The sequence below is a fragment of the Hymenobacter duratus genome (assembly GCF_014698995.1).
In the GTDB taxonomy this organism is placed as follows: domain Bacteria; phylum Bacteroidota; class Bacteroidia; order Cytophagales; family Hymenobacteraceae; genus Hymenobacter; species Hymenobacter duratus.
In genome coordinates this window covers 401203-458873 of the sequence record NZ_JACWZZ010000003.1, presented here as the reverse complement: position 1 = coordinate 458873, position 57671 = coordinate 401203, and the positions used below count along the sequence as shown (strand labels likewise).

At 60.4% G+C, this 57671-nt stretch carries 49 protein-coding genes (2 of these 49 only partly in view); 21 read left to right on the top strand and 28 right to left on the bottom strand.

Features of this window, described 5'->3' with window-relative positions; translation table 11 throughout:
- On the top strand, positions 1-623 hold the 3' portion of the coding sequence (locus IC231_RS15420; protein ID WP_190785387.1) for an L-fucose dehydrogenase. It extends 166 nt beyond the left edge of the window; only the last 623 of its 789 coding nucleotides appear in the window; its start codon lies beyond the left edge, outside the window; its stop codon occupies positions 621-623.
- Positions 624-806: 183 nt separating this feature from the next.
- On the opposite strand, the gene IC231_RS15415 is transcribed toward IC231_RS15420, so the two are convergent.
- From IC231_RS15415 to IC231_RS15385, 7 genes are all read right to left on the bottom strand, one after another.
- On the bottom strand, positions 807-1376 hold the full coding sequence (locus tag IC231_RS15415; protein ID WP_190785386.1) for a LutC/YkgG family protein: 570 nt from the start codon (positions 1374-1376) through the stop codon (positions 807-809).
- A complete protein-coding gene (locus IC231_RS15410) occupies positions 1373-2749 on the bottom strand; it encodes a lactate utilization protein B (protein ID WP_190785385.1) in 1377 nt (458 codons plus the stop codon). The genes IC231_RS15415 and IC231_RS15410 overlap by 4 nt, the downstream gene beginning before the upstream one ends.
- A 127-nt stretch (positions 2750-2876) precedes the next feature.
- The gene (locus IC231_RS15405; RefSeq protein WP_190785384.1) at positions 2877-3620 is read right to left on the bottom strand and encodes a (Fe-S)-binding protein; all 744 of its coding nucleotides are present in this window, start codon (positions 3618-3620) and stop codon (positions 2877-2879) included.
- A 133-nt stretch (positions 3621-3753) separates the two neighbouring features.
- On the bottom strand, positions 3754-5082 hold the full coding sequence (locus IC231_RS15400; protein WP_190785383.1) for an FGGY-family carbohydrate kinase: 1329 nt from the start codon (positions 5080-5082) through the stop codon (positions 3754-3756).
- A gap of 2 nt (positions 5083-5084) precedes the next feature.
- Positions 5085-6365: a TIM barrel protein gene (locus IC231_RS15395; RefSeq protein WP_190785382.1), complete on the bottom strand. Its 1281-nt coding sequence runs from the start codon at positions 6363-6365 to the stop codon at positions 5085-5087.
- A gap of 352 nt (positions 6366-6717) precedes the next feature.
- Positions 6718-7761, bottom strand: a complete 1044-nt coding sequence (locus IC231_RS15390) for a GntR family transcriptional regulator (protein ID WP_211539099.1) — start codon at positions 7759-7761, stop codon at positions 6718-6720.
- Positions 7762-8052: 291 nt separating this feature from the next.
- Positions 8053-10161 carry a bifunctional aldolase/short-chain dehydrogenase gene (locus IC231_RS15385; RefSeq protein ID WP_190785381.1) on the bottom strand — a complete coding sequence of 703 codons (2109 nt, stop codon included), beginning with the start codon at positions 10159-10161 and terminating at the stop codon, positions 8053-8055.
- A 241-nt stretch (positions 10162-10402) separates the two neighbouring features.
- Between IC231_RS15385 and rhaT the strand changes: the two genes are divergently transcribed.
- The 7 genes from rhaT to IC231_RS15350 all read left to right on the top strand — a co-directional run bounded on the left by rhaT (position 10403) and on the right by IC231_RS15350 (position 25749).
- Positions 10403-11440, top strand: a complete 1038-nt coding sequence (rhaT, locus tag IC231_RS15380) for an L-rhamnose/proton symporter RhaT (RefSeq protein WP_190785380.1) — start codon at positions 10403-10405, stop codon at positions 11438-11440.
- Positions 11441-11715: 275 nt separating this feature from the next.
- Positions 11716-14934 (top strand): SusC/RagA family TonB-linked outer membrane protein, encoded by a 3219-nt coding sequence (locus tag IC231_RS15375; RefSeq protein ID WP_190785379.1) that lies wholly within the window; start codon positions 11716-11718, stop codon positions 14932-14934.
- 21 nt (positions 14935-14955) lie between these two features.
- The gene (locus IC231_RS15370; RefSeq protein WP_190785378.1) at positions 14956-16488 is read left to right on the top strand and encodes a RagB/SusD family nutrient uptake outer membrane protein; all 1533 of its coding nucleotides are present in this window, start codon (positions 14956-14958) and stop codon (positions 16486-16488) included.
- Positions 16489-16572: 84 nt separating this feature from the next.
- Positions 16573-20055 (top strand): DUF4450 domain-containing protein, encoded by a 3483-nt coding sequence (locus IC231_RS15365; protein WP_190785377.1) that lies wholly within the window; start codon positions 16573-16575, stop codon positions 20053-20055.
- Positions 20056-20199: 144 nt separating this feature from the next.
- Complete coding sequence (locus IC231_RS15360) at positions 20200-22341, top strand: hypothetical protein (RefSeq protein ID WP_190785376.1); 2142 nt, start codon at positions 20200-20202, stop codon at positions 22339-22341.
- Between the two features lie 507 nt (positions 22342-22848).
- Complete coding sequence (locus tag IC231_RS15355) at positions 22849-24504, top strand: glycoside hydrolase family 28 protein (protein ID WP_190785375.1); 1656 nt, start codon at positions 22849-22851, stop codon at positions 24502-24504.
- Positions 24505-24558: 54 nt separating this feature from the next.
- Positions 24559-25749 (top strand): glycoside hydrolase family 88/105 protein, encoded by a 1191-nt coding sequence (locus IC231_RS15350; protein WP_190785374.1) that lies wholly within the window; start codon positions 24559-24561, stop codon positions 25747-25749.
- Between the two features lie 167 nt (positions 25750-25916).
- On the opposite strand, the gene IC231_RS15345 is transcribed toward IC231_RS15350, so the two are convergent.
- Positions 25917-28802, bottom strand: a complete 2886-nt coding sequence (locus IC231_RS15345; protein WP_190785373.1) for a glycoside hydrolase family 2 protein — start codon at positions 28800-28802, stop codon at positions 25917-25919.
- 446 nt (positions 28803-29248) lie between these two features.
- Here IC231_RS15345 and IC231_RS15340 point away from each other — a divergent pair, with 446 nt between their 5' ends.
- Complete coding sequence (locus IC231_RS15340; RefSeq protein WP_211539097.1) at positions 29249-30328, top strand: aldose epimerase family protein; 1080 nt, start codon at positions 29249-29251, stop codon at positions 30326-30328.
- Positions 30329-30420: 92 nt separating this feature from the next.
- Here IC231_RS15340 and IC231_RS15335 read toward each other — a convergent pair whose 3' ends face one another.
- From IC231_RS15335 to IC231_RS15320, 4 genes are all read right to left on the bottom strand, one after another.
- Positions 30421-32535, bottom strand: a complete 2115-nt coding sequence (locus IC231_RS15335) for a glycoside hydrolase family 97 protein (RefSeq protein WP_190785371.1) — start codon at positions 32533-32535, stop codon at positions 30421-30423.
- Positions 32536-32670: 135 nt separating this feature from the next.
- Positions 32671-33096 (bottom strand): STAS/SEC14 domain-containing protein, encoded by a 426-nt coding sequence (locus IC231_RS15330; protein ID WP_190785370.1) that lies wholly within the window; start codon positions 33094-33096, stop codon positions 32671-32673.
- A 236-nt stretch (positions 33097-33332) separates the two neighbouring features.
- Positions 33333-33734 (bottom strand): hypothetical protein, encoded by a 402-nt coding sequence (locus IC231_RS15325; protein WP_190785369.1) that lies wholly within the window; start codon positions 33732-33734, stop codon positions 33333-33335.
- 93 nt (positions 33735-33827) lie between these two features.
- Positions 33828-34904, bottom strand: a complete 1077-nt coding sequence (locus IC231_RS15320) for a fatty acid desaturase family protein (protein WP_190785368.1) — start codon at positions 34902-34904, stop codon at positions 33828-33830.
- Positions 34905-35263: 359 nt separating this feature from the next.
- Between IC231_RS15320 and IC231_RS15315 the strand changes: the two genes are divergently transcribed.
- The 3 genes from IC231_RS15315 to IC231_RS15305 all read left to right on the top strand — a co-directional run bounded on the left by IC231_RS15315 (position 35264) and on the right by IC231_RS15305 (position 39439).
- The gene (locus IC231_RS15315) at positions 35264-37537 is read left to right on the top strand and encodes a heavy metal translocating P-type ATPase (RefSeq protein ID WP_190785367.1); all 2274 of its coding nucleotides are present in this window, start codon (positions 35264-35266) and stop codon (positions 37535-37537) included.
- Between the two features lie 4 nt (positions 37538-37541).
- Positions 37542-37919, top strand: coding sequence for a cupredoxin domain-containing protein (locus IC231_RS15310; RefSeq protein ID WP_190785366.1), 378 nt, complete (start codon positions 37542-37544; stop codon positions 37917-37919).
- Between the two features lie 287 nt (positions 37920-38206).
- Entirely contained in the window at positions 38207-39439 is a 1233-nt protein-coding gene (locus tag IC231_RS15305; protein WP_190785365.1) for an NADP-dependent isocitrate dehydrogenase, read from the top strand.
- A 102-nt stretch (positions 39440-39541) separates the two neighbouring features.
- On the opposite strand, the gene IC231_RS15300 is transcribed toward IC231_RS15305, so the two are convergent.
- The 3 genes from IC231_RS15300 to IC231_RS15290 all read right to left on the bottom strand — a co-directional run bounded on the left by IC231_RS15300 (position 39542) and on the right by IC231_RS15290 (position 41575).
- Positions 39542-39751: a zinc ribbon domain-containing protein YjdM gene (locus IC231_RS15300; protein WP_019947089.1), complete on the bottom strand. Its 210-nt coding sequence runs from the start codon at positions 39749-39751 to the stop codon at positions 39542-39544.
- A gap of 14 nt (positions 39752-39765) precedes the next feature.
- Complete coding sequence (gene ychF, locus IC231_RS15295) at positions 39766-40863, bottom strand: redox-regulated ATPase YchF (protein ID WP_185889422.1); 1098 nt, start codon at positions 40861-40863, stop codon at positions 39766-39768.
- A 364-nt stretch (positions 40864-41227) separates the two neighbouring features.
- The gene (locus IC231_RS15290; RefSeq protein ID WP_185889423.1) at positions 41228-41575 is read right to left on the bottom strand and encodes a DUF3276 family protein; all 348 of its coding nucleotides are present in this window, start codon (positions 41573-41575) and stop codon (positions 41228-41230) included.
- Between the two features lie 311 nt (positions 41576-41886).
- Here IC231_RS15290 and IC231_RS15285 point away from each other — a divergent pair, with 311 nt between their 5' ends.
- Both IC231_RS15285 and IC231_RS15280 read left to right on the top strand, forming a co-directional pair.
- Positions 41887-42807, top strand: coding sequence for a DUF58 domain-containing protein (locus IC231_RS15285; RefSeq protein WP_190785364.1), 921 nt, complete (start codon positions 41887-41889; stop codon positions 42805-42807).
- Between the two features lie 12 nt (positions 42808-42819).
- Complete coding sequence (locus IC231_RS15280; RefSeq protein WP_190785363.1) at positions 42820-43035, top strand: hypothetical protein; 216 nt, start codon at positions 42820-42822, stop codon at positions 43033-43035.
- A 6-nt stretch (positions 43036-43041) separates the two neighbouring features.
- On the opposite strand, the gene IC231_RS15275 is transcribed toward IC231_RS15280, so the two are convergent.
- The 3 genes from IC231_RS15275 to IC231_RS15265 all read right to left on the bottom strand — a co-directional run bounded on the left by IC231_RS15275 (position 43042) and on the right by IC231_RS15265 (position 45543).
- Positions 43042-43716, bottom strand: a complete 675-nt coding sequence (locus IC231_RS15275; protein WP_190785362.1) for a DNA-3-methyladenine glycosylase family protein — start codon at positions 43714-43716, stop codon at positions 43042-43044.
- Positions 43717-43743: 27 nt separating this feature from the next.
- Positions 43744-44412 (bottom strand): metallophosphoesterase family protein, encoded by a 669-nt coding sequence (locus IC231_RS15270; protein WP_190785361.1) that lies wholly within the window; start codon positions 44410-44412, stop codon positions 43744-43746.
- 99 nt (positions 44413-44511) lie between these two features.
- A complete protein-coding gene (locus tag IC231_RS15265; protein WP_190785360.1) occupies positions 44512-45543 on the bottom strand; it encodes a threonine aldolase family protein in 1032 nt (343 codons plus the stop codon).
- 100 nt (positions 45544-45643) lie between these two features.
- Here IC231_RS15265 and IC231_RS15260 point away from each other — a divergent pair, with 100 nt between their 5' ends.
- Positions 45644-45808 carry a hypothetical protein gene (locus IC231_RS15260; RefSeq protein WP_190785359.1) on the top strand — a complete coding sequence of 55 codons (165 nt, stop codon included), beginning with the start codon at positions 45644-45646 and terminating at the stop codon, positions 45806-45808.
- A 117-nt stretch (positions 45809-45925) separates the two neighbouring features.
- Here IC231_RS15260 and IC231_RS15255 read toward each other — a convergent pair whose 3' ends face one another.
- A complete protein-coding gene (locus IC231_RS15255; protein ID WP_190785358.1) occupies positions 45926-46420 on the bottom strand; it encodes a metallophosphoesterase family protein in 495 nt (164 codons plus the stop codon).
- Between the two features lie 327 nt (positions 46421-46747).
- On the opposite strand from IC231_RS15255, the gene IC231_RS15250 reads away from it, so the two are divergent.
- Positions 46748-47449 carry an NUDIX hydrolase gene (locus IC231_RS15250; RefSeq protein WP_190785357.1) on the top strand — a complete coding sequence of 234 codons (702 nt, stop codon included), beginning with the start codon at positions 46748-46750 and terminating at the stop codon, positions 47447-47449.
- A 22-nt stretch (positions 47450-47471) separates the two neighbouring features.
- Positions 47472-47957 carry a hypothetical protein gene (locus IC231_RS15245; RefSeq protein ID WP_190785356.1) on the top strand — a complete coding sequence of 162 codons (486 nt, stop codon included), beginning with the start codon at positions 47472-47474 and terminating at the stop codon, positions 47955-47957.
- Between the two features lie 74 nt (positions 47958-48031).
- On the opposite strand, the gene coaD is transcribed toward IC231_RS15245, so the two are convergent.
- The 4 genes from coaD to IC231_RS15225 form a co-directional block, all read right to left on the bottom strand.
- Positions 48032-48496: a pantetheine-phosphate adenylyltransferase gene (gene coaD / locus IC231_RS15240; protein ID WP_190785355.1), complete on the bottom strand. Its 465-nt coding sequence runs from the start codon at positions 48494-48496 to the stop codon at positions 48032-48034.
- Between the two features lie 57 nt (positions 48497-48553).
- Positions 48554-49462, bottom strand: a complete 909-nt coding sequence (locus tag IC231_RS15235; RefSeq protein ID WP_190785354.1) for a DUF3822 family protein — start codon at positions 49460-49462, stop codon at positions 48554-48556.
- Positions 49463-49549: 87 nt separating this feature from the next.
- Positions 49550-50056 carry an NUDIX domain-containing protein gene (locus IC231_RS15230; RefSeq protein ID WP_190785353.1) on the bottom strand — a complete coding sequence of 169 codons (507 nt, stop codon included), beginning with the start codon at positions 50054-50056 and terminating at the stop codon, positions 49550-49552.
- Between the two features lie 26 nt (positions 50057-50082).
- Complete coding sequence (locus IC231_RS15225) at positions 50083-50688, bottom strand: DUF4126 domain-containing protein (protein WP_190785352.1); 606 nt, start codon at positions 50686-50688, stop codon at positions 50083-50085.
- Between the two features lie 159 nt (positions 50689-50847).
- Here IC231_RS15225 and IC231_RS15220 point away from each other — a divergent pair, with 159 nt between their 5' ends.
- From IC231_RS15220 to IC231_RS15205, 4 genes are all read left to right on the top strand, one after another.
- On the top strand, positions 50848-51300 hold the full coding sequence (locus IC231_RS15220; protein ID WP_190785351.1) for a PaaI family thioesterase: 453 nt from the start codon (positions 50848-50850) through the stop codon (positions 51298-51300).
- Between the two features lie 103 nt (positions 51301-51403).
- Complete coding sequence (locus tag IC231_RS15215) at positions 51404-51811, top strand: endonuclease domain-containing protein (RefSeq protein ID WP_190785350.1); 408 nt, start codon at positions 51404-51406, stop codon at positions 51809-51811.
- Positions 51812-51840: 29 nt separating this feature from the next.
- Positions 51841-53262: an ATP-dependent DNA helicase gene (locus IC231_RS15210; RefSeq protein WP_190785349.1), complete on the top strand. Its 1422-nt coding sequence runs from the start codon at positions 51841-51843 to the stop codon at positions 53260-53262.
- A gap of 144 nt (positions 53263-53406) precedes the next feature.
- Complete coding sequence (locus IC231_RS15205) at positions 53407-53934, top strand: DUF1573 domain-containing protein (protein ID WP_190785348.1); 528 nt, start codon at positions 53407-53409, stop codon at positions 53932-53934.
- A gap of 77 nt (positions 53935-54011) precedes the next feature.
- Here the strand turns inward: IC231_RS15205 and IC231_RS15200 are convergent, their stop codons facing one another.
- The 5 genes from IC231_RS15200 to IC231_RS15180 form a co-directional block, all read right to left on the bottom strand.
- Positions 54012-54389, bottom strand: a complete 378-nt coding sequence (locus tag IC231_RS15200; protein ID WP_190785347.1) for a DUF423 domain-containing protein — start codon at positions 54387-54389, stop codon at positions 54012-54014.
- Between the two features lie 41 nt (positions 54390-54430).
- Positions 54431-55114, bottom strand: a complete 684-nt coding sequence (locus tag IC231_RS15195; protein WP_190785346.1) for a YggS family pyridoxal phosphate-dependent enzyme — start codon at positions 55112-55114, stop codon at positions 54431-54433.
- Between the two features lie 119 nt (positions 55115-55233).
- Positions 55234-56283 carry a VWA domain-containing protein gene (locus IC231_RS15190; protein WP_190785345.1) on the bottom strand — a complete coding sequence of 350 codons (1050 nt, stop codon included), beginning with the start codon at positions 56281-56283 and terminating at the stop codon, positions 55234-55236.
- Positions 56284-56345: 62 nt separating this feature from the next.
- Positions 56346-57383: a hypothetical protein gene (locus IC231_RS15185; RefSeq protein ID WP_190785344.1), complete on the bottom strand. Its 1038-nt coding sequence runs from the start codon at positions 57381-57383 to the stop codon at positions 56346-56348.
- Positions 57325-57671 carry the 3' portion of a DUF58 domain-containing protein gene (locus tag IC231_RS15180; protein ID WP_211539094.1) on the bottom strand. Its footprint extends 550 nt past the window's final position, so only the last 347 of its 897 coding nucleotides appear in the window; its start codon lies off the right edge, out of view — the gene reads right to left on this strand; the stop codon is at positions 57325-57327. Before IC231_RS15180 ends, IC231_RS15185 begins: the two co-directional genes overlap by 59 nt.

Genomic DNA, 57671 nt, shown 5'->3' with positions numbered 1-57671 from the left:
GCCGCGCCGGCCAGGTGGTGGCCGAGCTATCGGACCCGGCGCAGTGCGAAGCGGCCGTGCAAGCCGCCGTGGCGCAGTTTGGCCGCCTGGATGGGCTGGTAAATAACGCCGGCGTGAACGACGGCGTGGGCTTGGAGCACGGCAGCTACGAGGGATTTGTGGCGAGTCTGCACCGCAACCTGGTGCACTACTACCTGCTGGCGCACCACGCGCTGCCGGAGCTGAAAAAGTCGCGGGGCAGCATCGTGAACATCAGCTCCAAAACGGCCGAAACGGGCCAGGGCAATACCTCGGCCTACGCCGCCGCCAACGGCGGCCGCAATGCCCTCACCCGCGAATGGGCCGTAGAACTGCTCAAATACGGTATCCGCGTGAATGCCGTGATGGTGGCCGAGTGCTGGACGCCGCAATACGAATCCTGGATTCAGACGCTGCATAACCCCGCCGAAAAGCTCCGCGAAATCACCGCCCGAATTCCTCTGGAAAACCGCATGACCACGGCCGAAGAAATTGCTAACACCACGGCCTTTCTGCTCTCGGCCCGCAGCAGCCACACCACCGGCCAGATTCTGCACGTCGATGGCGGCTACGTGCACCTCGACCGCGCCCTGGCCAATGCCTGAATAGTGGCTGGCCATAAGGCATAGAATTGACTAGGCTGGGTCTGAAAACTCCAGAACGTCATGCTGAGCTTGCCGAAGCATCTCTCCCGCTTTGCCTGATTACTATTGTAACGAAGCAGTAAAGATGCTTCGGCAAGCTCAGCATGACGTTTACTACGCTTCAAACGACTTTGCAGACGCAGCCTAAGGCACCAGTAGCACCGTCAGGCTGCGGGCGCCGTGGGCGCCAATCACCAACGACTGCTCGATGTCGGCGGTTTTGGAAGGGCCGGCCAGGAATGTGCCGTAGCCGCCCACCGTGGCCAGCCGGGCGTAGGCCTGGTGCATGGTGGCTACCAGCTGCTGCTGGCTGAGAACCAGGGCGAGGTGCTGCGTTATCATGGGTAGCGCGCGGTGCAGCATGTTTTCTTCCGGCAGCCAGATAGCACCGTTTTCGGCCACCCCAAACTCGCCCTGCAACACCGCCAGTTCTACGTCGGCCAGCACCGCCAGCGGAGTTTGCGCATCAACGGATACGTTGGTAGAGGAGAGCAGGGGGGAGGCCATGCGGTAGTCCGCCGGGAACAGCTGCCGGACAACCTCCTCCAAGTGAGCCAAGGCGGCGACTTCCACCACGCGCCCACCAATGGCCTGCACAAGCGCCGTAAACTTTTCCACTGAGGCGTCGCCTTCGAAAAACGGCACGGTAGGCAGCGGTACTTCGGCAGGCTGGTTGGCCGTCACGGCGGCCAGGATTTTTTCGCGGCTGCTCATGCCTTGTCGTTCTGAGGTTGTTGGGCGTACCACTCGCGGAAGCTTTGCTGGGGCGGTTCCGGCAACTCACGCGCAATGGCCCAGGGGTTGTAGCCCTGGCCGTGGGTGAGGCCGTGCGGCAGCAGGCGTAGCGCCTGCCTGGCCACTTTGCCGCCCGCGCTGTACATCCCTGGTTTTGCCAGCACGCGGCTGAGCAGGCGCATGCTCCACTTCTTGCTGGCCGGCAGCTTGCCCGCCTCACCCAGTACCTGCCGCCATTTGTAGAGCTGCGTATGGATGTCGATTTTAACGGGGCACACATCGGTGCAGGAGCCGCAGAGCGTGCTGGCAAACGGCAGCGAGGCGTGCTTGCGCATGTCGATGTTGGGCGACAGAATCGCGCCAATCGGACCCGGAATTGTGAAGTCGTAGCTGTGGCCGCCGCTGCGGCGATACACCGGGCAGGTGTTCATGCAGGCCCCGCACCGGATGCACTTCAGCGAAGCCCGGAAATCGGGCCGGCCCAGCTGCTGGGTGCGGCCGTTGTCCACGATGACGATGTGCAGCTCCTTGCCCTCGGCAGGCCGGGTGAAGTGCGAGGTGTAGGTGGTGATGGGCTGGCCGGTGGCGCTGCGCGTGAGAATGCGCGTGAATACGCTCAAATCGGAGAGGCGCGGAATCAGTTTTTCCATACCCATGCATGCAATGTGCACCTGCGCCAGGTTCACGCCCAGGTCGGCGTTGCCTTCGTTGGTGCACACCACCACGGTGCCGGTTTCGGCCACCGCGAAGTTCACGCCCGAAATAGCCACTTGGCCCGCCAGAAATTTCTCGCGTAGGTGCTGGCGCGCCGTTTCGGTGAGCTGCTGCGGGTCGTTGTTGCCTTTTTCGGTGCCGAGGTACTTATGAAACGTGTCGCCGACGTCCTCCTTTTTCAGGTGAATGGCGGGCAGTACTACGTGGCTGGGTGCTTCCTCGCGCAGCTGAATAATTCGCTCACCCAGGTCAGTATCAATTACCTCGATGCCGTTTGCCAGCAGGTGCGGATTCAGGTGGCACTCCTCGGTGAGCATGGACTTGCTCTTGACCACGCGGGTCGCACCATGCTGGCGCAGCAGCCCCAGCACAATGGCATTATGTTCGGTGGCATCGGCAGCCCAATGCACGTGCACGCCATTGCGGCGGGCGTTTTCCTCAAACTGCTGCAAATAGAAATCCAGCCGGCTGAGCGTGTGGTCTTTGATGTCGGAAGCCAGCTGGCGCAGCTTCTGAAACTCGGGCGTGGCGTACACCGCTTTGTCGCGCTTCTCGCGCACAAACCACAGCGTTTCGTCGTGCCAGGTGGTGCGCTCAGCATCCAGCAGGAAAATATCGGAGCGTTCAGAATGGCTCATCTTGATTGTTGATGGCTGGGGGCTGATTGTTAATTGTTGGAGGTTGATGGCTGATTGTTGGTTGGTGATTGACGACTGTCGATTTTCAACAATCATCAGCTAACACTCAACCTCCAGCAATCAGCCATCAACCGATAATTACTCCATTAAGGATTTCGGCGGCGTGCAGCACGCGCACCGGCAGCTTCTGGCGGCGCACGATGCCTTCTAGGTGCATCAGACACGACATGTCGCCGCCGGTAAGCACCTGCGTGCCGTTGCGCACGTGGTCCTGCACCCGGTCCTGGCCCATGCGCGCCGAAATGCCGGCTTCGCTCACGCAGAACGTGCCCCCGAAACCGCAGCATTCGTCGTTACGGGTCAGCTCCGTTAGCTCCAGGCCCTGCAGGCCGCTCAGTAGCCGCCGCAGCTGCCCGTCGCGCACCGGCGTCATTTCCGATTCGTTGGCTTGGTGCAGGCCGCGCTGGCCGTGGCAGCTCAGGTGCAGCCCTACTTTGTGGGGAAATGACCCCGGAATTTCTGTGATGCCCAGCACATTAATGATGAAATCGAACAGCTCCAGCGTGTTGGTGCGTACGTGCTGCACCGCCGGCGTCTGCTCGATGATGTCGAAGTGCTTGCGCACGTGGTACACGCAGCTACCAGCCGGCCCCACCACGTAGTCGTAGTCCTGAAAAGCATCCACGAAGTTGTGGTACACCGGCTTGGCGTCCTGCTCACAGCCGCTGTTGGCCATCGGCTGCCCGCAGCAGGTTTGCTGCTTCGGGAAATGCGCCCGCACGCCTAGTTTTTCCAGCAACTGCAGCGAGGCAATAGCCACCTGCGGATAAAACTGGTCGACGTAGCAAGGGACGAAAAGGGCTACTTTCATGCGTTTTTTTAAACGTCATGCTGAGCCGGTCGAAGCATCTCTTTCGCCAAAGTAACTTGACTGCTATTGCGGTAGAGATGCTTCGGCAAGCTCAGCATGACAACGAGTTGCTAGGGTGCGGTGGGGCGAAAAATCAACTAAACAAGAGCTGCGTTTTCTTCCAGGCTTCGCCTTGCTCCATGTGCATGAGCGCGCCCAACGCTGTGGCCTGGGGCACTTCCAGCGTGCGGATTTTGGCACCCGGAAAACTCCAGCCAAGCAGCTGCATAAACAGCGGATTGCGGGCAAAGCCGCCATCCACGTAAATCAGCTTTTCGTCTTTGCGAATCAGATTGATGGACTCGGTGAGGATGCGCATCAGCCCGTGCATGAGGTGCTGGTAGGCATCGGCAGCGGTACTGAAGTTGCTCAGGTCCCACTCGGTGGCGGGCTGCTCGGGGAATGGCCCGGTGCCGTGCATGCACCAGGGCCGGAAGCTCAGCGAGGCCTCGTCGTAAGGCCGAGCCACCATCAGGGAGTGGTAGAAATCGGGCTTGACATGGAAGTAGTGCGCAATGCGCTGTACCTGAAAGTCGTGCTCCCGCCCAAAGAATACGCGCGACGCCTTGGTCATTTCGCCTTTCGGCGAGAGGTAGCTCAGGCAGTCGCGGCGCAGCAGCTCGGGCGTGAGTGGCTCGCGGTTAAACGGGTTGAGCGTAACGGCCCAGGTGCCCGTAGAAACCAGCAAAAATGGTTGCTCGTTTTCCTGCAGGTAGGGCAGCAGCGCGGCCGAGCTGTCGTGCAACCCCACACCCACCAAGATGCCGTCGACCACCGACGCAATGGAGTCTTTGGTGAGCGGTGCCAGCTTGTCGTCGATGCCTTCGCGGTACACCCAGTCGTGGTAGCGGCCCAGCTTGAAGTTCCAGAGCCCTGTGTGGCAGCCCACCGACGTGAAGTCGCTGAACGCCTCGCCCGTGATGAGGTAGGACAGGTACTGCGGCAAGTGCAGCGAGGTGCGTATGCGGGCGTATTGCTCGGGCCGGGTTTGCTTGAGCCAGTACAGCTGCAGGCCGGAGTTGAGCATGCCTAGCCGCGGCGAGCAGGTTTCAATGGCAAAGTCGACCGGGCTCTGCTCCAGCTCCGCAAAAAACTGCTCCTGCATGGGCGCTGGCAGCGGTTTGAGGTAGTTGTAGAGCGGCAGAATCGGTTGGCCATTAGCCCCCAAATGCACAAAGCTGGCCCCGTACGACGTGAAATTCACGCCCTTTAGGTTGTAGTGCGTGTCGTGGCGGAGCGCCTGCCAGCGGTCCTGCACCCACTGCGAGAGGCGCGTCAGGGTTTCGCACGGAAAGCCTTCCTCGTCCACGGTTTCCAGGCACACTTGCTGGTGCTCGTCGATGATCTGGCGGTCCTCATCAAAGAGGATAACTTTCTTGTTGGTCTTGCCAACATCGAACACGGCGTAGATGGATTTTTTCATGCTTACAGGCCGGTCGAGAGGCTGAGTTTGCCGCGTTGCTGAATGAGTTGCTCACGTACCTGGCCGGCGCGGTACACGGCCACCGGACTCAGGGCGCCGCCGGCCTGGCGGTAGGCCTCGGCCACTAGCGGCCGTACGTCGGTCAGGAAAGCGTCGCGCAGCAGTTCTTCGGCCCGCACCACGTCGTTGGATTCCTGGGCTTCGTGGAGGGCGGCGCGGTCAACCAGCAGGGCTTTGGCGTAGGCGCCCAGGATGCTTTCCACGGATTGCAGCAAATCCTCGAGCGGGTCTTTGGTGTTGTGGCTGGCGTCAATCATGTAGGCCACGGCGGCCTCGGTCAGCGTCTGGTCTTGAGCGGCATCCACCAGCTCGTTGAAAATCAGAAACAGTTGAAACGGCTTGGTGCTGCCGGTAGTCAGGTCGTCGTCGCCGTACATCGAGCCGTTGAAGTGGAAACCACCCAGGCGCCCAAAGTGCTTGAGGCGGCCCACAATCTGCTCGATGTTGGTGTTGGGCAGATGATGGCCCAGATCCACGAGCACCTGCGCCTGCTGGCCCAGATACTGGCACAACGAGTACGACGTGCCCCAGTCCGGAATGACGGTGGAGTAAAAGTGCGGCTCGTATGGCTTATATTCAATCAGCATCGTCATATCCGAAGGCATGGCCTCGTAGATGCTGGCCAACGACTCGGCAGTGCGCTGGTAGGCGCGGCGCAGGTGCTGCTGGCCGGGGAAGTTGGAGCCGTCGGCGAGCCACACCGTGTGGATTTTTGCGCCCAGCTGCTTGCCGTATTCCACGCACTCGATGTTGTGCTGAATGGCCTGCTGGCGTACGGCGGTTTCGGTGCTGCTCAAAGAGCCGAACTTGTAGGAATAGGGCTGGTTTTTCTGGTCCTGAAACGTGTTCGAGTTCATCGAATCAATCGTCAGGCCCGACTCGCGCAGCTGCTGCTGCAGGGCCGGCACGTCCTGTGGAATGTCCCACGGAATGTGCAGCGAAATCGAGTTCGACGAACCGTTGAGGCGGTTGAGCAAAGCCACGTCCTGGATTTTCTCTTCCAGGCTGCGCGGTTCACCGCCCAACGGGTAGCGCCCGAAGCGGGTGCCGCCCGTGCCCAGCGCCCAGCTCGGAATAGCCACCTGAAATGCCACCAGCTGCTGCACCACGTCCGGCGCTTCCACGCCGCGGCGGGCCAGCAACTCGGTAAGGAATTGATAACGGAATTGGTGGTCGTCCAGCAGCGGCTGGTTGAGGTCCTGAATCTGTTGATCCGTGAGCATAGCGGAGAAGACGAGGGTGGGAGGGATAAGCCGGCCAGCCATTGGCAGGCACCGGACGGGTGCGGCGCGGGCTGGATTTAGAGAAGCAAACTACCACCCGCCCCCGCCGGAACTGTTCTGAACTCTCCTGTATGCCGGGTATTTTCAGCGGCCGGTGAGTGAGCGGTTAATTGCAACGGCAATTCGGCCCATACATATCCTTTTCGAGCTGTGCTGGGAAATTCGACCAACTGAACGGTGTAGAGACGCCTAGTTGCGTCTTGTCGTTGAACGACCATGGACGTAACGAAGCGCCCATGGTCGTTCAACGACAAGACGCAACTAGGCGTCTCTACATCGTTCAGCGGATTTTCTACAGTGAGCCGCGGCGAATCGTGTAGAAAGGGTTTTTTACCTTCACGCGCTGCTTTTCCAGCAGCAGCTCGGCGGCCGTGCGGCCCATGGCCTCGAAGTCGGTGGTGATGACGGTGATGCCGAGCAGTTCCTTCAGCGTGCTGGAGTTGAAGGACAGAATGCCGATTTCGCGGCCCAGCAGGTAGTGCGTCTGGCGCACTTTCTTGATGAGTTCGGCCAGGTCGGTGGTTTCCACGACCACGTAGGCCGTGCCGGGCTCCATCACCTCGTTCATGGCGCTTTCCTTCACCGAAAACTCCTTGTTATAGTTGATGCAGAACGTGCGGAAACCCCAGGCAATTTCCACCGGATAGTTGTTGCCGACGCTGGGCAGCACCAGCACCATGCGGTGGTATTTTTCGAGCAGGTCATTGGTGCCTTCCAGCGCCGTGAAAATGTCTTTATCGAAATCCTGATACACGGTCAGCGGCTGTTGTTTCAGCTCGGGCAGTTCCTTGTCGAGTAGCACTAACTCGTCGGGCGGAATGGCGTTCAGGATGCTCTTGTAGTCGGCTTTGTCCAAGTCTTGGGTGAAGTGGGGCATGACCACGTAGTAGTTGTACTTGCCCATGTTCTTCTCCATGATTTCCTGAAAAATGGAGGCGCTGTAATGATGAATCTGCAGGTCTACGGTGGCCCGCTCGCCCAACGCCTGTAGGAAGGCGTAGTACACAATTTTCTTGTAGGAACTGAGCTTGTTGAAGACCAGCAGAATCTTGATTTTGTTGTTGTCGGGGGCCTGCACGTAATATCCCTTGCCCTGCACCGACGTGCAGAAACCCCGCTCCCGCAGCTCCCGATACGCTTTTTCCACGGTGTCGCGGGCCAGGTAGTATTCGGCGCTCAGCTCGCTGATGCTGGGCAGTTGGTCGCCTTTGCGGAGCGTACCCCGCTCAATATCGGTGATGACGGACTGCACAATCTGCTTGTACTTCGGCGTTTTGTCGAACGGCTTGAACTGCAGCTTGTACATGGGTTGGGCGGACGGATAGAGGGTGGGCATAGCGCCGGCTGACCAGCGGGCTAGGTGGGAGGAATAGAGCAGACGCAGACGATCCGGAAAGTAATGAATCCGGGCGCGGCGTAGGTAGGAGCGAGGGTGGGACTACGCTGGTCACGGGATAAATTACAGAGCTTATCCTACAATGCGAAGCAAAATACCGGTTTAGTTGTGCAATCGTTACCGGGAACGTTGCCAAAAGCCTCCGAATAAGCAGGCAGTTTTAAAGTCCGGGAAATATAAAAAGGCCAGCATATCGGCTGGCCTTTTTACGTCCCTTTCTTCCACAACCAGTTAGCGCACGAAGGCCATGGCCACGCCGCCGTCTACGTTCAGCACGTTACCGGTGCTTTTGCTCAGGCTACCATCCACGAACACGCGAACTGCTTTGGCAATGTCTTCGGACAGCAGCTCTTCACCCAGCAGGGTGCGCTTGGCATAGTGCTGCGGCAGCTCTTCCACCGAAATGCCGTAGGCCTTGGCCCGACCGGCTGCCCAGTCGCCTTCCCAGATCTTGCTGCCACGCAGCACTGCGTCAGGGTTGACAGTATTGACGCGGATTTTGTCGGGGCCCAGCTCGGCAGCCAGCAAACGGCTCATGTGCAGCTGGGCCGCTTTGGCCGTGCCATACGCCACGTTGTTGGGGCCGGCCACTAGGCCGTTTTTGCTGGCAATGTTCACAATATCGCCGCCCAGCGCCTGCTGGCGCAGGATGCGTACGGCCTCCTGGCTCACCAGGAATTGGCCTTTCACGAGCACGTCGTTGAGGATGTCCCAATCGGCCTGGGTGGTGTCGGCCAGCGGCTTGCTGATGCTCAGGCCAGCGCAGTTCACGACAATATCCACGCCGCCGAACTGCAGGACGCTGGCCCGCAACGACTCGGCAATGCTGTCAGCATCGGTTACGTTGATGGAAGCCGTCAGGGCGCTGTCTTTGCCGAATTGCTTGCGCAGGTCGGCCTGGGTTTCTTCCAGCCGGTCGCGGTCCACGGCCACCACGCAGGCACCCTGCTTCAGCAATTCCTCGCAGATGGCTTTGCCGATGCCGCCGGTGCCGCCCGTTACGAAGGCCACCTTGCCCGATAGGGCTTTGGGCGGGGCCATGCGCTGCAGCTTGGCTTCTTCCAGCAACCAGTATTCGATGTTGAAAGCTTCCTGCTCGGCCAGACCAGTGTATTCGCTTACCGCCTCCGCGCCTTTCATGACGTTGATGGCGTTGGTGTAGAACTCGGCGGCAACGCGGGCCGTCTGCTTGTCTTTGGCGAAGGTGAACATGCCCACGCCGGGCCACAGAATCACCACCGGATTGGCGTCGCGCATGGCGGGCGAATTCGGGTGTTTGCTGCGCTCGTAATACGCTGCGTAGTCTTGGCGGTACGCCGCAAATTGCTCCTGCAGATACTCCTGTACAGCCGCTGCGGGCTGGTGCATGATGGCCTCATCAAGTACCAGTGGGCGGATTTTGGTGCGCAAGAAGTGGTCGGGGCAGCTAGTGCCTTTCTGCGCCAGCCGGGCCAGGTCGTGCGAATTCACGAATTCCAGCACGCGAGCGTCGTCGGTGTAGTGGCCCAGCATGCGGCGGTGGCCCGAGGCCAGACCGCGCAGTACGGGCATTACGTCGGCGGCCATACGGCGGCGGGTGGCTTCGTCGGGGCCAACGGAGAGCTTCACGCCACCGAAAACCGGAGCTTTTTTGCCGTAGTTGGCTTCCAGATACGTGGCCGCCATTTCAATCACCTCCAGGGTGTTGATGTAGGACTCGTAGCTGGTGTCGCCCCAGGTGAACAGGCCGTGGCCGCCCAGAATCACGCCGCGCAGACCCGGATTATCCGCCACAATTTTTTCCAGCTGCAAGCCCAGGTCGAAGCCCGGCTTCTGCCACGGCAGCCAGCCCATGGTGTCGCCCCAGATTTCCTGCATGATCTGCTCGCCGTCTTTGCTGGCCGCAATGGCAATCAGGGCATCGGGGTGCAGGTGGTCGATGTGCTTGAAGGGCAGCAGGCCGTGCAGCGGCGTATCGATGCTGGGGGCCGCGCACTTGGGGTCGAACAGGCAGTGGTTGAAAAGGTCCACCATTTCGTCCTCAAATTCCAGGCCCCGGTAGCGGTTTTTCAGCTGGTGCAGCTTTTCTACATACAGGTTGGCGCAGCCGGCTTTGGTGAGCGTCCCAATGTCGCCGCCCGAGCCTTTTACCCACATAACGTCCACGGGATGGCCCGTGACCGGGTCAATTTCAGTAATCTTGCACGACGTGTTGCCGCCGGCATAGTTGGTCAGGCGCAAGTCGGCGCCCAGTAAATTGGAGCGGTACAGGAACAGCGCGACTTCGTCGTGGGCCAGTTCCAGGGCTTTGGCCTCGTCCCACAGATAGCTGACGTGCTGAAAGGTTAAGGTTTTTTCCATTGTGAGGCTTCTATTTGGGTGCCGGAAACCGGATAAGGGTTCTTTCTTTACCAAAGGACGCTACCGGCCCCTGGCTTAACCTCCTGCACTCTCCTGCTCTGCTCAGAAATAAAATAATGCCTTGGCTGCATCCGGTGATGACTCACTCACCGGTAGTATCCTGCTTTCAGGAGGGAGCAGGAGGGTTCTGGTTTGGAATCCCGGCAGATTTGAACAATTCAACCCACCAACCTACTTGCACATGAGTATTTTTCTTGGCGTATTACTGCACGCCCTCGGGGGCTTTGCCTCCGGGAGCTTTTACCTGCCCTATAAGAAGGTGAACGGCTGGGCCTGGGAAAGCTACTGGCTGGTAGGCGGACTGTTTTCGTGGTTGTTGGCGCCCATTCTGATTGGCTACCTGACCGTGCCCAACCTGTGGGGCGTGCTGGCCCAGGCCAAGACCGAAACCCTGGTTTGGACCTATATCTGGGGCATTTTGTGGGGTTTTGGCGGCCTTACGTTCGGGCTGGCCATGCGCTATCTGGGCCTCTCGCTGGGTATGGCCGTGACGCTGGGCTTGTGCGCCGTGTTCGGTACGCTGGTGCCGCCCATCTGGGAAGGCACATTCGGTACGTTGCTGAGCACCACTTCCGGCCAGGTGATTATGCTGGGGCTGCTGGTGTGCGTGGTGGGCATTCTGATCTGTGGCCGCGCCGGCATCATGAAGGAGCGCAGCCAGACCACCGAGGAAAAGCAGGCCGGCGTGGCTGAATTCGACTTGCGCAAGGGACTGATGGTGGCCGTTTTCTCGGGCGTGCTGAGTGCCTGCATGTCGTTTGGCCTGACGGCCGGGCAGCCCATTGCAGAGCTGGCCGCGCAAAGCGGCACCAACCCGCTGTATGTCAACAACGCCATTCTGGTGGTGATTCTGCTCGGCGGCCTCACCACCAATGCCATCTGGACCATCTACCTCAACCTGAAGAACAAGACCTACACCGACTACACCCGCGTGTCGGCGCCTATTCTGCGCAACATCGTTTTCTGCGCGCTGGCGGGCTTCACGTGGTATTTTCAGTTCTTTTTCTACGGCATGGGCGACAGCCAGATGGGCGAGTACCGCTTCTCGGGCTGGACGCTGCACATGGCGTTTATTATTGCGTTCAGCAGCATGTGGGGCCTGTTGCTGCACGAGTGGCGCGGCGCCAACCGGCCCACTATGCGCACCATCTCACTAGGCATCCTGATTGTGGTGCTCTCGACGGTAGTGGTGGGGGTTGGTAACTACCTGGGGTCTTAAGGCTTGTGAGCGTTTAGGTGGGCAGCTCCCGCTACCGTGCTTTCGGTAGCGGGAGTTGTGCTTCATAGAGGCCGACAGCTATAGAAAATGGGTGATATACGATATCCTGTGGCCCGACATAAGGCAGTTCAATTAATTATTAGAAAAATAATTCGTGAGTAATCACTCCGGGCGGTAGTCTACAGGACAGTTTGGGCTAGGAGAGGAAATAATTTAGCAACACTAAAGCACTCCCCCTTTAGCCTCACACCTCAACAATCCTACCCTTACAACCCATGAAGAAAAGTTACATATGGCGGCGCGGCCAGTTTGTAGCCTGCCTGCCGTTGCTGCTGCTAGCGGGGCCAGGAATTGCTACCGTTCAGGCTCGCCCTTCGCTCAAGACCGTGGCTGAGGTGCCCCTCACCGGTAAAGTAACGTCTGCCAACGGCGAAGGCCTGCCCGGTGTAACGGTAGTGCTGAAAGGCACCACCCGCGGCACCACTACGGCCGCCGATGGCAGCTTCACGCTGACGGTTCCCGAAAATTCGGGTACGCTCGTGTTCAGCTTTATTGGGTACACCACGCAGGAACGCCAGTTTACGGGACAGGAGAACTTCTCTATCAAACTGGCGGAAGACTCCAAGGCGCTGGACGAGGTAGTGGTAGTGGGCTACGGCACGCAGAAGCGCGCCGATGTAACCGGCGCCATTGCCACGCTGGACGCTTCCAAGCTGGAGGAGCGCCCCATTGTGCGGGTCGATCAGGCGCTGGTGGGCACGCTGGCCGGCGTGAACGTGCAGCAAAACACTGGTCTACCGGGCCGCGGCTTCAATGTTCAGGTGCGCGGCAATGGCTCCATCACGGCCAACAACCAGCCGCTGTATGTAATCGATGGATTTCCGCTGGAAGGCACCTCGCCCAACGGCAACGGCAACTACGCCACCGGCAGCCCGCTCGACAACATCAACCCCAACGACATTCAGTCGATTGAGGTGCTGAAAGACGCGGCTGCGGCTGCTATTTATGGCTCGCGTGCCGCCAACGGTGTAGTGCTGGTGACGACCAAGCGTGGCAAAACCGGTAAGCCTCAGATCAACTTCAACGTGTATGGCGGCTTCTCGCAGATGGCCAAGAAGCTGGACCTGCTTTCGTCGGAAGAATGGGTAGAGCGCGCCACTGAAATCATCAACAACAACTGGGTTCGTTCGCAACCCACTACGCCTGGTGCGCCGATACGTCTGGCCAGCCAGAGCACGGCGGAGCGGCAGGCCATTCTGGGTGTTACCACCATCAACCCGTCGCAGATGCTGGATGAGCGGTGGGCAATGCCCGGCCACCCCGGCCTCGACTACATCGACTGGCAGGACGAAATCTTCCGCACCGGCAAGGTGCAGAACTACCAGATTTCGGCCAGCGGCGCTACCAACAACGTGAACTACTACGTTTCGGGCAACTACACCGACCAGGAGGGAATTGTGATTGGGGTGGCGTATAAGCGCTATTCGGCCCGTGCCAACATGGAAGTAAAGGCTTCCGACAAGCTGAAATTCGGCCTCAACATCAGCCCCAGCTACGCCATATCCAACGACCCCGGCGTAGAAGGCAAGGACAACCTGGCCCAGAAATTCATTACGATGGTGCCGGTGGCCGAGTCGTCGGCGGGCGTGCTCACCAACTACGGCGACAACCCGGTATATACCTGGGCCGGCAGCAGCATCAGCCCGGTGGGCGAGCTGACTAACCGCCAGCAGCAAAGCACTGTGTTCCGCACTCTGAGTACGATTTACGGCGACTATGAGCTGCTGCGTGACCTGCGCTTCCGCTCCACGCTGAACCTCGATAACACCGACTCGCGGGCTAAAAGCTACATTCCGAACTCCAAGCTAGTGGGTTCGGGCGCGACGGGCACCTTTAGTGGCTACCGCAAGCAGGCCTTCGTGAACGAAAACACGCTCTCGTACAACCGCCTGATTGCGGCCAAGCACGATATATCGGCGCTGGCGGGCTATTCCTACAACTTCTTCAAGACCGAAACCGACAAGCTCAAATCGTCGGGTGGCTTCACGAACAGTGCCGTAACGACGCTGAACGGAGCCACCAACATCACGGGCACCGGCGACAACGGCACCAGCGAAACTCAGAACGTGCTGCTGTCTTACTTCGGCCGCGTACAGTACGCTTTCGATGGCAAGTACCTAGCTACGGCCAGCGTGCGCCGCGACGGTTCCTCGCGCTTCGGTGAAGACCGGCGCTGGGGTATCTTCCCGGCCGCTTCGGTGGGCTGGCGCATTTCGCAGGAAAACTTCATGAAAGCGTTGCCGGTGGTGAGCGAGCTGAAGGTGCGTGGTAGCTTCGGCATGTCGGGTAACAACGGCATCGGCGACTACAGCAGCATTGCGACGCTGGGCATCAACCCGTATACGTTCGGTGGGGTAGTGGCCTCCGGTCAGTCGCCGAACAAAGCGCCGAACGCCGACCTGCGCTGGGAAAAGTCGCAGACGATTGACGTGGGCCTGGATTTCGGAGTGATTGACAACCGCATCACGGGTTCGTTCGATTACTACACCAAAACCAGCAAAGACCTGCTGCTGAACGTGCCGCGCCCCAGTGCCTCCGGCTACTCGTCGCAGCTCGTAAACATCGGCGAAGTGCTCAATCAGGGGGTAGAACTGGAGCTTCGTTCGCGCAACACGACCGGTGCTTTCGGGTGGAACACTTCCCTGAACGTGAGCCACAACCGCAACGAGGTAGTGCACCTGGGCGAAGGCGACGCGACCATCGAAATTGCTTCACCCTACGGCGCGTCGAGCACGCTGCTGATGGTAGGCCAGCCGATGTTCACGTTCTATGCCATTCAGCAAACCGGCATCCTGACCCAGAGCGACATTGATGGCGGTGTAGCACTCATTCAGGGCCAGACCATCGGCGACCCGCGCTACAACGACGCCAACGGCGACGGAATCATCAACGAAAAAGACCGGGTGATTATCGGCCAGCCAAACCCGAAACTGACCTGGGGTATTACCAATACCTTCAACTACAAGGGTTTCGACCTGAGTGTGCTGGTGCAGGGCCAAAACGGTGGTAGCCTTTACTCGCTCATCGGGCGGGCCATCGACAATACCAATATGGGCTACAACCAGAACGTGCTGGGCCTGCAGCGTGACCGGTGGCGTTCCGTCGACAACCCGGGCGCTGGCGAGCGGGGAAAGGCACAAGCCAACTTCACGCCGCTGAAAAGCGACTCGTGGCTGTACTCGACTAACTACTACCGGGTGCGCAACATTACGGTAGGGTATAACCTGGGCAGCGTAATCAGCAAGAGATACGCGCAGGCGGCCCGCATCTACGTGTCGGCTGAGAACTTCTTCGGTCACGATACCTACCGCGGCGGCTACAACGTGGACGCCACCAACTCCGATACCGGCGGCAGTGGCTTCTCGGTAGGCACCGACTACGGCGGACTGCCCCTGACCAAGTCGATGACTGTAGGCCTCAACGTTACTTTCTAGCCGCTAAGCTGCTACGACACCATGAAAAAGACTTTCCTCTCGCTTCTGGCTGCCAGCGTACTTGTGCTGAGTGCCTGCGAAAAAGACCTCGACCAAGCCCCGATTTCCAGCGGTTCGGTTCCTACTTTCTACAAAACCGCCGACGACTTCACGCAGGCCATCAACTCGGTGTACAGCAACCTGCGCGACTACCCCGACCGGCAGCTGACCATGTCGGAAACCCGCTCCGACAATATCTACGGCGTGAGCACGCAAGGTATCCGGACTTGGGAACCCATCAACAACTTCTCGACTACCATCACCTCCAACGAGTATCCGGCTGATACCTGGACGACTGACTTCGTGGGCGTATTCCGGGCCAATATCGTGCTCGACCAGCTCACCAAGAACGGCTCTGTCCTGACCGACGCCGACCGGACCCGCATTGAGGGCGAGGCGAAATTCCTGCGGGCGCTGTACTACTTTGATTTGGTGCGCTACTTTGGCAAAGTGCCGCTCGTAGACCGGCCGCTGGAGCCGCAGGAAGTAGTGAAAATTCCGCGTACGCCGGTTGCTGAAGTGTACAATCTGATTGTGGCCGACCTGCAGGACGCCATTACCAAGCTGCCCGATACGTACGCAGCTGCTAACCTGGGCCGTGCTACCAACAACGCTGCCAAAAGCATGCTGGCGCTGGTGTACCTAACTCGTTCCGGTCCGACATATGGTATTGAAGGCCCGGGCCTCGGCACCAGTGACTACGACGCGGCCATTGCCTTGCTCGACCAGGTAATCAACAGCGGCAAGTATCAGCTGATAACGACGGCCGGAACTTCGCCCAGCGCCTACGCCAACGTATTCTCTTACACCAACGAAAACAACCGCGAGGTGATTTTCGATGTGCAGTACATCAGCGGCGGCACAGGCTTGGGGGCTTCGTATCCTTCGATTCTGCTCACCAACAACTACTTTCAGTCGATTGGAGCCGGCACGGGCTTCGGCACCGGCGACGAGCTGCGCCCACCGTCCAACGACCTAGTTGCTAAGTACGCCACCGCCGATACTCGCAAGGCCGCCACGCTGCAAGTGGGCTACACCACCACCACTACGCCAGTGGCTGTAGAAACCCGTCCGGCCTTCAAAAAGTACGTGAATGGTGCGCTACGGGGCACCTCCCGTACCGACTGGCCCATCAACTTCATTGTGATGCGCTACGCTGACGTGCTGCTGCTGAAAGCCGAAGCCCTTCTGCGCAAGAGTGGCCCTTCGACTGTAGTAGACGGCTTGGTGAAGCAGGTGCGTGACCGGGCCGGCTTGACAGCCAACCCGCTGACCGGCGTTACCATGACCCAGCTGATGGAAGAGCGCCGCCTCGAGTTTGCCTGCGAAGGCCTGCGCTGGCATGATCTGGTCCGCTCAGGCCAGCTCGTGACCATCATGAACAGTTGGGCTACCGCCGAAGACACCCGCAACCGGATCCGCAAGCCTATCGTGGCCAACGACATCCTGTATCCGGTGCCGCAAAACGAGCTGGCGGCTTCGTCTTACCTCTACGAGCAAAACCCTGGTTACTAACCTGACCTCCAACTAGCGGCTTCGGCCTGGGCGCTTTCGCACGGTTGCGGGGGTGTTCAGGCCGAATCTGTTACTGTGCCCTGCATGATTCCATCTGCTTCGTCTTTCTCTGCTGTTGTGCGGTGCGCCCGTCGGGGCCTACTACTCGGGGGCGTGGTGGCGGGTTGCCTGGTCTCTGAACCCGTTCAGGCCCAGCAGCCCGCCACCGCCGCGCCGCTTTGGCACAACGAAGCCCGCACCCTGCGCTACCGCCCCGACGGTACGGATTTCGTGATTCAGAACGGCGACAAGCGGTTCACGCGGGCCCTGTATGGCACCAATACCGCCTTCCGCGTGGAAACCGGCGACCTGCCAGAGTTTGCGCTGTATCTGCCCGGCATGGGAGGCAACCTGAAGTTCGGGCTGCTGGCCGGCGGGCAAAGCAAGTGGCTCATCACGGCCGAAAGCATTGAGGCCCGCTACCGGCCCGGCGTCATGCTCTACCGCATCCAGGACCCGCTGCTAGGCGGCGGCACGCTCTGGCTGGAAGTGCTGGCCATGGCTGACGCCGAGGGCGTGCTGGTGAAAGCGCAGTTTGAGAATGTGCCGGCTGGTAGTGTGCAACTGCTGTGGGCATTTGGCGGCGCTACGGGCCGCAAGTTCAGCCGCGACGGCGACATTGGGGCCGACCCCGAGTCCAGCTTCTACCTCCAGCCCGAATACTGTCAGGGCAACACCTTCACCACCAAAAACAACACCTTCACGCTGGAATACGGCCTGCCCGGCAAAGCCAAGCCCGGCGCGCCCGCCCCGAAAGCCGAGCGCCACCAGCTGCAGGGCGTGGTGCCGGCCACGTCCGATATGCACGTGGCCGATGCCACCCGGCAGGAAAGTCCGCAGCAGCTGTGGGCGTCGTCTGCCTCCGCCACGCCGGTTATGGCGGGTGCGGTGAAGGCCAAAGCGGGGGAGGTGCTGTACTTTGCGGTGCAGACGGCAGCCGGCAAGGCCTTGCGCCCCGCCGACCTGCCCGCTGCCTGGACGCGGGCCGAAGCCGCCCGGCAGGCCTTGGCCGGCCGCATTCAGGTAACCACACCCGACCCCTACATCAACACGCTGGGCGGGGCGCTGGGCATAGCCGCCGATGCCATCTGGGAAGCCCCCACCTATCTGCACGGCTCGGTGGCCTGGCGCATGCGCCTCAACGGCTGGCGCGGCCCCTACGCCGCCGACGCTCTGGGCTGGCACGACCGGGCCCGCACGCACTTCCGGGCTTACGCTCAGTCGCAGCTGACCAGCCCGGCCGTGGGCGTACTGGCCATGGACACAGCCCTGAACCTGGCCCGCTCGCAGGAGAAGCTGGGTACCAGTGTGTACAGCAGCGGCTACATCAGCCGCAACCCCGGCGGCGACTTCCGGCCCCACCACTACGACATGAACCTAGGCTACATCGACCAGCTGCTGCGCCACTTCCGCTGGACCGGCGACCTGGCCTTGGCACGTGAGCTGTGGCCCGTACTGACCCGCCACCTGGCCTGGGAAAAGCACAACTTCGATACCGACAACGACGGCCTTTACGACGCCTACGCGGCTATCTGGGCCTCCGACGCGCTGCAGTACAGCGGCGGGGCCGTCACGCATACTTCCGCCTACAACTACTGGGCAAACCGCGTGGCCGCCGAGCTGGCTGCCAAAATAGGCGAAAATCCTGCCCCGTATCAGCAGGAAGCAACTAAGATCAAGGCGGCGCTGAATGCGCAACTGTGGCTGCCGGCGCAGGGCTGGTACGCCGAATATCAGGACGCTTTGGGTCTCAAGCAGCGCCACCCCGCCGCCGGCCTCTGGACCGTCTACCACGCCCTCGACTCAGAGGTGGCCGACCCGTTCCAGGCCTACCAGGCGCTGCGCTACGTGGATAGCGAGATTCCGCACATTCCGGTGCGCGCCGCTGGCTTGCCCGATGACGGCTACTACCTGCTTTCGACCACCAACTGGCAGCCCTACGACTGGTCCATCAACAACGTGGCGCTGGCCGAGGTGCTGCACACCACCCTGGCCAACTGGCAGGCCGGCCGCGCCGAAGAGGCGTTCAAGCTCTGGAAAAGCGCTTTGCTGGAAAGCATGTACCTGGGCAGCAGCCCCGGCAACTTCCAGCAGGTGTCGTTCTATGATGCCCACCGGGGCGAGCTGTACCGCGACTTTGCCGACCCCATCGGCATGGCGGCGCGCAGTCTGGTGGAGGGCTTGTTCGGGATTCAGCCCGATGCGCTGGCCGGCGTGCTGACGGTGCGGCCGGGGCTGCCTGCCGCCTGGCCTACCGCCGCCCTGACTACGCCTGACGTCACGTTCAACTTCCGCCGCGCTGGTTCCCTGGACACGTACACGCTCACGCCGCGCTTCGCCCAGCCCTTGCAACTCCGGCTACAAGTGCCCGCCCGCGCGGTGCAGGTGCAGTCCGTAACGGTGAACGGGCAGCCGGCCGAGTGGCGCAACCTGGACGCGGCGGTAGGCACGCCGGCCATCGAAATCAGCAGCGCCCCGCAGGCAAAATACGTGGTGGAAATCCGGTGGCAGGGCGACGCGCCGGATGTGGCCGCGCCGGCGGCCCACTACACGCCCGGCGCGCCGCTGGCCCTGACGTTTGCGCACGCCACCATCCAACAACTGGCCGACCCGCAGCAGGTGCTGCGCCAGGCGGCAGCGGTGGGCTCGGCCCTCACGGCGCAGGTGGCCGGCTTGCCCGGCAGCCGCACGGCCTTCGTGCAGCTCCGGCAAGGCGACCTGACGTGGTGGGCGCCCATCCATCTGGAAGTGCAGGCCGCTGCTCCAGCCGCCGCTGCAACTGTGGCGCCGGCCGCCAAGAGCGAAACGGTAGACCTCACGGCCTACTTCAACGACAAGCTGACCAACATCTTCCAGCCCCACAAGTATCTCGCGCCCCGGCCCGCCGGCCCCACCCTGCAGCTGCCCACCCAGGGCATCGGCAACTGGTGCTACCCGCTCATCCAGGCCGGCATCAACGACGCTGGTTTGCGCCAAGCGGCGGGTTCCGACAACGAAATCCAGACGCCCTGGGGCGCGCCCTTCCGCACGCCCGGCGCGGCCGAGGCGCCCAACGTGCTGTTCGTGTCGCGCTGGGACAACTACCCCGACGACGCCACGGTGCCGCTCAAAGGTAAGGCGCGGCACGCCTATCTGCTGATGGCCGGCTCCACCAACCCCATGCAAAGCCAGCTCGACAATGGCGCCATCGTGGTGCAGTACACCGACGGTACGGCCGACACGCTGGCCTTGCGCAACCCCACCAACTGGTGGCCCATCGAGCAGGACTTGCTGGACGACGGCTTTGCGTTCAGTACCGGCGCGCCGCGGCCGTACCGGCTGTATCTGCAGTCGGGGCAGTTGAGCCGGGAAGCGCCGGCCAGTTACTCCAGCATCAAGGGTTTCAGCACCCGCGCCATTGCGGGCGGGGCCGCCACCGTCCTCGACATGCCCCTCAACCCCAAGAAGAAACTCAAAAGTCTCACCGTGCAGTCCCTGGCCAACGACGTGGTCATTGGCCTGCTGAGCGTGACGCTGGTGCGCCAGTAAGCGGCCATCAGAACGACGTAAAGGCATGGCTCTTTGCGGCTCCACACCCACGCCGCCTGGGCCATCGACGATAACAACATCCGCAACGAGGAGACGCCAGCTAGTGCGTCTCTACACCGTCCTCCTAAAGCCAGAATCACTTCTATGCTTTCCTTTCCTCGAATCCTTTCGTTGAGTTTACTGCTAACCGGGGCGCTGCCGCTGGCAGCGCAGTCGGGCGCGCCCATCAACCGCCAGGCGGTGGTGGAGCGCCACAAGGTGCGCCTGACTTCCACCGATTCGCTGTCGTCGCTGTCGGTGGGCAACGGGGCCTTTGCGTATACCGTGGACGTCACGGGCCTGCAGACGTTTCCGGCGCACTACGAGAAGGGCGTGCCGCTGGGTACCCAGTCGGAGTGGGGCTGGCACAGCTTCCCAAACCCCCAGGGCTACAAATTCGAGCAGAGCTTGCGCGACTACGACCTGAACGGGCGCAAGATCAGCTACGCGGTGCAGCGCAAGGAACCCGCCAACAAAGACGCCGTGGACTACCTGCGCGCCAACCCGCACCGCCTGCAGCTCGGCAACCTCGGCTTCGTGCTCACCAAACGCAACGGCCAGCCCGCCACCATCCAGGATCTGCGCGACATCCAACAGGAACTCAACCCCTGGACCGGCGAAATCAAGAGCCATTTCACCCTGGAAGGCGCCGCCGTGGATGTGTTGACAGTAGGCCACCAGCAGCAGGACGTGGTGGCTGCGCGCGTGGAGTCGGAGCTGCTGAAAGCGGGCCGCTTGCAAGTGCGGCTGCAACTGCCGTGGCCTACCGCCGGCTGGGCCGACATGGGCACCGACTATTCCCACGCCGACCAGCATAAGTCGGTCCTCAGCAGCCAAACCAAGACCGGCGCGCTCGTCTCACACCAGTTGGACTCCACCACCTATTACGTGGCCCTGAGCTGGGCGCCAGGCGCCACGCTGGCCGCCACCAAGCCCCACGAATTTGTGCTGACGCCCGGCAAGAAAGACAAGGTGCTGGAAGTCAGTGCCCGGTTTTCGGTGCGGCCCCGGGGCGCGGTGCCGACTTTCGCGGCCACGCGCCTCAACAGCCAGCAGCAGTGGGCTTCGTTCTGGAAAAGCGGCGGCGCCGTGGACTTCGGCGGTACCACTGACCCCCGCGCTAAGGAGCTGGAGCGCCGCGTGGTGCTTTCGCAGTATCTCACCAAGCTTTACAACGCCGGCTCGCAGCCGCCACAGGAAACCGGCCTGCTTACCAACAGCTGGTACGGCCGGCCGCACCTCGAAATGCACTGGTGGCACTCGGCGCACTTTGCGCTGTGGGGCCGCTCGCCGCTGCTGGAAAAAAGCCTCACCTGGTATGCCCGCCCCGATGTGCGCGCTGAGGCTCGCAAGATTGCTCAGCGCCAGGGCTACGAGGGTGTGCGCTGGCAGAAAATGACCGACCCCTGGGGCCAGGAAGGGCCGTCGTCGGTGGGCGCGTTCCTGATCTGGCAGCAGCCCCACATGATTTACTTCGCCGAGGAAGCCTACCGCGCCCACCCCGACAAGGCCACGCTGGCTTTGTACCAGGACCGGGTGGCCGCCACCGCCGACTTCATGGCGTCCTTCCCGTTTTATGAAAAGGACAAGGGCCGCTACATATTGGGGCCGGGCGTCATTCCGGCGCAGGAGCGGTTCAAGGCCGAGCAGACCTTCAACCCCACCTTCGAGCTCGTGTACTGGCACTGGGCCCTGACCACAGCCCAGCAGTGGCGCACTCGCCAGGGCTTACCCCGCAGCGCCAAGTATGATGACGTGCTGGCCAAGCTCTCCAAGCTGCCGCAGGCCGGCGGCGTGTACCTGGCCGCCGAGTCGGCTCCCGATTCCTACACCAACCCTGAATTCAAAACCGACCACCCCTCGGTGCTGGCGGCGCTGGGCGTGATGCCCGCCACCGGCCAGCAGGACGCGGCCACCATGCGCCGCACGTTTGATCTGGTGTGGAAAGACTGGAGCTGGGACAAAACCTGGGGCTGGGACTTCCCGATGACGTCCATGACGGCCACCCGCCTGGGCCTCCCCGACAAAGCCGTGGATGCCCTACTGATGCCCGTGCGCACCAACACCTACCTGCCCAACGGCCACAACTACCAAGAAGGCCGGCTGCCCGTGTACCTGCCCGGCAACGGGGGCCTGCTGGCGGCCGTGGCCCTCATGTGCGCCGGCTACGATGGCGCCCCCTCCGCCAACCCCGGCATCCCGAAAGGCTGGACGGTGAAGTGGGAAGGCCTGAGCAAAATGCCCTAACCCACCCGAAACACCCAGTTCTGCCCCACTGCCGCCCAGAACGATGTAGAGACGCATATTTGCGTCTCCTCGTCCGCGCCGTTGCAACGGGCATCGTTCAACGACGAGACGCAAGTATGCGTCTCTACATCGGGCAAATGGCTCTCAGATGCTGCAAACAGTATTTTGCTCGAAGCGTCCGGCATTTTCAATGCGTTGGAAGCTCTGTTCAATGCATTGAAAACGCCTTCCTAAACATTGAACGCTCTGTTCAATGCGTTGAACAGAGCTTCCTAAACGTCCGACAGAGCATCGGACGCATCCAACGCTCCGTTGGACGCGTCCAAAACGTCAACCGATGCGTCCAACAGCCTGTCGGACGCATCCGATACTCTGTCGGACGCGTCCAAAACGTCAACCGATGCGTCCAACGCTCTGTCGGACACGTCCAAAATGCCACCCGGCTTATCTGACGGGCCGACTGCCGCAACGGCGGCCGGGTTTACTTCTACTCTTCTTCCTTTCCCTATGAACTACCTGCTTTCCCTGGCCTTGCTGACGCTGCCCGCGCTGGCTTCCGCCCAGTCCTTCGTGCCCAACCTGCCGCCCGTACAGGCCACCCGCTTCCCCCAGGACACCGTGCGCATCACCCAGTTCGGGGCCGTGGCCGATGGCCTGACCGCCAACACCAAGGCCTTCACCGATGCCATTGACGCGTGCAGCCGCAAGGGCGGGGGCGTGGTGCTGGTGCCGCGCGGGCACTGGCGCACCGGTCCCCTCACGCTGCGCTCCAACGTGAACCTGCACCTGGCGGCGGGCGCCTTCGTGCAGTTCAGCAACCAACACGCCGATTACCAGCTCATCAAAACCAACTGGGAGGGCCTCGACGCGGTGCGCAACCAGCCCCTCATCTACGGCCAGAACCTGCAGAACGTGGCCATCACCGGCCATGGCATCCTCGATGGGGCCGGCGAGGCGTGGTGGATGGTGCAGAAGGGCCGCACGCCCGAGGGCGAGTGGAAAAAGCTGGTGGCCTCGGGCGGCTTCCTCAACGAAAAGCAGGACCGTTGGTACCCGTCGGCGCAAAGCCTGAAGGGAACTACCGTGAAGGAAGCCGGCGTGCTGACGCCCGAGAAGCAAAACGTGCAGGATTTCGCGGACCTGAAAGACTACCTGCGGCCTGACTTCCTGGTGCTCGACAACTGCCAGCGGCTGCTGCTGGAAGGCGTGACGTTCCAGAACTCGCCGGCCTGGACGGTGCACCCCATGCGCAGCCAGGACGTGACCGTGCGCAACCTGACCGTACGCAACGGCCCCTACACACCCAACACCGACGCCCTGGACCTGGAATCCATTAACCGCGCCCTCGTGGAAAACTGCACCTTCGACGTGGGCGACGATGCCATCTGCATCAAGAGCGGCCGCAACGAGCAGGGCCGGGCGCGGGCCATGCCCACCGAAAACGTACTGATTCGCAACTGCACCGTGTACCGGGCGCACGGCGGCTTCGTCATCGGCTCCGAAATGTCGGGCGGGGCGCGCAACATCTACGCCCAGAACCTCACCTTCATCGGCACCGACATTGGTATCCGGTTCAAGACCACGCGCGGCCGGGGCGGGGTGGTGGAGAACATCTTTATTGAGAACGTGGACATGAAGGACATCGGCGGCGAGGCCATCCTGTTCGACATGTACTACATGATTCGGGACCCGTCGCCGCAGGTGGCCGGCTCCAAGGAGCGGCCCGTGTCGCCGGCCAAGCCCGTGGACGAAAGCACGCCGCAGTTCCGGAAGATTGCCATCCGCAACGTCACCTGCAACGGCGCCAAAACCGCCATCCTGGTGCGCGGCCTGCCCGAAATGGCTATCAAAGACATTAGCATCGAAAACGCCGTGCTGCAAGCCGAAAAGGGCCTGGTGTGCATCGAGGCCGACAACATCCAACTGAAAAATGTGACGCTACTGCCTATCAGCACCGCCCCGGTAATGGAAGTGCACAACAGCCGCAACATCACCCTCGACGGCATCAAGTACCCGGCCAACACTGCCACGCTGCTGCGCGTATCGGGCGCCGAAAAGGCCAAAAACGTGCGCCTGCTCAACACCGACCCAGGCCAGGCCAAGCAGCAGCTGGAGCTGGGTGAAAAGGTGACAAAAAAGGTTGTCACGGTGTCGAAGAAATAAGGCCCACCTGTCCGGCTGTCCTACTGCCTGGTTCTCCCTCTCTTTCCCTGCCCCATGATTTCTCGCCTGTTTGTTCTGCTGTTCCTCTTGGTGGCTACCGTGTCCCCGGCCCAGCAAAAGCCCAAAGCCTCGGCGCCGCTGGCCCGCCAGATGGCCGACTCCTTCATGCGCCGCTACCCCGACTCGCTGGGATTGGCCGACAACAAGGTGGCCCGCTGGGGCTACGAACAGGGGCTGATGCTCAAGGCCATCGAGCGGGTGTGGCAGCAAACCGGCGAGCAGAAATACCTGGACTATATGGTGCGGATTCTGGACTACTCCATCGGGCCCGACGGCGCCATCCAGCGCTACAAATACGAGGACTTCAACCTCGATAACATCAACACCGGCCGCGCCTTGCTTACGCTCAGTCAGCAGTCCGGGCTGGCGCCGGAGAAGTACCGCCTCGCCGCCCAGCGCCTGCACCAGCAGCTGGAGGCGCAGCCCCGCACCAAGGAGGGCGGCTACTGGCACAAAAAGCGCTATCCGCACCAGATCTGGCTGGATGGCCTGTACATGGCCGAGCCCTTCGCGGCCGAATACGCGAAAGTGTTCAACCAGCCCGCCGACTTCGACCACGTGGCGCTGCAGTTCGCGCAGGTGGAAAAGCACCTCGTGGATTCTAAAACCGGCCTGCTCTACCACGGCTACGACGAAAGCCGGGAGCAGCGCTGGGCCAACAAAACCACCGGCCTCTCGCCCAACTTCTGGGGGCGCGGCATGGGCTGGTACGCCATGGCCCTCGTGGACGTGCTCGACTACTTCCCGAAAGACCACCCCGAGCGCGCCAAACTGGTGCAGTACCTGCAGCGCCTCGCGCCAGTTTTGGCCCGGTACCAGGACCCCAAAACCGGTGGCTGGTGGCAAGTATCCGACCAGGCAGGCCGCGCCGGCAACTACATCGAAACCTCGGCTTCCTGCATGTTCGTGTACGCGCTGGCCAAGGGCGCCCGCCTCGGCTACCTAGACAAGAAGTACCAGAAAGTGGCCCGTAAAGGCTACGAGGGCATCGTGAAGCAGTTTGTAGTGCAGGAGCCCACCGGTTTGCTGACCCTCAACGGCACCGTGAGTGTAGGCGGCCTCGGCGGCTCGCCCTACCGCGACGGCAGCTACGAGTACTACCTTTCCGAACCGCTCCAGCAGAACGATTTCAAGGGCGTGGGCCCGTTCATCATGGCCGGCGTGGAGCTGGAAATGGGTAAGTAAGCCGGGGGCGCCTGCTAGGAGGCCATCTTATCAATCAGCCCGTCATGCTGAGCTTGCCGAAGCATCTCTACCGCTTTGCCTGATTGGTAATCCAACGAAGCGGTAGAGATGCTTCGGCAGGCTCAGCATGACGTTTTGGTATGCTCGGTGGATACTTTCAACCCGTTCTAAAACAGGTCATCCTTGGCGGGGGCGGTGTAGGGCTGGGGCTGGCGGCCGGTTTTGGGCAGGCCGAAGTAGAAGAACAGGGTGCGCTGGCGGGCGCCGTGCAGGTGGTTCAGCTCGCTGGCCGGGCCCAGGTTGGCGGTGTTGGCGTCGATGTTGAGGGCCAGCTTAGTGCCCAGCGGCGGAATGGCATCCAGAAACGACAGGTTGCCGACGGGCAGGGCGGGGGAGGGCTGCACGCCCGAAAGGCCGTAGAAGTCGAACAGGCGCACGTAGAGGCCGGGGTCGGGGCTGGCCACCAGAAACTTGCCTTCCATGGTGTTCATTTCCAGCCAGGCAATATCGGCGAAGTAGCCCTTGAACTCCGGGTAAATCCAGGGCGCGGCGCCGGTCTGGGTGTTGTTGTAGGCGTTTTCCCACACGTTGTCGGCCACGCCCTGCAGGCGGTTTTTCCACACCCGGTAGGGCCCCTTTCCCAGCCACTTGGCTCCAATGACGTAGTTTTCGGGGTAAGTGAAGCTCAGGCCGGCAAAGGCGTAGTCGGTGGGCGGCAGCGCGTACTCGTAGGTGAGCTGCAGCCAGCCCGAGGCGTACATCTTCCAGCGCACCGCTTTCAGGTCGCCGGAGTAGCGCGCCTCCACCACTTCGCCGCCAGCTTCCGCGTGGTGCTGCAGGCCCAGGAACGTGGCCGCGCCACTTACCAGCATTGGGCCGTTGCCGAAGGAAAGCTTGTCGCCGTTGTTGCCTTTGATGCCGGTGAGCTGGCCGGTGGTTTTGCTGAAGCCCACGCTGATATTCCCGGCCTTCAGCGTCAGCAGCGAATCGGTATCGGTGACGGCCACCGCGCCGGGCGCGGCCAGGTCCACTAAGCCGGCCAGCACCTTGGCGTTGCCGCTGGTTTTCCAGGTCCATTTATACACGAGGTTCTTCTGCGCATCGAAAGCCGACACCACCAGCGCGTCGTACTGCCGCCAGTTTTTGGGCAACCCCAGCTGCAGCCGCCCGGTGCCCAGCGGCTTCACGTCGGGGCTTTTGAGGCGGCTTTTCTGCTGGGTTATTGAGCCCGGAAAGGCATCGGTGGGCGCCCGGAAGTTCACCAGCTCCCACTGGAAAAAGCATTGGCTGAGGTTAGTGAAGTGGTAGCGGTTTTCCACCGGCAGCGTGCCGTTGAACTTGGCCGGCAACTCCGGCAGCGCAATGCGGATGGGCGAAAAGATTTCCCGGATGGCGTAGAAGCTGCCTTCCTTTTCGCGGTGCGGGCCCACCACGCCATCGGGCGCATTCACCCCGTTCACGTCGATGATGTTGCGCTGGTCGGTGCGCACCACGCCCTCGTCCAGCAAGGCCCACAGGAAGCCGCCGCCGCTGCGTTTGGCGTGCCAGTGCAGCTCCCAGAAGTCGGCCAGGCCGGTGCCGCCGCCGCCGTCGTCCTGGCAGTGCAGAAACTCGGTGGGCATGTAAATCAGCGAGTCGGTCAGGAGTTGACGGGTGCTGTAGTAGTTTTCGTAGTGGTTGCCGTCGATGCCGTTGTGGGCGTTGCCGGGCCGGTGGTGGGCGTGGATGACGGGCCGGTTGCTGAGGTCGTAGCGGCCGAAATCGTCGTCGAGCTCCTTGTTGGTGCCGCCCTCGTTACCGTTGCTCCAGAAGATGATGCTGGGGTGGTTAGCGTCGCGCTGTACCATTTCGCGCACCAGCTTGGCGCCGGCCGCGGTGCTGTAGGCTTTCTGCCAGCCGGCCAGCTCATCCAATACATAGAGGCCCAGCGAATCGCAGAGGTCCAGGAACTTCGCGTCGGGCGGGTAGTGAGCCATGCGCACGGCGTTCAGGTTCATTTCCTTGAGCAGCTTCACGTCGAGCAGCTGGATGGAGTCATTGAGCGTGCGGCCGGTTTCGGGCCACCAGCTGTGCCGGTTGATGCCCTTCATCTTCACCTGCGTGCCATTCACGAAAATGCCCTGCCCGCGCCGCACCTCTATGGTGCGAAACCCGAACCGGCTGGTGGTTTCATGCAGCGTGGTGCCGCCCGCCCGCAAGCTGGTGCGCACCCGATACAGGTGGGGCGTTTCGGCGGTCCAGCGCCGTGGCTGCCGCACCTTCGTGCGCACCGTCACGACGGTATCCGACGGATTGGCCGCGGCCTGCGCCGTGCCCACCACCTTGCCCGCGGCATCTAGAATCTCGGCTTGCACCTGCGCCCCGGCCGGCGCGTTGCGCACAAACACGTTCATGCTGAACGCGCCACTGGCCTGGGCATTGATGGCAGTGCGCGCAATAAACTGCCTCGGGTACGCGGCCAGGTACACCGGCCGGAAAATGCCGCCGAACACCCAGTAGTCGGCCAGCCGCTCGGCGTTGTTCACCGATTTGTCGGCCGACATCTTGCTCACCGTCACTTCCAGCAGGTTGGCCTGGCCGGAACGGAGCTTGTCGGTGATGTCGTGTCGGAACTCGTAAAACGCGCCCTGGTGCACCGGCCCCGCCACCTGCCCGTTGATTTTCACCTCGGTATCTGTCATCGAGCCTTCAAACACAATAAACACCTGCTTATCCTGCCAGGCAGCGGGCACCTGAAACGAGTGCCGGTAGCGGCCCTGCTCGTCGGCGAAGCGGAAGTTCTTGCCGTAGGTTTTGTAGTCGCGTCCGTAGTTGTAGCTTCCGAACCCCATCTGCTCCCAGCATGAGGGCACCGCAATTTTGGTCCAGAAGCCGCTTTGGCGCCCGCCGGTGCAGAAGAAGTCCCACTGCACGGTCGGGTGGTTGTCGCGCCCCGAGAGGTACTGCACCTGCGTCTGCGGTGCCGGCTGGGCGTAACTGCGAAATGGGAGCAAGGCGCACAGAACAGCCAAAGAGCGGAAGGCTAGTCGTGGTAACAGGAAGAGGATTCTCATGGACAGTATGGCATAGCCTAGGTGGTTAGGTGGCCGATGGGCATTTCTAACCGGCACTCAACCTAGGCAGAACCCTAGAAATCGGCACCCTGTAGTTTCCTGCCCGGCCCACTACCGCAGAACTGAGCTGGCAGGAGTTGGGTACTACTTGTAATATTCTTCGGATGAACGAACAGGTCCGACGTGTAGCAGCATTACCAGAAGCCGTATTTCAACGTTATCTTACGTATACTTCTACTTACTCTTTCGGCAGCAAGGTATAGGCCACCGGCTTGGTGCTGGAGTGTTGTGGGAGGCATTTTTTCATTTCCATTCCGTATCGAATGCTGCCGCCTAACTGCTCTGCCCAGCTTTGTAGGACCTTGCTGGGCCTGACCGGCTTGTTCGCCATTGGCAGCTGCAACCACTCAACCCCTGCGCAACAGCAGGCGGGCACTTTCTCTCCTATGACTGACTCCACGCAAACTTCCACCACTGCCACGCTTCCTACCATCACTGCTTTCGGCAAAACCACCGACGGCGCTGCAGTGCAGCTCTACACCCTCACCAATGGCCACGGCATGAAAGTGAGCATCACCAATTATGGTGGTATCATCACTAGCCTCGTGGTGCCCGACAAGCATGGTAAGCTAGGTGACGTAGTGCTGGGATTTGATGATGTGAGCGGCTACCAGAGCCCTGCGTATCTGAAGGCGGGACCGTACTTTGGCGCCCTGATCGGGCGCTACGCCAACCGCATTGCGCAGGGTAAATTCACGCTCGATGGCCGGGAGTACACGCTGGTCCAAAACAATGGCGAGAACACCTTGCACGGCGGTAATAAAGGATTTGATAAGGTACTCTGGCAGGCCGTGCCCGGTGCCTCCGCCGCTGGCCAAACGCTGACGCTTACTTACCTGAGCGAAGATGGTGAGGAGGGCTACCCCGGCAACCTGACTGTAACGGTGGTGTACACCCTCACCGCTGATAACGCCCTACGAATCGACTACTCAGCCACTACTGACAAGGCCACGCCCGTTAACCTTACCAACCATGCTTACTTTAACCTTAGTGCTGGTCCGGATGTGCTGGCCCATGAAATAACCATTGCCGCCGACCGCTACACTGTGGTGGATGCAGGCATGATTCCGACCGGCGAGCTGCGCCCCGTCAAAGGCACGCCTTTCAACTTTACCGTGCCACACGCCATTGGTGAGCGGATAGCACAGGTGCCCGGCGGCTACGACCATAACTGGGTGCTTAGGAAGTCAACTGGCCAGCCTGCTGCTACCGTGTATGAGCCTACTACCGGCCGCACCATGCAGGTAGCCACCACCGAGCCCGGTGTGCAGTTCTATACCGGCAACTTTCTGGATGGTACACTGCGCGGCAAAAACGGGCAGGTATATGGCAAGCATGCAGGCTTCTGCCTGGAAACCCAGCACTTTCCCGATTCGCCCAATCAGCCCAACTTCCCGACCACCATCCTGAAGCCCGGCCAGACCCTGCACTCAACAACGACCTACACGTTCGGTGTGCGAAAATAAAGACAGGCGCCTAGCAGTAGCGTTCAGCTGAGCGCCGGGGCAGCCACAATTCCGCTCCAAGGGAGTAAGCCCTCAAATAAATAGGGTCATGTTTAGCGGCCAATCGACTTGATGCTGATGGCCGCACCGCCGCCGGCGGCTAGCTGCAGCCTGAGCGTGGTCTTGTTGTTTACTTTCTGCTTGCGGATTTGGTAGGCCTGCGGGTTCTGGTCCCAGCTGGCACCCTTTCCATCAGCGTAGATAGTGGCCTCGTACTGCCGGCCGGGGGTGAGGAAATCGAGCTTGATGGTCTGCTGGCGCGGGTTTTCGTCGGTGATGCTGCCCACGTACCAGTCCTCGCGGCCCTTGGCTTTGCGGGCCGTGGTGATGTACTCGCCAGGCTCGGCCAGTAGTATGCGGGTATCGTCCCAGTCCACGGCCACGTCCTTGATGAACTGGAAGGCATCGAGGTGCTGCTCGTAGGCCTCGGGCAGGTCGGCGGCCATTTGCACGGGGCTGTAGAGCGTCACGTAGAGGGCCAGCTGTTTTGCTAGGGTCGTGTGCACCTGGCGGCCCTTGTTCTGGGTGGGGTTCCAGCTTTCCAGCTTGATCTGGAAAATGCCGGGTGTGTAGTCCATGGGGCCGCCCATGAGGCGGGTGAAGGGCAGAATAGTTTCGTGCTCGGGCGGGTTGCCGGTGCTCCAGGCGTTGAACTCGTTACCCCGGGCCGCTTCTGAAGCCAGCCAGTTGGGATACGTGCGGTGCAGGCCCGTAGGCCGCACGGCTTCGTGCATGTCCACCATCAGCTGGTTCTGGCCGAGCAACTCGGCGGTGTGGTTGTAGTGGTTCACCATCCACTGGCCGTCGTGGTGCTCCCCGCGCGGGATGATGCGGCCCACGTAGCCGGTTTTCACGGCCGCGTAGCCGTGCTCCTTCATGAAGCGGTAGGCTTCCTGCTGGCGCCGCTCGTAGTTGGTGACGGAGCCGGAGGTTTCGTGGTGCATCATCAGCTGCACGCCCTTGGCGGCGGCGTACTGCTGCAATTCCGTCACGTTGAAATCGGGGTAGGGGGTCACGAAGTCGAACACCTCCTCTTTCCAGTTGCCGGCCCAGTCTTCCCAGCCCACGTTCCAGCCTTCCACTAGCACGCTTCGCAGACCGTGTTGGGCGGCAAAGTCGATGTAGCGCTTCACGTTGGCGGTGTTGGCACCGTGGCGGCCGTTGGGCTTCAGGCGGTTCCAGTCGGTGCCGGCCAGCTTGATGTTGCTGGTATCGGCGTAGTTCCAGCTGGCTTTATTGACGTGCATTTCCCACCACACGCCCACGAATTTCTGGGGTTTGATCCAGTCGGTGGTCGGGAACTTGGTGGGCTCGTTCAGGTTCAGAATCAGCTTGCTGGCCAGCACCTCGGGTGCTCTGTCTGATACCACAATAGTGCGCCAGGGCGTGTGCTCGGGCGCTTGCAAAAAGACCGCCGCGCCGGTAGCGCCGGGCACCAGGTGGCTGCGCAGGCCGTAGGTTTTGGTGTCCACGTTCAGGAACAGGGCCGGGTAGTTCACCAGCGCCGCCTCGTGGATGTTCACGTACAGCCCGTCGTCCGATTTCAGCATCAGCGGGGTCTGAATCCGGTTCGGGGCGGCTTTCTGCTGAATGGCCTCGATAGGCGTGGTGTTCACCTCGTTCAGGCGGGAGGTGGTGTAGACGTATTCGTTGGAGTCGTAGTCACCGGGAATCCAGAAGGCTTTGTGGTTGGCGGGCAGGTTGAACTCGGTCAGCTCGTCCTGCACCGTGAAGTAGCTCAGGCCGGGCTGTTGGGGCACCTCGTAGCGGAAGCCCACGCCGTCGGCAAACACCCGGAATACCACGTCGAGGCGTCGGCTGGGGGCTTGGGGCTGGCGCAGGTGTACCGTTAGCTGGCGGTAGTGGTTGCGAATGGTTTTCACCTCACCCCACACCGGGTTCCAGCTTTCATCCACGTCCTTGGTTTCGGAGCCGGTGATTTCCAGGGGCCCATCGAAGCCCTTGCCGTCGGCCAGCGCCAAGCCCAGCCGGGACGGGTTGATGACGGATTTCGGCCCGAACTGCACGGCGTAGGTGGGCTGCCCGCCGGCGTTCAGGGCCACCGTCAGGCTGACGCTGGCGAGGCGGGCGGTAAGCGGGGCGGGCGTTTGGGCAGCGGCGGGCAGGCTAGTGGGCAGCAGCAGAACAAGCCAGAGAGGGTAGCGCATACGGGCATCAGGTGTCATGGCCCGAAGGTAAGGCCTGATCCGTACTGTGCCGGCACCTGCTACGGCATTTGGGCCTGTCGCGCTGCTATCCTGCAGGATGTTTGCCGGTCCGGTCTGGTTCTGCGAAACAACTGGCTAAGACGCCGGGGCCTGCTGCCGGGCTTCCCGCAGCCAGGCCCGAGCCGAGTCAATGTCGCCGAACATGCGCATCTGCAGACGCCCGCCCAGGCCCAAATGCATGGCCTCCGCCGATTGGGCCGCCATAGATTCCGGACTGACTACGTGCGCAAAATGGGTCAGGCCCTGTTGTGCGGCACGCGGTGCCCAGTCGCTCACAATCCACTCCACGGCGTGGTCCCACGGGCCAATAACCAGGCGGTTGTCGTTGAGCAGGTAGGCGCACGCGTGTTCCCGCAGTGGGGTCAGGCAGGCATCCGCCCCGGCCAGAATACCGGTATGCGTCTGGTAACCAACCCAGTTGTTGTACAGCCAGTGGTTTGCAGGATCGTAGGCAATAGTCAGGTATACCTTGCCGAACCCGTTAGTTAGTTCCAGGGCCATGAGAAAAGGGGAAAGACTCGGCTACTATGAAAAGGAAAGTTTCTGCTACCACCGGAGAGCCTGCGGCCGGAAGACCCAACCGGCTCGGGCAGAACAAAGAACTCCAGACTGGGAAAGTAGCACTTGTTGCCGAAAAAGCGGAATTTATATAAGAACCCGACGATATTATCAGCAAAGCCCAGCTCGCTGAGGCGGTTCCGGTCTGCTGAAGTCGGCACCGGGTGCTGCAGATTTTTTTAGCGGGAATAATTGTCTTCCCATTCCGAGTAAGGCATGTTCGGCACCCGGTCGACGTTCTGAAAGCGCAGGCTGAGTGTATGCTCGCTTAGCCGCGTAATGGTGCATTTGGCGCGGCTGTATTGCAGCGTATTGCCCTGCCGGGTGTACTTGTGGCGGCCCCAGGAGCTGCCATTCGTGATGTCGTAATAGTTCAGCGAATCCGACGTGATGACCATGTAGTAGGACACATCGGCCACACTATCCTGGCTGAGCAGCTGGCCGGCCGCATCATAGCTGTATCCGGTGGCGCTACGGGAGTTCCAGCGGCCTTCCAGGCTCGGGTCAGGCTTGGATGGATCTTTCTTGCAGGCCGTGGCAAGCAGGGATAAACTGAGCAGTAGAAGTGAGAGACGGTTCATGCTAGTGTAGTGACAAAGCCAAAAGTATAACGCATAAGGCTTCGGCAAAAATAGACGAACGAACCTGAATTTTCCTCCAGGCAAGCAGGCTGATTACCGGCCCAGCTTATACAGCATGCGGTAGTGCGAGTGCAGCGCACCGGTGAAAGTCGGATTTTCCAGATAAGGCAGCCCAAACTCATGAGCCGTCTGCCGGACGATTGCCGAAATGGCCGGATAGTGGATGTGGCAGACCCGGGGGAAAAGATGGTGCTCGATCTGGCGGTTCAGGCCGCCGCACAGAAAGGCCGCTATGCGGCTCTGCGGCGAGAAGTTAGCTGTTGTGCGGAGCTGATGCACGGCCCAGGCCTCCTGCAGGTCGCCTGTTTCGTCGGGCGACGGGAAAGCCGTGCCTTCCACTACGTGGGCCAGCTGAAACACCAGTCCCAGCACCAGCCCCTCGACGATGTGCAGGCCCAGAAAGCCCAGCACAAACTGCCACCACGTAATATCCAGCACCACCAACGGCACCACAATAAAGAGCAGATAGTAAAGCGCCTTGTAGGCAAACAGGTTGATAACCTCCCGCCGCGGGTGCTTCGGAGTGGGGTGCTGGCCTATCTTATCCTTGAAGAACTTGAGGTAATCTTTGCGCAGTACCCACGACAGCGAAGCCAGCCCGTAGAGCGGAAACGCGTACAGATGCTGGTAGCGCTGCCACGGCCGCAATGTCTCCTCTTCCGAAAGCCGAACCAGGCCCGGCGCCACCTCAATATCTTCGTCGTGGCCCGGAATGTTGGTGTAGGTGTGGTGCACAATGTTGTGCGTGATGGTCCACACGTAGGGGCTGGCCCCAATCAGATTGAAGAGCAGACTGAACACCTTGTTGACACGCTTGCTGGCCGAAAATGCCCCGTGCATGGCGTCGTGGCAAATGTTGAAGCCGATAAAGGCACAGCAGGCGCCTAGCAGCGCCGCCAACCCCAGCAGTTCCCACGGCCCAAACTCTCCGAAAAGAATCAGGCAATACAGGCCCACAAAGCTGGTCAGGAAGAAAATCGTTTTGGCCCACATGGCCCCGTTGGCGTGGCGCGAGAGCTGCTGGCTCTGAAAATAAGCATCCACCCGCTGGCGAACAGTGGCAAAAAAGGTGGAGCGGGAAACGTTGGTAAACTTCAGGGAAGCACTCATAAAAGAGGAATAGAGCTGGACAAAAGCAGTACCTACCGCTTCAGCCGGGGACACAAGTACGGATAAACCGGCCACCTGTAACCGGAAGTACCCGGGAAAGGCTCCGAAAACCGCTGGGTTCATGGCAAAGTCATGCCGCAGCAGCCGGTTGTGCTACTACCGGAACAGGGGGCAGCCACTCTCGGCAACAACCAGCAGTAGCGCCCACACCAGCAATAACCCGCCGAGGACTCGAATTTTGCAAGTGTTTCTCAGGATTTCATACCAACCTTGCGCAAGAGCGAATGTTCCTTTGTAATGGATTTTAGCCAGTCGCCGCCAAGCGCAACGCGTGGGAATCAAAGAGTATTCTGCATCTTATGGAACCTGACATTAAAACCGAAACCCTCGACATTGAGGGCATGACCTGTGCCTCCTGCGCTTCCTTCGTGGAGAAGGCGCTGAGCCGTACGCCGGGCGTGCAGCGGGCCATGGTCAACTTCGCCACCGAAAAAGCCACTATAGACTACGTGCCTACCCAGGCTACACCAGCTACGCTCCGGGAGGCTGTTATCAGCTCGGGCTACGGCGTAGCGGAGCGTGCGCCCGATACCAGTGCCGCTGAGCGCAGCGCCGACCTAGACCGGCAGAAAGCGGCGGCGTATCAGAAGCTTAAGCGCCGGTTCTGGGTGGCGGCCGGCCTGGCCGTCGTTATCATGCCGCTGAGTATGCTCATGCTCTGGCCGGCGCTGCTGGCGCACGTGAACATGCAGGGGCTGAACTATGCGCTGCTGCTGCTCACGCTGCCGGTGCTGCTCTACAGCGGCCGCGAGTTCTACACCTCCGCCTGGAATGGCTTCCGACATCGGGCGGCCAACATGGACACCCTGATTGCCGTGGGAACCGGCGCCGCGTTCCTCTATAGCCTGGCCGCTACCGTGGTGCCTGGCTTTTTTACCAGCCGCGGGCTGATGCCGGAAGTGTATTATGATACCACCGCCACCATCATTGCCCTGATTCTGCTGGGAAAAGTGCTGGAAATGCGGGCCAAAACCCAGACCTCGGCGGCCATCAAGGCCCTGATGGGGCTGCAGGCCCGCACGGCCCGCCTCGTGCGGCCCGATGGGCAGGAAGTGGACGTGCCCATCGAGCAGGTGCGGCTGGGCGACCTGGTAGTGGTGCGCCCCGGCGAGAAAGTAGCTACCGACGGCATTCTGGAGGAAGGCCGCTCGGCCGTTGACGAAGCCATGCTCACCGGCGAAAGCCTGCCCGTAGAGAAAACCGCCGGCGACCCGGTGTTTGGGGCTACGCTCAACAAGACCGGCTCCTTCCGTTTCCGCGTCACCAAAGTAGGAGCCGATACCATGCTTTCCCGGATTGTGAAGCTGGTAGAAGAGGCCCAGGGTAGCCGCGCGCCCATCCAGCGGCTGGCCGATAAGGTGAGTGCCATCTTTGTGCCTACGGTCCTGGTCATTGCCATCCTCACGTTTGTGCTCTGGTTTGATCTGGCCCCGGTAGCTACGCGCCTGCCGCTGGCCCTGGTCAACTTTGTGGCGGTGCTCATCATTGCCTGCCCTTGCGCATTGGGGCTGGCCACGCCAACTGCCATTATGGTCAGCACCGGAAAAGGCGCCGAGCACGGCGTCCTGATTCGTAGCGCTGAAGCACTGGAGAAGGCCCATCAGGTTACAACGGTGCTCCTCGATAAAACCGGAACTATCACCCGCGGTGAGCCGGCCGTTACAGATTTCGTAGCTCTCGGTCAGGATGCGAGTCGGGTGCTGCAGGTAGTGTCGGCGGTGGAGCGGCAGAGTGAGCACCCATTGGCCGAAGCCGTCGTGCGCTACGCCGCTGCCCAGAATACAGCCAATTTAGTGGCCTCTGATTTTCGGGCAATTGAAGGCAAAGGAGCCGCTGCCAGCGTCGAAGGGCAGGCTGTTCTCATCGGCAACCAGCGGCTGCTCAGTGAGGAAGGCATCCTGCTTTCGCCGGAGCTGACTGCTCAGGCCGAAACGCTGCTACGCGCGGCCAAAACGGTGCTCTACGTTGCCGTAGACAGGCAGGCCGTGGCGGTAATCGGGATTGCCGATACCGTTCGGGAAACGTCGGCGGCGGCTATCTGGCGGCTGCAGGCTATGGGCATGGAGGTGGTCATGATGACCGGCGACAACCCCCAGACCGCCGCGCAGGTGGCCGCGCAGGTAGGCATTTCGCGCTACTTCGCGGAGGTATTGCCTCAGGACAAGGCCGGCAAGGTAAAAGAGCTGCAGGCCGAAGGACGCACGGTAGCCATGGTCGGTGACGGTATCAACGATGCGCCGGCGCTGGCACAGGCGGATATCGGTCTGGCCATTGGGGCGGGCACGGATGTGGCCATGGAAGCCGCCGGCATCACGCTGATGCGCTCCGACTTGCACGGCGTGGTAACGGCCATCGAGCTAAGCAGGCAAACTATCCGTACCATCCGGCAAAACCTGTTTTTCGCCTTCATCTACAACACGCTGGGCATACCTATTGCGGCCGGCTTACTGTATCCCGTTTTCGGGTGGCTGCTTTCGCCAATGCTGGCCGCTGGCGCCATGGCCCTGAGCTCGGTATCGGTGCTCACCAACTCGTTGCGCCTGCGCGCCTTTCATCCTCGCCAAGCTTCCTGAACAAATGGATATCTCGGAAATTCTGGTTACGCTGGGCGGTATCAGTCTGGCGGCCCTTGTATTGTGGTACTTTTTCTTCTCAACGCGGCAGACAGTCAGCGCAGTTTCAGCCGCTGGCGGCCTGCAGGAAGTGGACATCACCGTCAAGGGCGGCTATGCCCCCGACGTTATTGAAGTGGAGCGCGGCAAGCCTGTACAGCTCCGCTTCTACCGCGACGAGGAAAACTCCTGCTCGGAGGAGCTGCTAATCCCGGATTTTCGGATTCGGCGCGACCTGCCGGCCTTCAAAACTACCTTGGTAGAGCTGCTGCCCCAGCAAGCCGGCCGGTTTTCGTTTACCTGCGGCATGGGTATGCTGCGCGGTACGCTGGTTGTGAAATAAGCGTCCGCAACCAGTGCCCTTTCTGCAATGCCGCCAGCCTCATATGTATGCCGCTCAGCAGCCAGTAGGTTTGCATGGCTCTGTTCAGACTGTCTTGGAGCAGGATAGTCTGCTGAAAACAAGCAGGATACCTGTCTTATAGGAATCACCTTGCGGCGGGGCAGCAAATCTCACTTAATTTGGCCCCGGCAAGTGCCTCTTCAGAAGGCGGCGGCAGCTGACATAGTGCCGGCAGCCGCGTCTTTCGCAACGCAAGTTACTCTAAACCCACCCTTAAGACTGTAAAAATGGCCAAAATCAAGGTAGCCAACCCCGTAGTAGAGCTGGATGGCGACGAAATGACGCGCATCATCTGGAAATTCATCAAAGACAAACTCATTACCCCGTACCTGGAACTGGACATTAAGTACTACGACCTGGGCATTGAGTACCGCGACGAAACCAACGACCAGGTGACCATTGATGCGGCCAACGCCATTAAGCAGTACGGCGTGGGCATCAAGTGCGCCACCATTACGCCCGACGAGGAGCGCGTGAAGGAGTTCAACCTCAAGCAGATGTGGAAGTCGCCGAACGGTACCATTCGGAACATCCTAGACGGCACCGTATTCCGCGAGCCGATTGTGATGAGCAACGTGCCGCGCCTTGTGCCCAACTGGACGGCCCCCATCTGCATCGGCCGCCATGCCTTCGGCGACCAGTACCGCGCCACCGACTTCGTAACCAAGGGTAAAGGCAAACTCACCATCACCTTCACGCCCGAGGACGGCGGCGAGGCACAGTCGTTTGAGGTGTACAACTTCAAGGGCGACGGCGTGGCTCTGGCCATGTACAACACCGACGAGTCCATCCGTGGCTTCGCCCACGCCTGCTTCAACCAGGCCCTGATGAAAGGCTGGCCGCTGTATTTGAGCACCAAAAACACCATCCTGAAGAAGTACGATGGCCGCTTCAAGGACATCTTCCAGGAAATCTATGAGCAGGATTACCTGGCAAAGTTCCAAGCTGCCGGCATCACCTACGAGCACCGTCTGATTGACGACATGGTGGCCTCGGCCCTGAAATGGAGCGGCAACTTTGTGTGGGCCTGCAAAAACTACGACGGCGACGTGCAGTCCGACACGGTAGCCCAGGGCTTCGGCTCGCTCGGCCTGATGACTTCTACGCTGGTAACGCCCGACGGCGGCACGATGGAGGCTGAAGCCGCCCACGGCACCGTCACGCGCCACTACCGCGACCATCAGAAAGGCAAGCCTACCTCCACGAACCCGATTGCCAGCATTTTCGCCTGGACGCGCGGTCTGGAGTTCCGCGGCAAGTTGGACAACAACCAAGAGCTGATTGACTTCTGCCACAAGCTGGAGCAGGTGTGCATCGAAACCGTGGAAAGCGGCAAGATGACCAAGGACCTGGCCGTCTGCATCCACGGCAACAAAGTGGAGCACGGCCGCGACTACCTCTACACTGAGGAGTTTCTGGAAGCGCTGGACACTAACCTGAAAGCCAAGCTGGGCAAATAGCTCTTGTGAACTACTTGCAAAAAAGCCTCTCCGATGAACGGAGGGGCTTTTTTATTTTGCAATGGCTGGCCTGATACTGATAGCGCGGCCAAAGAAACGACGCTAGGCTTTCTTCAGAAATTCGGTCTTGAGTACCATGGTGCTGCCACCAGCACGACCCTCAATTTCAGCGGGGCTGTTGGTGAGGCGGATGTTCTTGACCACGGTACCGCGCTTGAGCGTGAGCGAAGAGCCCTTCACTTTCAGGTCCTTGATGAGCGTCACTGAGTCGCCTTCCGCGAGCAGGTTGCCGTTGCTGTCTTTTACATCCATAGGTACGGAGGAAGTTAGACGTTGAAGCGGAAGTGCATGATGTCGCCATCCTGCACCACGTATTCTTTGCCTTCCACAGCCATCTTACCGGCTTCTTTAATCTTTACCTCAGTCTTGTATTCCTGGTAGTCAGCCAGCTTAATTACCTCGGCGCGAATGAAGCCTTTCTCAAAGTCGGAGTGGATAACGCCGGCCGCGGCCGGTGCTTTGTCGCCGCGGTGGATAGTCCAGGCGCGTACTTCCTGTACGCCGGCCGTGAAGTACGTAATCAGGTTCAGCAGGGAGTAGGAAGCGCGGATCAGGCGGTTCAGGCCGGATTCGGTGAGGCCATACTCGCCCAGGAACATTTCCTTTTCCTCGGGGTCTTCCATCTCCGCAATCTGCGACTCAATAGCGGCCGATACCAGTACTACTTCAGCGCCTTCCTTCGCTACGTGCGCCTGCAGGGCCGCCGTGTGGGCGTTGCCATTCGTGATGCTGGCCTCGTCTACGTTGGCCACATAAATCACGGGCTTGATGGTGAGCAGCTGCAGATCCGCAACGGCTTCCAGCTCCTCGGGCGTAGCCTGCACGGCGCGGGCATTCTGGCCGTCTTCCAGCGCCGCCTTGAATTTCTGCAGCGCCGCTACTTCCTTCTTGGCCACAGCATCGCCGCCCTTGGCTGCGCGCTCCGACTTGATGAGCTTCTTGTCGACGCTCTCCAAATCCTTGATCTGCAGCTCGGTATCAATTACATCCTTGTCGAACACCGGATCAACGCCGCCGGCTACGTGCACGATGTTGGGGTCGTCGAAGCAGCGCACCACGTGAATGATGGCATCTACCTCCCGGATGTTCGCCAGGAATTTGTTGCCCAGTCCTTCGCCCTTCGAAGCCCCTTTCACGAGCCCGGCAATGTCCACGAACTCAATGATGGTGGGCAGCACGCGCTTCGGATTTACCAGCGCCTCCAGAATCTGAAGCCGCTCGTCGGGCACGGTAATCACGCCCACGTTCGGCTCGATGGTGCAGAACGGATAGTTGGCCGATTCGGCCTTGGCATTGGAAAGAGCGTTGAAAAGCGTGGATTTGCCGACGTTTGGCAGGCCGACGATACCGCAGCGGAGACCCATAAGATGGAATAGTGAGTGGTGAAATGGTGCGCTGAGCTACTGGCTCAATTCGCGGGGGCAAAGGTACGGGGCTTTTTTGGGGAAAGCACGGCTGATCTGAGTCCGTTGCACCGGGTAGGTGTGCCAGTGAACCAGAGGCGGCACTGCTTCTGTTAGGCGGGCATGTGTGAACACCATAAACCCGCTCAGAAATTACAGCGCCTAGGCTTTTATGTGGCTGCCGGCGTGTTGCTGTTGGTTAGCCAGTACTACGCACTCTAGTGCACAGAAACCACGACGGCGCGCCCTGGCCGAAGCCGGGCGCGCCGTGCGGTGGGAAACGAAGAGCTTTTTTGTAGGACTGTTTCGCTAGGCTTTTCTGAAATTAGTAGTTGTCGTCGGCGCGGTTCGGGTTGAAGCCGGCTTCGCGCTCCTCATAGGCCGGGCGCGGGCGGTCCAATTCGGCCACCTCTTCCGGCGTCAGCAACTCTTCGCGCACATATTCCACGGCATCCTGCAGCGCATCCACGAACTTCAGGAAGTCTTCCTTGTACAGGAAAATCTTGTGCTTCTCATAGGAGAAAGTGTCGTCGTCACGGAGCTTGCGCTTGCTTTCCGTGATGGTCAGATAATAGTCCTGGCCGCGGGTGGCTTTCACGTCGAAAAAGTACGTGCGTTTGCCCGCTTTAATGCGCTGGGAGTAAATTTCTTCTTGGTCGTGACGTTCTTCCACGGGGCCTTCTGTAAAGTTTTGTTATTCCAAGATGGTTGAATTTCAGGCCAAAGTACAACTACTGCGCATGATATAAAAATTTTGAGGCCTCGTTTCTGATGTAAATCCTTGAATATCTTGGCGAAACGCAATAATTCGGTAAAATAATCGGTTTTGTTCAAACGCTGCTCATTGGAATATGGCAGGATGAAATCTGTAGTATATCCGATTGGTGCTATGCCTGAGCCACCTTCTGTACTTCTTTGTTTCTTTGAGGCGCAGGGCGTAGTGAAACTGCGTACTGCTTCTTTTGCTTTGCCCGTATTGTATCTATGGCTCAACCTCTTGATCTGGCCGCCGTCCGCTCGTTCGAAAACCTGGAATTCCTGGCTCGCCAGCTGGTGGAAGGCTTCATCACGGGCCTGCACCAGTCGCCCTACCACGGCTTCTCGGTAGAGTTTTCGGAGCACCGGCTCTACAACCCCGGTGAAAGCACCCGCCACCTCGATTGGAAGGTATTCGCCCGCACCGACAAGCTGTTTGTGAAGCGTTACGAGGAGGAAACCAACCTCCGCTGCCATCTGCTGCTCGATGTCAGCCCCAGCATGTACTACCCCGAGCCCGGCCACGACAAGCTGCGGTTTGCGGTGCTGTGCGCGGCAGCCCTCACCACGCTGCTCCAGAAGCAGCGCGACGCCGTCGGGCTCGTTACGTTCTCCAGCCAGGTAGAGCTGCAGACGCCGGTGCGCTCCACCAGCACCCACCGCCACACGTTGCTGCTGGCGTTGCAGCAGCTTCTAGAGCGTCCGGCCAGCTCAATCCATACGTCTACCGACGTGTCAGGCGTCATTCATACCATAGCGCAACAGATTCCAAAACGCTCGTTGGTGGTGCTGTTTTCGGATATGCTGGGCCGCGCCCCGGAAGAGCAAACGGCCACGCTGGCTGCCCTGCAGCACCTGCGCCACCAGCACCACGAAGTGCTGCTGTTTCATATCATGGACCGCAGCACCGAGTCTGATTTTGACTTCCAGGACCGGCCGTATCTGTTCGAGGATATTGAAACGGGCGAAACTGTGAAGCTGCAGCCGTCGCAGGTGCGGGAGCAATACCGCGCCGCCATGCAGGCGTATGAGCACGAACTGGCGCTACGCTGTGGGCAGTACAAAATCGACTTCGTACCAGTGGATATCCGGGAGCCGTTTGATAAGGTCCTGTATGCGTATATGGTGAAGCGCGGGAAGGTGCGCTAACTTTGCAGTTCTATGGATGAATTTGCGTTGGGAGTTGGCCTGTTTCTGGTGGCGTCGTTTTCGGCTTTAGTAACGGCCTATATTGCTCACATGTACGGCCGGCCACTGGTGCGCTGGCTGCTGATTGGCTTCTGCTTGCCCTTGCTGGGTATTTTTGTGGCAATGGCCTTGGCAGTGCGCGACGCTGGCAAAGAGGAGGCGGCAGAAAAGCGGGAAAAAGGCGACTAATGCGCCTTATTTCTCTGGCGCCGGGGTATTGTCCAACGACTGCCATAGGTATTTGCAGGCCAGACTGCGGTAGGGCCGCCAGGGTTCCGCAATTTCCGTCATGCGCTTCAGCAAGGCCCGGCCGGTTTCCTCTAAGGCATAGTGACGGCGCATGGCGTTCTGCACGCCCAAGTCACCTTCTGCGAATACGTCGGGCTGGTCCAGGGCAAACATCTGCAGCATCTGGGCGGTCCAGCGGCCTACACCTTTTATCTGCGTGAGGTGGCTGGTAAAGTCGTCTGCTGACAGTTGGCTCAGGTGGGCGTGGTCGAGTTGGTCGCGCAGAGCGAAGTCGGCAATGGCCCGCAGGTAGCCCGCCTTTTGCCGCGAAATACCCGCTGTGCGTAGGTCCTCATCGGTCAGCTCGACCAACGCCAGCGGCTCGGGGTAGCCGTCGGGTGGAAACAGCGCCTGCACTTTGCGCCAGATGGCCGCCGCCGCTTTCGTGGATATCTGCTGGCTCACGATGGCGCGTAGCAATGCCAAATATAGATCTTCATGCGCCGATGGCTGAATCGGATGGCCCCGCGCAATGATGCCTGCCAGCACCGGATCAGCCTGCGACAGGTGCCGGAGTGCTTCATTGGGGGCGTAAGCGGAGGAAGTGGGCGGAAAAGCAGGCGTATGCGGTACAGAAGCCATAGAAAAGGGGAGTCAGGTAGAAGAAGCCTACTCGGCAGCGGCAATATCAATACGGTGCGTGGGAATGATGATTTCCTCCAGCAGCTCGCCCGTAGCCGACAGCCGCACCCCGGTCAGTGCAAATCCGAAGCAGGCGCCGGTATCAATATTGAGCACGTTGGTGGCCGGATCGAACGTTGGGTCGCCGTCGGTGGGCGTGTGCCCGATAACCTGTCGGCGGCCCATGTTCAGCAGTGGGCCGCGCCGCCAGAGCAAGCCATCCGGGTGGTCTTCGTCGAGCTGATGGGGTGTGTCGGCAAAGCCGGCGTGGCTGATCAGCAACTGCTCGTTTTGCCAGATTAGCGGCCGGCAGGCCAGCCACGCAAGGTGCGGCTCCAGTAGCGCCGGGCACGCCTGATATTGCTCCACCGTACTGCGGCCGCCCCAGCGCAGCCAGCCCTGTTGAGAGCCAGCCGGGCCGAAATGCTGCAGCATGGCAGCCTCGTGGTTGCCTTTCAAAAACGTAGTCTGCCCCGGGTAGCGCACCTCAAGGCTGATAGCCAGCGCCACACATTCCGGGCTGTAGCGGCCCCGGTCTACCAGGTCGCCGACCTGCACCAGCCGCTCGGTTTCCGGGTGCCAGTGCTGAAGCAGCTCTTCCAGTGTGTTGAGGCAGCCATGCACGTCGCCTATCACAAAAACATTCTGCTCAGACATTGCTATTACATTTAATGCCCGGTTCCGCTTCTCTTATCAGGTGCTGCCGTGAAGGGCATCTTGTCACGTAGAGAATACGATGAGCAGAAGCTCATCGGCCTATGAGGCCAGGTGCCGCAACACGCTTTCTACGCGCTGGACCATCGTATCGTCTATGTTCAGATGGGTCACGAACCGAATCATCTGCGGCCCGAAAGACGAAGCGCGCACGCCTTCCTGCTCCAGATACGCCAGAAACTTCTCGGCCGGCATATCGGGGCGCAGGCGAAAAATCACGAGGTTGGTTTCTACTGGCAATACTTCGGCCACGTAGGGCTGAGCCTGCAGGCTGGTGCCCAGCTGCCGGGCGCGGCGGTGGTCGTCGCGGAGGCGCTCTACATTGTGTTCCAGCGCGTAGAGGCCAGCTGCCGCCAGGTAGCCTGCCTGCCGCATGCCGCCGCCCATTACCTTCCGGATGCGCTTGGTTTTCTGAATAAAGGCCTGGCTGCCCAGCAGCACCGAGCCCACCGGCGCCCCCAGGCCTTTGCTCAGACACACCGAAATAGTATCGAAAATGCGGCCGTACTCAGTGGCCTGCTGGCCGGTGGCTACCAGCGCGTTGAAAATGCGGGCCCCATCGAGGTGCAGCGGAATCCGGTGGCGCCGGGCTACTTCGGCTATGGCTTCCAACTCAGCCAGCTCGTAGCAGCTGCCGCCACCGCGGTTGTGCGTGTTTTCCAGCGAAATGAGGCTGGTGATGGGGTAATGGACGTTTGCGGGCCGGATGGCGGCTTCTACCTGCGCGGCCGTCAGGCGGCCCCGCTCGCCGGGCAGCAGTGCCACCGACGCCCCCGAATGAAACGCAATGCCGCCCACTTCCCAGAGGTAGATGTGCGAGGTCTGCTCGCAGATTACCTCCGACAGCGGCTCAGTGTGGGCCTTGATGGCAATCTGGTTGGTCATGGTGCCGGAAGGGCAGAACAGGCCGGCTTCCAGCCCGAAACGGGCGGCGGTTTCCTGTTCCAGCGCGCGCACGGTCGGGTCTTCTTCGTACACGTCGTCGCCGACGCGGGCCCGGAACATGGCGTCCAGCATGGCCGGCGTAGGGCGCGTAACGGTGTCGGAGCGCAGGTCGATTATCGAATCAGTCATGAGTTTAGAGAACGGAAATAGGGGAAAGGTTTCCCGGTGTCAAATTTAGTCGTTACTTTTGCCCCTCAATTACCGAAAGACCTTAACCGACCCGGAAAAAATGAGCATTACCCGTCTGAAGCGGAAGCACCGCAAGAACATTGCCCGCGCTAACAACAAGCAGCGCGTGATTAAGCAACTCCTCCTGACTCCCGTTCTGAAGAACGTGGACATCGAAGAACTGAAAGCCCGCTTCAACAAGAGCGAAGCTACGACGGCTGCGTAAGTAAGCGCCGTCTGGCAGCCTGCCCCCGGTGTCGGTGGGTTCTGGTCAGAAATTTCAAAAGCGTCTTTTCCACTCGGGGAAGACGCTTTTTTGTGCCCGAAGAGCAGTTGAAATATCCTATTTCGGGCCCAGCTCTACCACCTGGAGCTGCTGCACTTTGCCCTGCGCTACCTCAAAACGAAGCAGCGTGCGCACTTTATGAAAGCCGTGGCGGCCGGCCGCGCCGGGGTTCAGGTGCAGCAGCTGCAGCCGTGGATCGGGCATAACCTTCAGAATGTGGGAATGGCCGCTGATGAACAAGCCGGGTCGGTGTTCCTGCAGCAGCGGCCGGGCCGCCGGGCTATAGTGGCCGGGATACCCTCCAATATGGGTCATAAGCACCGATAACCCTTCGAGTTCGAAATGCTGCACCAGCGGCTGCGTCAGGCGTACGTCCCGGCCATCAATGTTACCGTACACGCCGCGTAGGGGCGCCACCGTCTCCAGCTCCTCTATCACGGCACTGCTGCCAAAGTCGCCGGCGTGCCAGATTTCGTCGCAGCCGTGCAGGTGATGCAGGATTCGCTCGTCGAGGTAGCTGTGGGTATCGGAAAGCAGACCGATTTTTTTCATGGGGCGAAGGTAGGACGGATACGGGGCGTAAAAATGTGGCGCGCGGAGTGAAAAATTTGCCTATCGGGTGCTGCAAAGCATGTTGCACGGTATCAGCTGTGTTGCCCGGGCACCCAATTGCGGCCGGGGCACAGGCACGCACGGCCCTGCCAGCGCCGGAGTTCATCTGCTTCCAGCTCTATTCGTCGGCGCGCACGGCAACACAACGGTGCACATCCCGTATCTTGCCCGTCCTGTGGCGGGTTTTCGATTGCCAAATTTTATGTTGTGCTTTGCAACGCCCCCCGGCTTTGATTCCCAATTGTTGCCTCTCCTGATTGCCCCGCGATGAACGTCTTCATCAACGATATTCCGCTGATCATCAAAAAGAACAGCGAGAAAATATACAAGCACAAGTACGACCTGATTCTGAATCCGGAAGATGAGTTCATCTCGAAGGATCTGGTAGGGGATGTGCTTGTGCGCGACGTCACGGACGTATTCGTGGACCGGCTGCTGCGCCTGATGGAAGTGAAGAAGCTGAAAAAGCTGAAGTCGCTGACCATGCTGGCCCGCAAGAAAAAACGGCTCATCCTGCACCTAAAAGACCAGTTCCGCATCGTGAAAGCTGCTGGCGGCTTGGTGGTGAAGGACGGCAAGGTGCTGATGATCTACCGCCTCGGTAAGTGGGATTTGCCCAAGGGCAAGCTCAAGAAGGAAGAAGATCCGGCCCTTGGTGCGCTGCGCGAGGTGGAGGAGGAGTGTAACATCAAAATTGAGCTGGGCGAAGTGCTGCCGAGTACTTGGCACTCCTACGCCTACAACGGCAACAAAATCCTCAAGAAGACCAACTGGTACATCATGCGCTGCCTCGACGACTCGCTGATGAAGCCCCAGGCCGAAGAATATATTGAAGAAGTGCGTTGGATGACGCCGCAGGAGGCCTTGGCCGTACTCGAAGAATCATATGCCAGCATTGCCCTTGTAATGCGCCATTACCTGAGCGAAGTAATGGGCTCTACGCCTGCCAGTGAGCCATCTGCCAAATAATTCCTAGCCTCTTTCCCTCTCCATGCGTCTTTCGTCCCTTTCTTTTTCCGCTCTGCTGCTGCTGGGCGGAATGGCTGCCTGCACGGGCACCCAGACGGCCTCCGAAGCTGACACGCCCGTGACGGGCCGCGCCGAAGCGGTAGCGCCCACCGGCCTCAACCTGCCGTTGCTTGTTGGCCGCAACATCGACCAGGTGCGTCGTAGCCTCGGGGCTCCCCGCGAAACCAAAGACCAGAAAATAGGTCTGGAGCCCACCGCTGAGCAGATGAAGGCTACCCGCGGCGAAGATTGGGTGAATACGTTTGATAAGAACGGTACCACCATCGTGGCCACCTACAATGCCCGCACCCGCAAAGTGAACAACCTGGTAGTGCTGGGCAGCGACGAAGATGACCTTCTGCGCCGCGCCAACCTGAGCCTCACCGACGCCAGCTACACCGTGCAGCCCATCGGCGACCCCAAAAACCCTAGCAACACAGTTGGCCTGCGCGTCACGAAGAACAACTAGCCTACGCTGTTTCACAAAGAAAGGCCCGCTCTGCCATGGCAAAGCGGGCCTTTCTTTGTGAAACAGCTGGTTCGTCAGCCAGCGAAGGGCGGCAGCTGAAATGGCACGAAGTCATCGACGTTGCCGCCAAACCGGTGAATCTCGCGGATGATGGTGCTGCTGATGGCCGCCAGCACTGGTGAGGTGATGAGAAACACGGTTTCCAGGTCCGGGTTGACGTGGCGGTTGGCTTGCGCGATGGTGTTTTCGTACTCGAAATCGGTGGTGTTGCGCAGGCCACGCAGCAAAAACCGGGCGCCTACCTCTCGGGCATAGTCGGCGGTCAGGCCTTTGTAGGACTGCACCGATACCCGCGGCTCGTCGCGAAACACCTCCTGTATCATTTCCTGCATCTGCTCTACCGGCAGATAGCGGCTCTTGCTGCTGTTGTTGCCGATGGCAACGATGACCTCATCGAACAGGACCGTGCCGCGCCGGACCACATCGAGGTGGCCATTGGTAAACGGGTCGAAGGAGCCAGGAAAAATAGCGGTTCTCATAAGGCGCGGGCTAGAAAAGAACGGTCGAGCGAGGAATAGCACCCGGCGTGGCCGGAGCTACTCGCACAGGTGCAGGCTGTAGAGCTCGAAGAAGCGGTATTCGAACAGCTCGTTCAGGCGGTAGCTATAGCCGAGGTCGAACGGGCGGTTGCCGAACTTGATATGGCGGATGTACTTGCGCAGAATCGTGAACAGCTCCGAATCGTGCATCAGGTCGCCCCATACCATCACCGGGTCCTGGTCGGGGTTGAGCTGGAATTCCTGCATCACCAGAATGGTATAATAAATCAGGTCTTCCGGCGAACTGAAGGCAAAAACGTTGCAGAACTCCGGCCGTTTGTCGCGGATAACAACGATAGTCAACTCCAGATGCCCGATGCTTAGGTAAAGCCGGCGCGGGGCCGCGGCGTCGCTCTGGTGCATGAGGCCTTCAAGCAGGGCGCTGGTCTGGTGCAGGAGGGTGCCGGTAGGGTAGGTGGCACGGAACCAGTCCGTCAGGGACTTTTCGGCCGCGAAGATGCTGACCATTTCCTGGCCTGGGTGCGCGTAGGCATGCACCGTTTCGTGCTGGGCATCCAGGGTGTGGTGCAGGCGGAGGTAGGCGGCTTCGTCGCCGGGCCGGAACAGCGGCGCGGGCAGCAGCGTGAAGTGCCGGTGCTGCACGGCCAGCCGCACGTGGTTCCAGCTGGATTGGCCCAGCAGGTCGTGGTGGGCGGCCAGGGCCTGCAGCTGTCCTCCGAAAGAAGTGGCAGTCTGTGGCGCGTATTCTTCCAGTACCACAAACTTGTTCCGGCGCGTGTCGGCAATACCCACCCGCAGGCCGGCTGGCCCGGCCGTGAGGTACAGATTGTAAGCAGCCAGGTTTTCGGGAGTCAGTGTTTCATCGCGCAGGCGGTGCAGTACCGTAGGAGCAGGCAGGGAAGACAACGCGGGCACGGCAGTAGAAACGGGAGAAGCAGAAGACACAGGCAGAAACTGGGGCGCAGAGCAATAGGGAGTGGGCGGCAAAGGTACGAAAGTAGCTACGGTGCCGCCACCGCGCGGGCGCACCCGCTATTGCTGAAACCGTATTTGCGGAATAAAGACGTCGTCGGTGCTGATAATCTGACGAAGAACCGGATGAACCTGTGGCGCCGGCAGCACAACCAGCTGCCGCGGCGATACAAAGGCCAGCTCCTGGAGCAGCTGCGCGTCGGCGGTGTGCTCGGGGTCGGAGCCAAGCCGGGGCATGGCCATGGGGGCCAGAGCAGTTACTTCAAAAAATAGCTCCAGCGCCTGCAGGTCGCTGCTTTGGTACTCATGTAGGTGCAGAAAACGTCCTACTGCTACCTCAAGGCCTGTTTCTTCCCGAAATTCGCGCCGCAGGCACTCCTGAATTGTTTCGCCGAACTGCCAGCCTCCCCCCGGCGGCGACCAGAAGGGCTTGGAATCGGTCAGCAGGCCTCGGTGCGCGGTCAGCAGCAGTGTGCCGTTGTGCACCAACAGGCCGCACACGCGCAGCCGTACCTGGCCGGTATAGGCCTCTGGCAATTCACGGGCAGGAAGAGAGTCGGAAGCCATACAAGCAGAAAAAGTAAACGGTACTATCAGCCCTTTGCCAAGCTAGCAGCTGACCCACGGCGCTGGGCCCGCCGCTGCCGCCAGCGCCGCAGCCGGGTGGCAATATACGCTACCAGCCCCAGCATAAGCGCGGCCGCCAGCACGGGCAGGAGCAGGGCCAGCGCTGAACCCAGGATAGCCAAGGTGTTTTCGGCGGTGGCCAGTACAGGGTTGCCGAGGCCGCCGGTTGCGGCCGTTGAGCCCGCCCGCAGCAATGCCGTGCCGGTCTGCACCATGCCAGCCGTGCCGCCGCCTACCAATACGCCCAAGCCCCAGCGCACTACCGGGTCGAGGTCGGGCAGAGCGGCGGTCATGAGCACGGTGCCGGCAATAAACGAGGCGGGCGTGGTGATGGTATCCAGCACGTTATCAACTACCGGAAAGTAATAGCCCAGGATTTCGGCTACCGTGGCCGTGCCCAGCGCGCCTACTGCCGCCCACGAGCCCAGCCACGCAAATCCGGCCGACGGCGCCAGCAGCCCGGTACGATAGGCCAGGCTAGCGGCCAGCAGCGGCACAAATACCCGGAACCCACTGCACGCGGCCAACGCCAGGCCCAGCGCACCGCTCAACAAATATTCCTGTGGTAACATAGCGGGCTGAAAGTGAAGGTGGGGAATCCGGAATGGCTGAAAGACAGAGGCAACGCTTCTATTACCAGCTTAAAATAGCGAGAATGCTATAATAAGCAACAACTGATACCGAAGCAGTCGGCCCCCGAACCCGAAACCGACTGGCCTATCTTTGCCGCAATGAATTCTTCTGCACCTACTGCCGCCTCCGCCGCTACCCCCGGCGATTCGCTCGAAACCCGTATCCGCCGTAAGCTCACGCGCCAGCACTTCATGCACCTTATCGGCGCCGACCTCACCCGCATTGAGCCGGGCCGCATTGAGGCCGAAGTAATGCTGCAGCAGCAGCACCAGCAGCACACCGGCTTCGCCCACGGCGGCCTTGTGGCCACCATGGCCGATTTGGTAGCGGGTTTCGCGGCCGTCACGCTCGTACCCGATGGTACCGGCGTGGTGACGGTAGAGCTGAAAACCAGCTATCTGCACCCCGGCGTGGGGCAGAAGCTGCGCGCCGTGGGGTGGGTGCTGAAAGCCGGCCGCCGCCTGCATTTCTGCGAGTCGGAGGTGTGGTGCGATGATAAGCTGATAGCCAAAGCTTCGGCGACGATGGCCGTAGTGGAGCCGCAGGGGTAGGGGAGGCGAGCCAGCCAACTAGCGCTAAAGGTTAAGGCTAGTTCCCCTCCTTTTTTAAGGAGGGGCTAGGGGTGGTTCAATCGTTGCGTCTATCTTGAACAGCATGAAGACCACCTGCCACAACCGCGCTGAACTAAAACTCACTCGCAAAGCCCTGCGTGACAACCTCACACCTGCTGAAGCCACTTTGTGGCGGGCGTTGCAAAACAGCCAACTCTACGGCCGCAAGTTTCGTCGTCAGCATAGCGTTGGCCGCTACGTCTTGGACTTTTATTGTCCATCCGAACGATTGGCAGTGGAGTTGGATGGCCAAGGTCACTCCACGGTGACGGGTGAAGCAGCAGATGTAGCGCGTACTGCTTTTCTGGAAAATTTGTCCATTCAGGTGGTGCGTTTTGAGAACAAAATGGTGTTTGAACAGCTAGAGTTCGTGCTTGAAGGTATTCGGCAGGCTTTCCGTTCTCCCGACGCAACCACCCCCAACCCCTCCTTGAAAAAGGAGGGGAGCTAGCCTTAGCTCTAGCTTTATCCTCCCCCTTTATGCTCTCCCTCCGTACCCCTTCCGTTCGCGACTATTTTCCCTACGAACCCACTCAGGACCAAGCCACGCTGTTTCAGAAGCTGGATGTTTTTCTGAAGGATGAACTGCCGGGCCGCAAGGCGTTTGTGCTGCGCGGCTACGCGGGCACTGGCAAAACCACCGTGGTAAGTGCCCTGGTGCAGTGGCTGCACAAGCTGGGCCGCAAATACGTGCTGATGGCTCCAACGGGCCGCGCCGCCAAGGTGATGAGTGGCTACGCGGGCGTGCCAGCCAGCACCATTCACAAGAAAATCTACCGCCAGACCAGCGGCTCTCCCAGCCAGAGCCTGTCGTTTCAGCGGCAGCCCAACCGCGCCCAGGACACGCTGTTCATCGTGGATGAAGCCTCGATGATTTCCGACGAGAAGTCGTTTGGCGAAACCGGTCTGCTCGACGACCTGCTCAACTACGTGTTCGAGAAGCCCTCGAATCGGCTGCTGCTCATCGGCGACACGGCCCAGCTGCCGCCCGTGGGCCAGCTGCTCAGCCCCGCCCTCGACCCGGAGTTATTGCGCCACCGGTTCCGCGCCACTGTGGATGGGGTGGAGCTGCGCCAGGTGATGCGCCAGGCCGAGCAGTCGGGCATTCTGATGAACGCCACCGTGCTGCGCGAAGAACTGCGCGAGGAAAAGCCCAACATCCTGTTTCATACCCGCGGCTACCCCGACCTGTTTCAGATGGGCGGCGACAAGCTGGAAGATGGTCTGCGCTGGGCCTACAAGAACTTCGGGCACGAAAACACCACCATCATCTGCCGATCCAACAAGAATGCCAACCAGTACAACCAGATGATCCGGCGGGTGCTGTTCGAGGCCGAAGACGAAATTGAGAGTGGCGACTACCTGATGGTGGTGCGCAACAACTATTTCTGGCTGCCCAAAGATTCGGAAATGGGTTTCTTGGCCAACGGCGACTTTGTGCAGGTGGTGAAAATCATCCGCTTAACCGAGGAGTTTGGCTTCCGCTTCGCTGATGCCCGCGTGCGCCTCGTGGACTACCCCGACGAACCGGACATGGAAATCAAGCTGCTGCTCGACACGCTGCACACCGAAAGCCCCGCCCTGCCCGCCGACCGCAGCAAGGAACTCTATGAGGCCGTGGGCAAGGACTATGACCACCTCACCACCAAGAAAGACAAGACGGCCGCACTCCGCAAAGACCCATTCTTGAACGCGCTGCAGGTGAAGTTTGCCTACGCCCTCACGTGCCATAAGGCGCAGGGCGGCCAGTGGCAGGCTGTGTTCGTCGACCACGGCTTTTTGAAGGAGGATATGGTGAATTCCGAGTTTGCCCGCTGGCTCTACACCGCTGTGACACGCGCCTCAGAAAAATTATTCTTGCTTAATTTCAATCCTAAGCTGCTGGCAGAAAACCCGGAATGAGTAGTTTAGCGAACAAAATCAGGTAATTGGGCTGTTTGTCTTCATGTCAGCTTCACCTAGTTCGGTGAAAACTGGCACTCAACTTGCGCCACCCGGCAAAACGAGTATTTTTGTTTTCTCCAACACCATTCACACAGTACCCTCATGAAAAAAGCACTTGTACTGGCTCTGTCGCTGGCTTGCGCTGGCTTTGCCGCTCAGGCTCAAACGGCTGCCGTAAAGCCTGCCAACGCGCAGACGAAAGTGGCCGGCCCGCAAATCCAGTTTGATGAAATGAAGTACGACTTCGGCACCGCCAAGCAAGGTGATGTGGTGAAGCACGTGTTCAAGTTCAAAAACATTGGCACCCAGCCGCTGGTAATTTCTAATATCGGTGTTAGCTGTGGCTGCACCACCCCAGAGTGGACCAAGGACCCCATCATGCCCGGCAAAACCGGTAGCATCACGGCTAACTTCAACACGGCCGGCAAAATGGGCATCCAGAACAAAGTATTGACCGTGGAGTCGAATTCGGCCGGCGGCAATGCGATGGTATCGGTAGTAGGCGAAGTAAAAGAAGCCAACGCCACGCCTACCATGACGGTAGAGAAAGTAGAATCGACAGTAGGTGCCGACAAGGTGAAAGTGAAAGCTGACGACACCAAGCTGAAAGCCAAAGCCAAGAAGTCGTAAGACAACTCGGTTTCCCAAAGCGAAAAGGCGACCCGCACCATGTGGGTCGCCTTTTTCATGCTCGGTGCAGCGAAAAGCTAGAGCTGCCGGGCAGCCAGTAGCACGCTGATCCAGCCAGCAATCAACAGAAGCCCGCCAACAGGAGCTACGGCGCCCAGCTTGGTGATGCCTGTGAAGCAGAGTGTGTAGAGCGAGCCGCTGAACAACAGCACCCCGCCCAGCCACAGCCAGGCCGTAGTGCCGAGCAGGCGCAGCTCCGGCCGGACCTGCAGCAGTATCCCCACCGCCAGCAATGCCAGTGCGTGGTAAAACTGGTAGCGTACAGCGGTTTCAAAAGTCTCGAAGCGGCCGGAAGCTTCCAGCATAGGCCGCAGCCCGTGCGCACCAAACGCGCCGATGGCCACGCCCAGGGCACCCAGCAGGGCCGCCAGTTGCAGAATGATTTTTGCAGTCATGGAATTGATAGAAGGTGAATCGACAGGTTCGTTCCGGATGATCAGGAGGCCGGTTGGTAGTTCCGGGCCCCAAAAATAGCACTGCCCACCCGGATCAGCGTGCTGCCTTCCTCAATGGCAAGCCGGTAGTCAGAGCTCATGCCCATACTTATTTCGCGGAAGTCGTCGGCATCAGCGAAATAGCGCACCTTCAGCCGCTCGAAGTAGCTGCGCAGTTCTCCGAATTCCTGACGCAGACGGGTTTCATCTGTCGTATTGGTGGCAATGCCCATCACGCCGGTCAGGCGGACGTGGCGCAGGCCGCGGAACGTTTCCGACTGCAGTATTTCCTCAGCCTCGGGCAGCGAGAGGCCAGTCTTGGTTTCCTCGGCGGCAATATGAAACTGCAGCAGCCCCTTGATTACGCGGTTGTGCCTGGCGGCCTGCTTTTCTATTTCCAGCAGCAGCTTCAGGCTATCCACGCTCTGAATCGTGTGCACGAACGGCGCAATGTACTTGACCTTGTTGGTCTGCAGGTGCCCGATGAGGTGCCACTCAATATCAGCGGGTAGCTCCGGCTGCTTGGCGGCCATTTCCTGCACCTTGTTTTCGCCAAACAGCCGCGCACCAGCATCGTACGCTTCCTGCAGCTTCTCCACCGGATGCGTTTTCGTGACGGTAATGAGTCGGCAATTGGTGCCCTCAAGCTGCTGCTGAAAAAAACGAAGGTTATCAGAAATGGACATCTGTCAGGTGGTGATTGTTGATTGATGAGTGGTTGAATTGTTGATTGTCAGGGCGCTGATTGTTGTATGGTGAAGTATAACGGACAGCTGCCAACAACAATCAACAATTCAACCACTCATCAATCCTCCAGGGCATTGGTAAGGAATGTGTTTTTGAGAGCCAGCCACAGCAGCCAAAGCCCCACACTCCAGAACAGGTAAATGCGGTAATAGTCTTTGGTATTACGGAAGCGGGTCTGCTTGATTTCGGATTTCTCGTAGCGGTTGATGCGCTGGAAAATCTGGCGCAGGGCCGCGTTGTCGGTAGCCCGGAAGAACTGGCCTTCGCCGGCTGCCGCAATCTGGCGCATGGTCGTTTCGTCGAGGCGGGTTTCTACGTAGCGCGTGCGGCCCAGCTCGTCGCGGCCAAACGGCACGGTGCCATCCTGCCCCAGCCCGATGGTGTAGATTTTGAGGCCGTAGGCGTGGGCCAGGCGGGCGGCCGTGAGCGGGTCGAGGCTGCCGGCCGTGTTTTCGCCATCGGAGAGAAGAATGCACACGCGGCTGCGGCTGCGGGAGTTGCGCAGGCGGTTGGTGGCCACCCCCAGCGCCGTGCCAATGGCCGTACCGTCGTTCGGAATCATGCCCAGCTTCAGCCCCGCAATGCTTTCCCGCAGCAGTTCATAGTCGGTGGTGAGCGGGGCCAGCGAATAGGCGTCGCCGGCAAATACCACGAGGCCGAGCCGGTCGCCCTGACGGCCATCGACAAACTCCTGGGCCACGCGCTTAGCGGCCTCCAGGCGGTTGGGACGCAGGTCGCCCAGCTCCATCGAGCCCGACACGTCCAGCACCAGCAGCACATCAATGCCTTCCCCGGTCTGGACCACCCGCTCGTCGGTGCGCTGCGGGCGGGCCAGGGCCACTACGGCAAATGCCAGGCTGAAGGCCAGCACCACATCGGGCAAAAAGCGCAGCCAGGCGCTCCAGTCGCGCCGCACCTCACCCTGCACGAAGGCTACGCCCAGCTTGCTTCGCCGCCGATAGACCAGCAGCCAGCGCCCCAGAAACAGCAGCGGAATACCCGCAATCAGCAGCAGCAGACGCGGTTTTTCCCAGGCATAGCTGGCCAGCGTGGCATAGCGCAGGCTATCCACGAGCGGGCCAAAAACCTGTTGCCAAAGTTGCTGCATGCAAAGAGGAAAGTAGGAGCGGGGTAAAAGTAGCCGATCTGACGGTGCTTAGTACGCCAAGCTCAATTCTCAAGCCGCTGCCGCACCAGCTCGAAGCGGCGCTCGGCAAAGCTGCGGAGCAGGTCAAACGCCAAGTCGGTTTCCGTATCGTCTTCCGAAAACTGATTGCCATAAATCACCCGGTCAGCAAGGCGCAGAGCCAGCCGGACATCGGCATCGTTCTGGTAGTGAGCTACTATCTCGCGGGTGGTGAGGCTGCTGATGGTATTGTTTTCGAGGTTGGTGAGGTAGTTTTTCCAGAGCGTGATGGCGCGCTCCATGTTGGTGAGGGAGCGGCTGAGCGTGAAACGCTCCACGTGGCGGGCATACTGCGCCAAGAAATAAACGTGGTTTTTGCGCACCTTATACAGTTGGTATCGTTGCCGCCAGCGCCGCCCAAATGCCAACGCCGCCCCGCCCAGCACCAGCAGCAGCAAAGCAGCGCCGGCCAGCCAGTAGGGGTAGTTGAAGGCCGGCTCTACGGGCAGCAGCACCGTATTTTGGCGCAGCGCGGGCGTCGCACCCGCTGCAGCCTGCGGCGCGGCGCGCTTCAGGGTTACTACCGCGGCCGTGCTGGGCAGCAGCAGCGTGTCGCGGCCTCGCAGGATGGTAACGGGCAGCTGCAGGCGCTGCACCGAGTCCAGCGAGAAGGTGCGCAGCCGGTAAATGGTCCGGTCGAGACTGATGCCCTGCCGGGTACGGGTGGGCTGGTACTTTTTGCCTACATACTCGAACAGAGCATAATTGGCCGTCGAATCAGGGAAAATGACATTCAGGCCCGGCTCGTGGCGGTAGCTCAGCTCATACTCAATGATTTCGCCGACGCGGGTAGTCGGCCGCAGAAACCGCCCCCGCGGCGGGTCGGGAGTTGCTTGCCCGCCCGCCAGCAAAGGCAGCAGCAAAGGCCCGAAAAGCAGCAGGACCCGCTTCAGAGAAATTGGGATATGCCTGCGGCCCGGCTGGTCCAGGTGCCGCTCAAACCGGCTTTCTGTCACTGGCGTCCTATCCACGGCCCGCACGAAGGTTGCGCCGCCGAAACAGCCGGATAAGCTGCGGCTCATAATCGGCGTCGGTGGCAATGGAAAGGTACTCAGTGCGGTGGCGCCGGCAGATCTGGCCTATCTGGTCGCGGTTCTGCTCGTAGGTAGCGCGGTAGCGGGCCCGAAACGCCGCCGAGGAAGTATTGGTCCAGAGGGTGCGGCCCGATTCCTGGTCGTAGAGCGGCACGATGCCCAAGGGCGGAAACTCCCGCTCGCGCTGGTCCAGCAGTTGAATCACGACCAAATCGTGCTTACGGGCCAGCATGGTCAGCTCCCGCTCGTAGCTGCTGTCGATGAAATCGGAGATAA

Bases quoted from the DNA above. Each gene is read 5' to 3' on its own strand.
- ychF (WP_185889422.1), bottom strand. From the start codon at position 40,863: ATGGGTCTCCGCTGCGGTATCGTCGGCCTGCCAAACGTCGGCAAATCC.
- IC231_RS15305 (WP_190785365.1), top strand. From the start codon at position 38,207: ATGGCCAAAATCAAGGTAGCCAACCCCGTAGTAGAGCTGGATGGCGAC.
- IC231_RS15200 (WP_190785347.1), bottom strand. From the start codon at position 54,389: ATGACTGCAAAAATCATTCTGCAACTGGCGGCCCTGCTGGGTGCCCTG.
- IC231_RS15215 (WP_190785350.1), top strand. From the start codon at position 51,404: ATGAAGACCACCTGCCACAACCGCGCTGAACTAAAACTCACTCGCAAA.
- coaD (WP_190785355.1), bottom strand. From the start codon at position 48,496: ATGAGAACCGCTATTTTTCCTGGCTCCTTCGACCCGTTTACCAATGGC.
- IC231_RS15260 (WP_190785359.1), top strand. From the start codon at position 45,644: ATGAGCATTACCCGTCTGAAGCGGAAGCACCGCAAGAACATTGCCCGC.
- IC231_RS15230 (WP_190785353.1), bottom strand. From the start codon at position 50,056: ATGGCTTCCGACTCTCTTCCTGCCCGTGAATTGCCAGAGGCCTATACC.
- IC231_RS15270 (WP_190785361.1), bottom strand. From the start codon at position 44,412: ATGTCTGAGCAGAATGTTTTTGTGATAGGCGACGTGCATGGCTGCCTC.
- IC231_RS15285 (WP_190785364.1), top strand. From the start codon at position 41,887: ATGGCTCAACCTCTTGATCTGGCCGCCGTCCGCTCGTTCGAAAACCTG.
- IC231_RS15185 (WP_190785344.1), bottom strand. From the start codon at position 57,383: ATGAGCCGCAGCTTATCCGGCTGTTTCGGCGGCGCAACCTTCGTGCGG.
- IC231_RS15325 (WP_190785369.1), bottom strand. From the start codon at position 33,734: ATGAACCGTCTCTCACTTCTACTGCTCAGTTTATCCCTGCTTGCCACG.
- IC231_RS15370 (WP_190785378.1), top strand. From the start codon at position 14,956: ATGAAAAAGACTTTCCTCTCGCTTCTGGCTGCCAGCGTACTTGTGCTG.
- IC231_RS15340 (WP_211539097.1), top strand. From the start codon at position 29,249: ATGACTGACTCCACGCAAACTTCCACCACTGCCACGCTTCCTACCATC.
- IC231_RS15280 (WP_190785363.1), top strand. From the start codon at position 42,820: ATGGATGAATTTGCGTTGGGAGTTGGCCTGTTTCTGGTGGCGTCGTTT.
- IC231_RS15195 (WP_190785346.1), bottom strand. From the start codon at position 55,114: ATGTCCATTTCTGATAACCTTCGTTTTTTTCAGCAGCAGCTTGAGGGC.
- IC231_RS15330 (WP_190785370.1), bottom strand. From the start codon at position 33,096: ATGGCCCTGGAACTAACTAACGGGTTCGGCAAGGTATACCTGACTATT.
- rhaT (WP_190785380.1), top strand. From the start codon at position 10,403: ATGAGTATTTTTCTTGGCGTATTACTGCACGCCCTCGGGGGCTTTGCC.
- IC231_RS15300 (WP_019947089.1), bottom strand. From the start codon at position 39,751: ATGGATGTAAAAGACAGCAACGGCAACCTGCTCGCGGAAGGCGACTCA.
- IC231_RS15320 (WP_190785368.1), bottom strand. From the start codon at position 34,904: ATGAGTGCTTCCCTGAAGTTTACCAACGTTTCCCGCTCCACCTTTTTT.
- IC231_RS15220 (WP_190785351.1), top strand. From the start codon at position 50,848: ATGAATTCTTCTGCACCTACTGCCGCCTCCGCCGCTACCCCCGGCGAT.
- IC231_RS15365 (WP_190785377.1), top strand. From the start codon at position 16,573: ATGATTCCATCTGCTTCGTCTTTCTCTGCTGTTGTGCGGTGCGCCCGT.
- IC231_RS15345 (WP_190785373.1), bottom strand. From the start codon at position 28,802: ATGAGAATCCTCTTCCTGTTACCACGACTAGCCTTCCGCTCTTTGGCT.
- IC231_RS15275 (WP_190785362.1), bottom strand. From the start codon at position 43,716: ATGGCTTCTGTACCGCATACGCCTGCTTTTCCGCCCACTTCCTCCGCT.
- IC231_RS15265 (WP_190785360.1), bottom strand. From the start codon at position 45,543: ATGACTGATTCGATAATCGACCTGCGCTCCGACACCGTTACGCGCCCT.
- IC231_RS15205 (WP_190785348.1), top strand. From the start codon at position 53,407: ATGAAAAAAGCACTTGTACTGGCTCTGTCGCTGGCTTGCGCTGGCTTT.
- IC231_RS15375 (WP_190785379.1), top strand. From the start codon at position 11,716: ATGAAGAAAAGTTACATATGGCGGCGCGGCCAGTTTGTAGCCTGCCTG.
- IC231_RS15355 (WP_190785375.1), top strand. From the start codon at position 22,849: ATGAACTACCTGCTTTCCCTGGCCTTGCTGACGCTGCCCGCGCTGGCT.
- IC231_RS15225 (WP_190785352.1), bottom strand. From the start codon at position 50,688: ATGTTACCACAGGAATATTTGTTGAGCGGTGCGCTGGGCCTGGCGTTG.
- IC231_RS15385 (WP_190785381.1), bottom strand. From the start codon at position 10,161: ATGGAAAAAACCTTAACCTTTCAGCACGTCAGCTATCTGTGGGACGAG.
- IC231_RS15410 (WP_190785385.1), bottom strand. From the start codon at position 2,749: ATGAGCCATTCTGAACGCTCCGATATTTTCCTGCTGGATGCTGAGCGC.
- IC231_RS15400 (WP_190785383.1), bottom strand. From the start codon at position 5,082: ATGAAAAAATCCATCTACGCCGTGTTCGATGTTGGCAAGACCAACAAG.
- IC231_RS15245 (WP_190785356.1), top strand. From the start codon at position 47,472: ATGCGTCTTTCGTCCCTTTCTTTTTCCGCTCTGCTGCTGCTGGGCGGA.
- IC231_RS15315 (WP_190785367.1), top strand. From the start codon at position 35,264: ATGGAACCTGACATTAAAACCGAAACCCTCGACATTGAGGGCATGACC.
- IC231_RS15405 (WP_190785384.1), bottom strand. From the start codon at position 3,620: ATGAAAGTAGCCCTTTTCGTCCCTTGCTACGTCGACCAGTTTTATCCG.
- IC231_RS15335 (WP_190785371.1), bottom strand. From the start codon at position 32,535: ATGCGCTACCCTCTCTGGCTTGTTCTGCTGCTGCCCACTAGCCTGCCC.
- IC231_RS15390 (WP_211539099.1), bottom strand. From the start codon at position 7,761: ATGCCCACCCTCTATCCGTCCGCCCAACCCATGTACAAGCTGCAGTTC.
- IC231_RS15395 (WP_190785382.1), bottom strand. From the start codon at position 6,365: ATGCTCACGGATCAACAGATTCAGGACCTCAACCAGCCGCTGCTGGAC.
- IC231_RS15250 (WP_190785357.1), top strand. From the start codon at position 46,748: ATGAACGTCTTCATCAACGATATTCCGCTGATCATCAAAAAGAACAGC.
- IC231_RS15350 (WP_190785374.1), top strand. From the start codon at position 24,559: ATGATTTCTCGCCTGTTTGTTCTGCTGTTCCTCTTGGTGGCTACCGTG.
- IC231_RS15210 (WP_190785349.1), top strand. From the start codon at position 51,841: ATGCTCTCCCTCCGTACCCCTTCCGTTCGCGACTATTTTCCCTACGAA.
- IC231_RS15360 (WP_190785376.1), top strand. From the start codon at position 20,200: ATGCTTTCCTTTCCTCGAATCCTTTCGTTGAGTTTACTGCTAACCGGG.
- IC231_RS15255 (WP_190785358.1), bottom strand. From the start codon at position 46,420: ATGAAAAAAATCGGTCTGCTTTCCGATACCCACAGCTACCTCGACGAG.
- IC231_RS15310 (WP_190785366.1), top strand. From the start codon at position 37,542: ATGGATATCTCGGAAATTCTGGTTACGCTGGGCGGTATCAGTCTGGCG.
- IC231_RS15190 (WP_190785345.1), bottom strand. From the start codon at position 56,283: ATGCAGCAACTTTGGCAACAGGTTTTTGGCCCGCTCGTGGATAGCCTG.
- IC231_RS15415 (WP_190785386.1), bottom strand. From the start codon at position 1,376: ATGAGCAGCCGCGAAAAAATCCTGGCCGCCGTGACGGCCAACCAGCCT.